This window comes from Blautia sp. CGZ-1-C1 (genome assembly GCF_056504575.1).
Map to the genome: position 1 here is coordinate 1 of NZ_JBWLUT010000172.1, position 44,906 is coordinate 44,906.

Annotated in this window: 34 protein-coding genes and 2 pseudogenes; 30 read left to right on the forward strand and 6 right to left on the reverse strand. The window is 40.2% G+C overall.

Annotated features, from left to right (window positions below; translation table 11 throughout):
- From scfB to AC058W_RS15875, 11 genes are all read left to right on the forward strand, one after another.
- Positions 1–1,041, forward strand: a 1,041-nt coding sequence (gene scfB, locus AC058W_RS15825) for a thioether cross-link-forming SCIFF peptide maturase (RefSeq protein WP_479390300.1), incomplete at its 5' end; no start/stop codon positions are given.
- A 203-nt stretch (positions 1,042–1,244) separates the two neighbouring features.
- Positions 1,245–3,659, forward strand: coding sequence for a protein translocase subunit SecD (secD, locus tag AC058W_RS15830; RefSeq protein WP_118137489.1), 2,415 nt, complete (start codon positions 1,245–1,247; stop codon positions 3,657–3,659).
- 185 nt (positions 3,660–3,844) lie between these two features.
- Positions 3,845–5,557, forward strand: coding sequence for a single-stranded-DNA-specific exonuclease RecJ (gene recJ / locus AC058W_RS15835; protein ID WP_118137487.1), 1,713 nt, complete (start codon positions 3,845–3,847; stop codon positions 5,555–5,557).
- Between the two features lie 160 nt (positions 5,558–5,717).
- On the forward strand, positions 5,718–6,242 hold the full coding sequence (locus AC058W_RS15840) for an adenine phosphoribosyltransferase (RefSeq protein WP_117844283.1): 525 nt from the start codon (positions 5,718–5,720) through the stop codon (positions 6,240–6,242).
- Positions 6,243–6,279: 37 nt separating this feature from the next.
- Positions 6,280–8,610: a RelA/SpoT family protein gene (locus AC058W_RS15845; RefSeq protein ID WP_118137485.1), complete on the forward strand. Its 2,331-nt coding sequence runs from the start codon at positions 6,280–6,282 to the stop codon at positions 8,608–8,610.
- A gap of 32 nt (positions 8,611–8,642) precedes the next feature.
- Positions 8,643–9,272: an MBL fold metallo-hydrolase gene (locus AC058W_RS15850; protein WP_117675433.1), complete on the forward strand. Its 630-nt coding sequence runs from the start codon at positions 8,643–8,645 to the stop codon at positions 9,270–9,272.
- The gene (gene hemZ / locus AC058W_RS15855; RefSeq protein ID WP_479390301.1) at positions 9,244–10,767 is read left to right on the forward strand and encodes a coproporphyrinogen dehydrogenase HemZ; all 1,524 of its coding nucleotides are present in this window, start codon (positions 9,244–9,246) and stop codon (positions 10,765–10,767) included. The genes AC058W_RS15850 and hemZ overlap by 29 nt, the downstream gene beginning before the upstream one ends.
- Before the next feature lie 17 nt (positions 10,768–10,784).
- Entirely contained in the window at positions 10,785–11,369 is a 585-nt protein-coding gene (locus AC058W_RS15860) for an HD-GYP domain-containing protein (RefSeq protein WP_330489911.1), read from the forward strand.
- 74 nt (positions 11,370–11,443) lie between these two features.
- On the forward strand, positions 11,444–12,700 hold the full coding sequence (hisS, locus tag AC058W_RS15865) for a histidine--tRNA ligase (RefSeq protein ID WP_479390307.1): 1,257 nt from the start codon (positions 11,444–11,446) through the stop codon (positions 12,698–12,700).
- Positions 12,701–12,796: 96 nt separating this feature from the next.
- The gene (gene aspS, locus AC058W_RS15870) at positions 12,797–14,593 is read left to right on the forward strand and encodes an aspartate--tRNA ligase (protein ID WP_117675428.1); all 1,797 of its coding nucleotides are present in this window, start codon (positions 12,797–12,799) and stop codon (positions 14,591–14,593) included.
- Positions 14,594–14,595: 2 nt separating this feature from the next.
- Complete coding sequence (locus AC058W_RS15875) at positions 14,596–15,354, forward strand: sulfite exporter TauE/SafE family protein (protein WP_008703716.1); 759 nt, start codon at positions 14,596–14,598, stop codon at positions 15,352–15,354.
- A 144-nt stretch (positions 15,355–15,498) separates the two neighbouring features.
- Here AC058W_RS15875 and AC058W_RS15880 read toward each other — a convergent pair whose 3' ends face one another.
- Positions 15,499–16,710 carry a hypothetical protein gene (locus AC058W_RS15880; RefSeq protein WP_117675426.1) on the reverse strand — a complete coding sequence of 404 codons (1,212 nt, stop codon included), beginning with the start codon at positions 16,708–16,710 and terminating at the stop codon, positions 15,499–15,501.
- Between the two features lie 278 nt (positions 16,711–16,988).
- On the opposite strand from AC058W_RS15880, the gene AC058W_RS15885 reads away from it, so the two are divergent.
- From AC058W_RS15885 to AC058W_RS15965, 17 genes and pseudogenes are all read left to right on the forward strand, one after another.
- Positions 16,989–18,491, forward strand: a complete 1,503-nt coding sequence (locus AC058W_RS15885; protein WP_117675424.1) for an efflux RND transporter periplasmic adaptor subunit — start codon at positions 16,989–16,991, stop codon at positions 18,489–18,491.
- The gene (locus AC058W_RS15890; RefSeq protein ID WP_117675422.1) at positions 18,488–19,159 is read left to right on the forward strand and encodes an ABC transporter ATP-binding protein; all 672 of its coding nucleotides are present in this window, start codon (positions 18,488–18,490) and stop codon (positions 19,157–19,159) included. The genes AC058W_RS15885 and AC058W_RS15890 overlap by 4 nt, the downstream gene beginning before the upstream one ends.
- Positions 19,160–19,164: 5 nt before the next feature.
- On the forward strand, positions 19,165–21,180 hold the full coding sequence (locus AC058W_RS15895; protein ID WP_479390302.1) for an efflux RND transporter periplasmic adaptor subunit: 2,016 nt from the start codon (positions 19,165–19,167) through the stop codon (positions 21,178–21,180).
- 18 nt (positions 21,181–21,198) lie between these two features.
- The gene (locus tag AC058W_RS15900; protein WP_117844290.1) at positions 21,199–22,458 is read left to right on the forward strand and encodes an ABC transporter permease; all 1,260 of its coding nucleotides are present in this window, start codon (positions 21,199–21,201) and stop codon (positions 22,456–22,458) included.
- 278 nt (positions 22,459–22,736) lie between these two features.
- On the forward strand, positions 22,737–22,994 hold the full coding sequence (locus AC058W_RS15905) for an HPr family phosphocarrier protein (protein WP_117675416.1): 258 nt from the start codon (positions 22,737–22,739) through the stop codon (positions 22,992–22,994).
- A gap of 17 nt (positions 22,995–23,011) precedes the next feature.
- Entirely contained in the window at positions 23,012–24,628 is a 1,617-nt protein-coding gene (ptsP, locus tag AC058W_RS15910; protein WP_117844292.1) for a phosphoenolpyruvate--protein phosphotransferase, read from the forward strand.
- A gap of 105 nt (positions 24,629–24,733) precedes the next feature.
- Positions 24,734–24,862, forward strand: a complete 129-nt coding sequence (locus tag AC058W_RS15915) for a hypothetical protein (protein ID WP_479390303.1) — start codon at positions 24,734–24,736, stop codon at positions 24,860–24,862.
- Between the two features lie 385 nt (positions 24,863–25,247).
- Positions 25,248–26,121, forward strand: a pseudogene (locus tag AC058W_RS15920) (DegV family protein).
- A 130-nt stretch (positions 26,122–26,251) separates the two neighbouring features.
- The gene (gene argS, locus AC058W_RS15925) at positions 26,252–28,018 is read left to right on the forward strand and encodes an arginine--tRNA ligase (protein ID WP_117844294.1); all 1,767 of its coding nucleotides are present in this window, start codon (positions 26,252–26,254) and stop codon (positions 28,016–28,018) included.
- Positions 28,019–28,497: 479 nt separating this feature from the next.
- On the forward strand, positions 28,498–29,754 hold the full coding sequence (locus AC058W_RS15930; protein WP_118137481.1) for a serine/threonine protein kinase: 1,257 nt from the start codon (positions 28,498–28,500) through the stop codon (positions 29,752–29,754).
- Positions 29,738–30,721, forward strand: a complete 984-nt coding sequence (locus AC058W_RS15935) for a hypothetical protein (protein ID WP_243099630.1) — start codon at positions 29,738–29,740, stop codon at positions 30,719–30,721. Before AC058W_RS15930 ends, AC058W_RS15935 begins: the two co-directional genes overlap by 17 nt.
- An 82-nt stretch (positions 30,722–30,803) precedes the next feature.
- A complete protein-coding gene (locus AC058W_RS15940) occupies positions 30,804–31,451 on the forward strand; it encodes an HAD family hydrolase (RefSeq protein ID WP_117675406.1) in 648 nt (215 codons plus the stop codon).
- A 188-nt stretch (positions 31,452–31,639) separates the two neighbouring features.
- A complete protein-coding gene (locus AC058W_RS15945; protein WP_118137479.1) occupies positions 31,640–32,290 on the forward strand; it encodes a CPBP family intramembrane glutamic endopeptidase in 651 nt (216 codons plus the stop codon).
- 102 nt (positions 32,291–32,392) lie between these two features.
- Positions 32,393–33,160 carry a pseudouridine synthase gene (locus AC058W_RS15950; RefSeq protein WP_117675402.1) on the forward strand — a complete coding sequence of 256 codons (768 nt, stop codon included), beginning with the start codon at positions 32,393–32,395 and terminating at the stop codon, positions 33,158–33,160.
- Positions 33,161–33,357: 197 nt separating this feature from the next.
- A complete protein-coding gene (rpsB, locus tag AC058W_RS15955; protein ID WP_117675401.1) occupies positions 33,358–34,101 on the forward strand; it encodes a 30S ribosomal protein S2 in 744 nt (247 codons plus the stop codon).
- 99 nt (positions 34,102–34,200) lie between these two features.
- Entirely contained in the window at positions 34,201–35,139 is a 939-nt protein-coding gene (tsf, locus tag AC058W_RS15960; protein WP_118610002.1) for a translation elongation factor Ts, read from the forward strand.
- 190 nt (positions 35,140–35,329) lie between these two features.
- Complete coding sequence (locus AC058W_RS15965; protein ID WP_479390304.1) at positions 35,330–36,268, forward strand: transposase; 939 nt, start codon at positions 35,330–35,332, stop codon at positions 36,266–36,268.
- Positions 36,269–36,339: 71 nt separating this feature from the next.
- Here AC058W_RS15965 and AC058W_RS15970 read toward each other — a convergent pair whose 3' ends face one another.
- Positions 36,340–36,594 carry a tyrosine-type recombinase/integrase gene (locus tag AC058W_RS15970; protein WP_270636787.1) on the reverse strand — a complete coding sequence of 85 codons (255 nt, stop codon included), beginning with the start codon at positions 36,592–36,594 and terminating at the stop codon, positions 36,340–36,342.
- 309 nt (positions 36,595–36,903) lie between these two features.
- Between AC058W_RS15970 and AC058W_RS15975 the strand changes: the two genes are divergently transcribed.
- Positions 36,904–37,119, forward strand: a complete 216-nt coding sequence (locus tag AC058W_RS15975) for a hypothetical protein (RefSeq protein ID WP_181977671.1) — start codon at positions 36,904–36,906, stop codon at positions 37,117–37,119.
- Between the two features lie 928 nt (positions 37,120–38,047).
- Here AC058W_RS15975 and AC058W_RS15980 read toward each other — a convergent pair.
- Positions 38,048–38,272, reverse strand: a pseudogene (locus tag AC058W_RS15980) (IS66 family transposase); the annotation flags it as partial.
- 721 nt (positions 38,273–38,993) lie between these two features.
- Between AC058W_RS15980 and AC058W_RS15985 the strand changes: the two are divergent.
- Entirely contained in the window at positions 38,994–40,454 is a 1,461-nt protein-coding gene (locus AC058W_RS15985; RefSeq protein ID WP_479390305.1) for a response regulator transcription factor, read from the forward strand.
- A 193-nt stretch (positions 40,455–40,647) separates the two neighbouring features.
- On the opposite strand, the gene asnB is transcribed toward AC058W_RS15985, so the two are convergent.
- The 3 genes from asnB to AC058W_RS16000 form a co-directional block, all read right to left on the reverse strand.
- Positions 40,648–42,507 (reverse strand): asparagine synthase (glutamine-hydrolyzing), encoded by a 1,860-nt coding sequence (gene asnB / locus AC058W_RS15990; protein ID WP_479390306.1) that lies wholly within the window; start codon positions 42,505–42,507, stop codon positions 40,648–40,650.
- 233 nt (positions 42,508–42,740) lie between these two features.
- Positions 42,741–42,884 (reverse strand): hypothetical protein, encoded by a 144-nt coding sequence (locus AC058W_RS15995; protein ID WP_173704898.1) that lies wholly within the window; start codon positions 42,882–42,884, stop codon positions 42,741–42,743.
- 561 nt (positions 42,885–43,445) lie between these two features.
- The gene (locus tag AC058W_RS16000; RefSeq protein ID WP_118248162.1) at positions 43,446–44,726 is read right to left on the reverse strand and encodes an IS4 family transposase; all 1,281 of its coding nucleotides are present in this window, start codon (positions 44,724–44,726) and stop codon (positions 43,446–43,448) included.
- Positions 44,727–44,906 lie beyond the last annotated feature (180 nt).

Here is a 44,906-nt window from a genome sequence, read left to right on the forward strand (position 1 = left end):
GCCTGCCGTTATTGTTTTGCCGAAGAGGGAGAGTATCATGGCAGAAGAGCCCTGATGTCTTATGAAGTCGGCAAGAAAGCACTTGATTTCCTGATCGCAAATTCAGGATCCAGAAGAAACCTGGAAGTGGATTTCTTTGGCGGAGAGCCATTGATGAACTGGCAGGTTGTAAAAGATCTGGTAAAATACGGCAGAGAGCAGGAGAAGATTCATAATAAGAACTTCCGTTTTACACTTACTACAAACGGCGTTCTGCTTAATGATGAAGTAATGGAATTCTGCAATAAAGAAATGGCAAATGTTGTACTGAGTGTGGATGGACGTAAGGAAGTACATGATTATATGCGTCCGTTCAGAAAAGGTGCCGGAAGCTATGACCTGATCATGCCGAAATTCCAGAAGTTTGCAGAATCCAGAAATCAGGACAAGTATTATGTAAGAGGTACATTTACACATCATAATCTTGATTTCTCAAAAGATGTGCTTCATCTGGCAGATCTGGGATTTAAACAGATTTCTGTAGAGCCGGTAGTCGCAGCAGATACAGAGGAATATGCGATCCGTGAGGAGGATATTCCGCAGATCATAGAAGAGTATGATGCTCTTGCAAAAGAAATGATCAAGAGAGAAAAAGAGGGAAGAGGATTTAATTTCTTCCACTTTATGATCGATCTGACAGGTGGTCCATGCGTTCACAAGAGACTGTCTGGCTGCGGTTCAGGAACAGAATACCTGGCTGTAACACCATGGGGTGACCTTTACCCATGTCATCAGTTCGTTGGTGAAGAAAAATATCTGATGGGAAATGTAGACGAGGGTATCGTAAAACCAGAGATTCAGAAAGAATTTGGCGGATGCAACGTTTATACAAAGAAAGATTGCAAGAATTGTTTTGCACGTTTCTACTGCAGTGGCGGATGTGCGGCAAATGCATTCCATTTCCAGGGAGATATCAAAGGTAATTATGAAATCGGATGCGAACTCCAGAGAAAACGTGTGGAGTGCGCTATCATGATAAAAGCCGCACTGGCATGTGATTAATCAGCAGGGATGCTGGTTGATAGCGTGATCTGCCGGCTGTTATCATAATAGAAAATGGCCCGGTACATCAATATTTGTTCATAACCGAATCACTTCTTCGATTATGTGCAGGTAGTGAAAGCAGGTAAAGAATATCTGCTTGATGGATGTACATGCAGATGGACACATGACCGCGGACAAATAATCAAGAAGGGAAAAGAACTATGAAGAAAAGTAAAGGAATCGTAGTGCTGCTTCTGACACTGATCCTGACTGTGTTCTTTTGCTTTACTGCAGCCGTAGGTATCGGTCCTACCGGAACCGGTGCAGCAAAACATATCAACACAGGTCTTGATCTTGCCGGTGGTGTCAGCATTACCTACCAGGCCAAGGAAAGTAATCCGACAAGCGAGGAAATGTCAGATACTATCTACAAGCTCCAGAAGCGTGTAGAACAGTACAGTACAGAAGCTCAGGTATATCAGGAAGGATCAGACCGTATCACAGTTGAGATTCCTGGTGTTACAGATGCAGATACCATTCTGAACGATCTGGGTAAACCAGGTTCTCTGTATTTTATCACTCAGCAGGATGCTGACGGAAACCAGAACTTTACAACAGGACAGAACGGCTATGTTCTTTCCAGAACAATGGATGAGATTAAAGAATCCGGAAGTGTTGTTCTGGAGGGCTCTGATGTGGCAGATGCACAGGGTGGTGCCATTCAGAATCAGAACACAAGCGCAAAAGAGTATGTAGTAAGTCTTACACTTACTTCTGACGGAGACAACAGTGGTAAGGCAAAGTTTGCAGAAGCTACAAAAGAGAATGTAGGCAAGCAGATAGCGATTGTTTACGATAATCAGATCATCAGTGCTCCGAACGTAAATGAGGAGATTTCCGGTGGAAAAGCACAGATTAGTGGTATGTCTGATCTGGAAGAAGCACAGAACCTTGCTTCTTATATCCGTATCGGTTCCCTGGGACTGGAACTGGAAGAACTTCGTTCCAGTGTTGTAGCTGCACAGCTTGGTGAGGAAGCAATTTCTACAAGTGTTCTTGCAGGTGCTATCGGCCTTATCATTGTTATTATTTTCATGATCATTGTATACCGCGTACCTGGTGTTGTTGCAGGTGTTGCGCTGATCCTTTATACATCATTGATGCTGATTACACTGAATGCCTTTGACATCACACTTACTCTTCCGGGTATTGCGGGTATTATCCTGGGTATCGGTATGGCGGTGGATGCCAACGTTATTATTTATGCACGTATCCGTGAGGAGATCGGTGCAGGTGTATCCGTAAGAAATTCCATCAAATCCGGTTTCAGCAAAGCTTTCTCCGCGATCTTCGATGGAAATATCACAACTCTGATTGCTGCATTCGTGCTGATGTGGCTTGGATCCGGTACAGTTAAGGGCTTTGCTTATACTCTTGCTCTTGGTATCGTAATCTCTATGTTTACAGCTTTAGTTGTATCACGTCTGGTTGTGAACGCGCTTTATGCAGTTGGAGTTCGCGATGCGAAATTCTACGGAGCTGCTAAAGAACGTAAGGTAGTAGATTTCCTTGGAAAGAAGAAAGTATTCTTCATTATTTCCATTATCCTTATTCTTAGCGGTCCGGTAGCAATGTTTATTCATTCAAATGCCGGAAATAAAGCTTTGAATTACAGCCTTGAGTTCTCAGGTGGTACTTCTACAACTGTTACATTTAATGAGGACATGGACATTAAGACAATTGACTCTGAGGTAACACCAGTTGTTGAAGATGTAACAGGCGATAAGAACGTTCAGCCTACAAAAGTAGTAGGAACAAATCAGGTTGTAATTAAGACACGTTCTCTGGAACAGAGCGAGCGTGAGGCGCTTAAAGATGCACTGGTTGAGAAATTTGGTGTAGATGAGAGCACAATTTCCACAGAGAGTATTTCTTCTACAGTAAGTAAGGAAATGCGTCAGGATGCGATTGTAGCGGTTATCGTAGCTACAATCTGTATGCTCCTTTATATCTGGTTCAGATTTAAAGACATCCGTTTTGCAAGCAGTGCGGTACTTGCACTTCTGCATGATGTTTTAGTTGTACTTGCTTTCTATGCAATCGCGAGAGTATCCGTAGGTAATACATTTATTGCCTGCATGCTTACGATTGTAGGTTATTCCATTAACGCTACGATCGTTATCTTCGACCGTATCCGTGAGAATCTGCACAGCGGTTCCAGAGAGAAACTGGCAGAGATTGTAAATGCAAGTATCACTCAGACACTTACAAGAAGTATTTATACTTCCTTTACAACTTTCGTTATGGTAGCTGTTCTTTATATCATGGGTGTTTCTTCTATCCGTGAGTTCGCAGCACCTCTGATGGTTGGTGTTCTTGTCGGTGCATATTCTTCTGTATGCATTACAGGTGCATTATGGTATGTAATGAAAAAGAAATTTGTAGGAAAAGGACAGCCGGCGATTGCCACAGTTTCCACATCCGGAAAATCTTCTTCTAAACCTAAAAAAGCACGTGACGTATCGCAGAAAGATCCGACTCAGCCTAAGAAGAAAAACAGAAAAAGAGTAGCTGAGCGTCTGGCAGCTGAAGAAGCTGCAAAAAATCAGCAAAATGATGATGCTGAACAGAAATAGAATATTCATCTGATTTAAATGTTCAGATACATACCGTCCCGGGGGATAATCCCCGGGACATTTTTTATAAACGTATTGCATAGCCGATGAAAACTGTATTATTATGTAATAATCCGTGGACATTCACGAGAAAGCAAAAGAAATTAGTTTTGTTTAACTATTATAGATAAATGAGGAGAAAATACATGGAAAAATGGGTAGTAGCTGCAAAGAAGGCGGACTTTAACCTGATAGGCAGACAGTTTCATATTGATCCGGTGATCGCAAGGCTGATCAGAAACAGAGATGTGGTCGGGGAAGAGAAAATAAAAGAATATCTGTTAGGGACAATAGATACGATTCCATCTCCCTGGTTAATGAAAGATATGAAAAAAGCAGTAGACATACTGGAGAAAAAAATACAGCAGCAGGCGAAAATCCGGATTATCGGAGACTATGATATTGATGGTGTAACTTCTACATACATTTTATTGAAAGGCTTGACAAGAATCGGAGCAAATGTAGATACTTATATTCCTGACAGAGTTGCAGACGGATATGGGATCCATGAGCATCTGATAGACAGAGCTGAGTCGGATAAAATTGACACTATCGTAACTTGTGATAATGGAATTGCTGCTTGTGCAGAAATTCAGATGGCAAAAGAAAAAGGCATGACAGTGATCGTAACAGATCATCATGAAATTCCTTACAGAGAGGAAAACGGAGAACGCCGGGTAATATTGCCGCCTGCGGATGCGATTCTGAATCCGAAACAATGTGACTGTTTGTATCCGAATAAAAATCTATGTGGTGCAGTGGTAGCTTTTAAATACATCACAGCTCTTTATGAACGATTTGATATCCAAAAGAAAGAACTGGAAGATTACTATGAGCTGGTTGCAATTGCAACAGTGGGTGATGTCATGGATCTTCAGGGAGAAAACCGTATTCTGGTAAAAGAAGGCCTCAGACGTCTCCCAAATACAAAAAATAAAGGTTTGCAGGAACTGATTCGTGCCAATAATCTGGAGGACTCAAAGATTACAGCCTATCACATTGGATTTGTGTTAGGACCTTGCATCAATGCCAGTGGAAGACTGGACACAGCAGCACGTTCGCTTGCGCTTTTGAATGCGTCGACAAAAGAAGAAGCAGCAAAACTTGCGGGGGATTTAACAGCGCTTAATCAGAGTAGAAAAGCACTTACTGAAAAAGGAAAGGAAGAAGCAATCCAGCTTATAGAAACAACAGAACTGAAAAATGACAGGGTGCTGGTGGTGTATCTTCCGGAATGCCATGAGAGCCTTGCGGGAATTATTGCAGGAAGACTCAGGGAGAAATATCACAAACCCGCATTTGTGCTGACAAGAGGAGAAAAATGTGCAAAAGGCAGTGGAAGATCCATAGAAAGCTATTCCATGTATGATGAACTGGTAAAATGTGCAGATCTGATGGTTCAGTTTGGTGGGCATCCGATGGCGGCAGGACTTTCGATAGAGGAAGAGAATATAGAGAAATTCAGAGAACAGCTGAACCAAAATTGTACATTGACCGAAGAAGATCTAAGGCCTAAGATAGTAATTGATGTGGCAATGCCGATTTCCTATATTACAAAAGAACTGGTAGAACAGATTTCTCTGTTAGAACCTTTTGGAAAGGGAAATGTAAAGCCAATTTTTGCGCAAAAAGGATTAAGAGTGCTTGACAGCAACATTATTGGAAAAAATAAAAATGTGGTAAAGTTAAAACTTCTTGACCCTCAGGGCGCCATAATAGAAGGAATTTATTTTGGAGAAGCAGATGATTTTATGAATTTTATACGAGAAAAGGACAGTATTTCTGTTACTTATTATCCGGAAATTAACAGGTTCAGAGGCCGGGAAAGTCTCCAGATCATTATTCAGAATTATTGTTAAGTATAAGAGTAACGATTGATTCTAAAATAAAAAGGTGATATACTATAAAATATTTATGAGTTAATCTATTACTTGACTAAATAGAACAAGTCTCTGTTTTTTCAGCAAAATTGGGGAAATTATTGAAGATTTGTATTAAATATGCCGGAGGAGAGATAAAATGAAGAAAATTGAAGAATACGTAAGAAGTATACCGGATTTTCCAGAACCGGGGATTATTTTCAGAGATATTACAAGTGTTCTGCAGGACGCAGATGGTCTGCAGCTGGCAATCAATTCTATGCAGGACTGCCTGAAAGATTTAGACGTAGATGTGATCGCGGGTACAGAATCCAGAGGATTTATCTTTGGCGTGCCGATTGCGTATAATCTTCATAAACCATTTGTACCGATTCGTAAGAAAGGGAAACTTCCATGCGAAACAGTATCTGCAAGCTATGAACTGGAGTATGGCAGTGCAGAAATCGAGATGCACAAAGATTCCATCAAACCTGGTCAGAAAGTAGTAATCATTGATGACCTGATCGCAACCGGCGGTACTATCGAAGCAGCCATTAAACTTGTAGAACAGCTTGGCGGAGAAGTGGTCAAAGTTGTATTTCTGATGGAACTTGCAGGATTAAAAGGACGTGAAAGACTGAAAGGATATGATGTAGCATCCGTGATTTGTTATGACGGTAAATAAGCACGACTGATCGTGCAGGACAGGCAGGTGGGAGTATATGGCAGAGATGACGAAAGGTACAGAAGCAAAAAAAGATGAGATGCAGGTTGAAAAAGAAAAACTGGAATCTGTAAAAAGAGCAGATGCAGCGGTAAAAACCATGCATGATTTTACAAGTCCGGAGGTGCTTTACAAAGAACTGATAAACAGTGTCTTAAAGTATCATCCGTCCACAGACATTTCTATGATAGAGAAAGCATATAAGGTTGCGAGTGAGGCGCATGAGGGACAGAAGAGGAAGTCCGGTGAACCATATATCATCCATCCTTTGTGTGTGGCAATCATTCTGGCAGATCTGGAGCTGGATAAAGAGACAATCGTGGCAGGTCTTCTTCATGACGCGGTCGAGGATACCTGGATGACTTATGAAGAAGTTGAGAAGGAATTTGGTTCAGAAGTTGCACTTCTTGTAGATGGTGTTACCAAGCTGGGACAGCTGTCTTATTCGGCGGACAAAGTGGAAGTTCAGGCAGAGAATCTAAGAAAGATGTTCCTTGCTATGGCAAAGGATATCCGAGTCATTCTGATCAAACTTGCTGACCGCCTTCATAATATGCGTACTCTGCAGTATATGCGCCCTGAGAAACAGCAGGAAAAAGCAAGAGAGACGATGGATATTTATGCTCCTATTGCCATGCGTCTCGGTATTTCCAAGATAAAAGTAGAACTGGACGATTTGTCACTGAAATATCTGAAACCAGATGTTTATTATGATCTGGTAGAGAAGATTGCTTTGCGCAAGAGTGAGAGGGAACAGTTTGTAGGTGCAATCGTAAAAGAAGTCAAGAAACACATGGAAGATGCCAGTATTAAATCACAGGTAGACGGACGTGTGAAACATTTCTTCAGCATCTACAAGAAGATGGTAAATCAGGATAAGACGATCGACCAGATTTATGATCTGTTTGCAGTCCGTATTCTGGTAGATACAGTAAAAGACTGTTATGCTGCCCTTGGCGTGATTCATGAGATGTACAAACCGATTCCGGGAAGATTTAAGGATTATATTGCCATGCCAAAACCCAATATGTATCAGTCACTGCATACGACTCTGATTGGTCCAAATGGACAGCCGTTTGAGATACAGATTCGTACTTATGAGATGCACAGAACTGCTGAGTATGGTATCGCGGCACACTGGAAATATAAGGAATCTTCTGACGGCAAAGCACCTGTAGGAAAGAGTGAAGAAGAGAAGCTTAACTGGTTGCGTCAGATCTTGGAATGGCAGAGAGATATGTCTGACAACAAAGAGTTTATGAGTCTTCTGAAAAATGACCTTGACCTTTTTGCAGACAGTGTTTACTGCTTTACTCCACAGGGAGATGTCAAGACACTTCCAAGTGGTTCGACACCGGTTGACTTTGCTTACAGTGTCCACAGCGCAGTTGGAAATAAGATGGTAGGTGCGCGTGTAAACGGAAAGCTTGTTCCTATTGAATACGAGATCAAGAATGGTGACCGTATTGAGATCATTACTTCACAGAATTCTCAGGGACCGAGCCGTGACTGGCTGAAACTGGTTAAGAGTACACAGGCGAAAAACAAAATTAACCAGTGGTTTAAGAAAGAATTAAAAGAAGATAACATCCTTAAGGGTAAGGAAATGCTTGCGCAGTATGCCCGTGCAAAGGGATTTAAGATTGTAAATTATAATAAGCCTCAGTATCTGGAGGCTGTTATGCATAAATATGGATTCCGCGACTGGGATTCCGTACTTGCTGCGATTGGTCATGGCGGACTAAAAGAAGGTCAGGTATTTAATAAGCTGGTAGAAGCCTATGACAAGGAGAATAAGAAGTCTCTGACAGATGAGCAGGTTCTGGAAGCTGCATCGGAAACACAGGAGAAGCTTCATATTGCGAAGAGCAAGAGCGGTATTGTGGTAAAAGGTATTCATGATGTGGCGGTTCGTTTTTCAAAATGTTGTAATCCGATCCCGGGTGATGAGATCGTAGGTTTTGTCACAAGAGGACGTGGAATTACAATTCACCGTACAGACTGTATCAATGTGCTGAATATGTCAGAACTTGACCGAAGCCGGTTGATCGAGGCAGAATGGCAGCAGCCTGACAATAAGGAAAAAGAGAAGTACATGGCTGAGATTCAGGTATATGCGAATAACCGTACAGGACTTCTTGTTGATCTTTCTAAGATATTTACAGAACGTAAGATTGACCTTAGAAGTATTAACAGCCGTACAAGCAAGCAGGAGAAAGCAACCATTTCCATGAGCTTTGAAATCGGAAGCAAGGAGGAACTGCGTTCTCTGATAGAGAAAATCCGTCAGGTAGAAAGTGTCATTGATGTTGAGAGAACGACCGGCTGATCACAGAAAACCGATGGATAGAAAGGGATAACATGAAGAACTTAGAGTTACAGAAATGTATATTAGGACCTGTATATACAAACTGCTATTTCCTTAAAAATAAAGAAACCGGAGAGCTGATCATTATAGATCCGGCAGACTGTCCGGAGAAGATTGAGCTGAAAGTTTCTCAGATGAATGGAAAACCGGTGGCAATTCTGCTTACACATGGACATTTTGACCATATCATGGCAGCTCAGGCAGTGAAAGAGAAATACAATATTCCGATTTATGCCTGTCGTCAGGAAGAAGAGATGCTTCGGGAACCGGAGATTAATATGACAGCACATTGTGGAAGAGATTGTTCCATTGCGCCGGATGTTTTTCTTGAAGATCTGGACGTGGTTAAGATTGCTGGTTTTTCTGTTCAGATGATTCATACACCGGGACATACCAAGGGAAGCTGCTGTTATTATCTGAAAGATGAGGCGGTATTGTTTAGTGGCGATACTGTTTTTTATGGTTCGGTGGGAAGAACAGATTTTCCGGGAGGAAGTACAGCACAGATCGTGCAGAGTCTGCATAAACTGGTAGATTCTCTTCCGGAAGAAACAGAAGTTTTTCCAGGACATGATGTATCTACAAGCATTGGCTATGAAAAGAGGTATAATCCATTTGTATAAGATAGGCATTCTGTTTGAGAACAGAGAATTTGAACATGATGTTTATGAATTGATTAAAGCATTTTATCCCGAGGCGGAGATACATACTCTTTATGAAGATGATGAAGCAGAGTATGACCTCCGCTTCTGCGTGGAACGGGATAATGAAAATTATTTCATAAAATATGATAGAAAAGAAAATCCGGAAATTAAAGAAACGGAAATAAAAGGTGTAGCTTCTGCGGAAGTGATCACGGATAGTGCAGTGAAAGATCCTCATGCACTGAGAAAAGAGAATAAGGATTCTATTAAGTATGCATTGTACCAGCTTCTGGTGAAATTAACGGGCAGAACACTTCCATGGGGAAATCTGACCGGAATTCGTCCGGCTAAACTGGCAATGGGAATGATCGAATCCGGTATGAAGAACACAGAAGCTGCACAGGAGATGAGAGAAAAATATCTGGTAAGTCCGCAGAAAACAGCCCTTGCCATTACGATTGCCAACAGGGAAAGAGAAATTCTCAAAGATATTGATTATGAGAATGGATACAGCCTTTATATCGGAATCCCGTTCTGTCCGAGTATCTGTCTGTATTGTTCTTTCAGTTCGTATCCGCTGAAAGTGTGGGAGAAAAGATCAGATGAGTACGTAGAAGCCCTTTGCAAAGAAGTAAGAGAAACGGCTCTTATGATGAAGGGCAGAAAACTGGATACCATTTATATAGGAGGTGGTACTCCGACCACATTACTTCCGCATCAGATCCGGAAACTTCTGGATACTGTTGGAGAAGCTTTTGGTTACGAGGGGCTGGCTGAATTTACTGTAGAAGCCGGCAGACCAGATAGTATCACACGAGAGAAACTGATGGCAATTCGGGAATATCCGGTGACCAGAATTTCTGTAAATCCGCAGACAATGAATCAGGAGACCTTGGAGATTATCGGGCGTAAACATACAGTAGACCAGACAAAGGAAGCCTTTCATCTGGCAAGAGAACTGGGATTTGATAACATTAATATGGATCTGATCGTAGGTCTTCCTGGAGAGGACATTCATATGGTAGAACGTACTCTTGAACAGATCCGTGAACTGTCTCCGGACAGCATGACGGTACATTCTCTGGCAGTTAAGCGTGCAGCACGGTTAAATATTTTCAAAGAAAAATATCAGGAAATGTCTTTTGAGAACAATCAGGAGATCATGGATCTCACGATGAAAACAGCATATGAGATGGAAATGGGCCCTTATTATCTGTACAGACAGAAGAATATGAAGGGAAATTTTGAAAATGTTGGCTATGCAAAGGTTGACAAAGCTGGAATTTACAATATACTGATTATGGAGGAAAAACAGCCGATCATTGCACTGGGTGCAGGTGGTTCTTCCAAGCTGGTCTTTGACCATGGCAAAAGGATCGAACGTGTGGAGAATGTAAAGGATGTTTCCAATTATATTTCACGCATTGATGAGATGATTGAGAGAAAACGGACAGCAATAGCTACCTGGCTGTAGGATGTGGAGGTAACACTTTGAATACAGTACAAAAGACAGCAGTGGGTTCGCAGGAGAGGATTCTGGAGTTTGACCTTGCTTCTGAACTGCATCATGGGATGATGGTAAGTAATCTTGCTTATGCACTTGCGGAAGAGATGGGATTGCCGCATGAACAGTGCTATGAACTTGCGATTGCGGGAATGCTCCATGATATAGGAAAGCTGAAGCTGACAAGTTATATCAACGGACAGGAACAGGATCCTCTTGTGATTGAGGAACTGAAGTATGTCCGTATGCATTCAACATTGGGATATGAGGAACTGAAAGGACAGGGATATTCGGACTTTGTATTGGAGAGTATCCTGTACCATCATGAGAATTATGATGGCAGCGGATATCCGGCCAATAAGGCAGGGGAGGACATTCCGATAGGTGCCCGGATTCTCAGAGTCTGCGATGTATATGCGGCATTGATTTCAGACAGACCGTACAGAAAAGCCTTTGACATTTCTGCGGTTATGGAACTGATGATCGATGAGGTCAAGAATTTTGATATGCAGGTTTTTCTGGCATTTCAGAGAGTGGTTCATAATGGAGACGGACAGAGTTTCCGAAAATGAAACAGGGCTGATATATTACTGAGGAGATAAAGAAGGAATCAGTAATGTTGAATACGATAAAAGAGGAGGACAACATGGCATTAAAGAAGAAACCGGTAACCGGTATGAAAGACATTTTACCAAAAGAGATGGAGATTCGTAACTATGTGATGAACATGATTCGTGAGACATACGGAACTTTTGGATTTTCATCTATAGAGACACCATGTGTAGAACACATTGAGAATCTTTCCAGTAAACAGGGCGGAGAGAATGAAAAACTGATTTTCAAGATCCTGAAACGTGGAGAAAAACTAAAACTTACAGAAGCTGAGGCAGAGGGTGATCTGGTTGATTCCGGACTTCGCTATGACCTGACTGTACCGCTTTCCAGATACTATTCAAACAATGCAAACGAGCTTCCGGCTCCGTTTAAGGCACTTCAGATGGGAAATGTATGGAGAGCAGACAGACCGCAGAGAGGACGTTTCCGTCAGTTTATGCAGTGTGATATCGATATTCTGGGGGAGCCTACTTACCTGGCTGAGATTGAACTGGTTCTGGCTACTACAACTTTGCTTGGAAAGCTGGATTTCCACAACTTTACCATCCGTATCAATGACAGAAAGATTTTAAAGGCAATGGCCCAGTACAGTGGATTCCCGCAGGAGAGCTTTGACACAGTATTTATCATTTTGGACAAGATGGATAAGATTGGTATTGAAGGTGTTGCAGAAGAACTGGAGAAAGAAGGATTTGCCAAAGAAAGTATTGACACTTATCTTGGACTTTTCAAAGAAATCACTTCTGATATCGAAGGTGTTCGCTACTGTAAAGAGAAATTAAAAGATGTTCTGGATTCAAAGGTAGCTGAGGACCTTGAAACAATCATTTCTACTGTAGATTCTGTCAAGACAGCAGATTTTAAGATGTCTTTCGATCCGACTTTGGTACGTGGAATGTCTTATTATACAGGACCGATTTTTGAAATCTCTATGGATGAGTTTGGCGGCAGCGTAGGCGGCGGTGGACGCTATGATGAGATGATCGGTAAATTTACAGGAAACAATACATCTGCCTGCGGATTTTCAATTGGATTCGAGAGAATCGTAATGCTTCTTCTTGAGAGAAATTATGAAATCCCGACAAAGAATGGTAAGAAAGCATATCTTATCGAGAAGAATATGCCGGCAGACAAGATGCTGACGATTCTGAAACAGGCTCAGGAAGAGCGTAATGTCGGAACACAGATCAATATTTCTATTATGAAGAAGAATAAGAAATTCCAGAAAGATCAGATGACAGCAGAGGGCTATACAGAGTTTGTAGAATTCTTTAAAGACAGAATGTAATAATTCGTAACTGTTCAGCAACATTGCGGGATAGCAGACTGCTGGATAGTTACAACAATTCTTATAATATAGAAAGCATGAAAAGAGGAAAGAAACATGGCTGAAAGTATGCAGGGACTGCACAGAACATGCCGATGTGCAGAAGTAACAAAGGAAATGATCGGCAAAGAAGTTGTCCTTATGGGATGGGTTCAGAAAGCCCGCGATAAAGGCGGAATTATTTTCGTAGATTTAAGAGACCGTTCCGGTATCATGCAGCTGATTTTTGAAAATGGCAGCATTGATGAAGAAGGTTTTGCAAAAGCAGGTAAACTGAGAAGTGAATTCGTAATCGCTGTTACCGGTGTGGTAGAAGAAAGAGGCGGCGCTGTTAATAAGAATCTTGCAACAGGTGAAATTGAGCTTCGCGTAAAATCCCTTCGTGTTCTGTCTGAAGCAGAGGTACCTCCGTTCCCAATTGAAGAGAACAGCAAGACAAAAGATGAAATCCGTCTGAAATATCGTTATCTTGACTTAAGAAGACCTGACCTTCAGAAGAACATTATGCTTAAGAGCAAAGTCATGATGCTTACAAGACAGTTCTTCGCAAAAGAAGGATTCCTTGAAATTGAAACTCCGATGCTTGGTAAGAGTACACCGGAAGGTGCAAGAGATTATCTGGTACCGTCTCGTGTTCATCCGGGACATTTCTATGGTCTGCCACAGTCTCCGCAGCTGTACAAACAGCTTCTGATGTGCTCTGGTTATGACCGTTATATCCAGATTGCAAGATGTTTCCGTGACGAAGACCTTCGTGCGGACAGACAGCCGGAATTTACTCAGATCGATATGGAACTCTCTTTTGTAGATGTTGATGACGTAATCGATGTAAATGAGAGATTCCTTGCTTATCTGTTCAAGGAAGTACTTGATATTGATGTAAAACTTCCAATCCAGCGTATCACATGGCAGGAAGCTATGGACAGATTTGGTTCTGATAAACCGGATATGCGTTTCGGAATGGAACTTCATGATGTAAGTGATGTAGTTAAAAACTGTGGATTCAGCGTGTTTACTTCTGCGTTGGAAAATGGCGGCAGTGTTCGTGGTATCAATGCAGAAGGACAGGGCGCTATGCCACGTAAGAAAATTGACAAACTGGTTGAGTTTGCTAAAGGTTACGGTGCAAAAGGCCTTGCATACATTGCAATCGCTGAAGATGGCACAAGAAAATCTTCTTTTGCTAAATTCATGACAGATGAAGAAATGGATGCTCTGGTAACAGCTATGGATGGTAAAGCAGGAGACTTACTTCTGTTTGCAGCAGATAAGAAGAAACTGGTTTATGATGTACTTGGCGCACTTCGTCTGGAACTTGCAAAGCAGATGGATCTTCTTGATAAGAATGAGTATCGTTTCGTATGGGTAACAGAGTTCCCGCTTCTTGAATGGAGTGAAGAAGAGAATCGTTTCACAGCAATGCATCATCCATTTACCATGCTTATGGAAGAGGACCTTCCACTTCTGGATACAGATCCTGGAAAAGTTCGTGCAAAAGCATATGATATCGTATTAAACGGTAATGAAATTGGTGGAGGAAGTGTCAGAATCCATCAGGATGATATTCAGGAGAGAATGTTTGAAGCACTTGGATTCACAAAAGAAGCTGCTCACGAGCAGTTCGGATTCCTTCTGGACGCATTCAAATATGGAGTTCCGCCTCACGCCGGACTGGCATACGGACTTGACCGTCTGGTAATGCTTATGGCGAAAGTTGACAGCATCCGTGACGTAATCGCATTCCCGAAAGTTAAAGATGCTTCCTGTCTGATGACTCAGTCTCCGAGCCGCGTAAGCGAGGAGCAGTTAAAAGAACTGGAACTGGAAGTAAGACCGGAGGAAGTAACTGAATAAGGATGGAGCTTACAATTCAGACGTTTTTGATTGTATGCCCGTTGGTATTCCTTGCAGGATTAGTTGATTCTATCGCAGGCGGGGGTGGTTTGATCTCCCTGCCTGCGTATCTGCTTGCAGGGGTTCCGATGCACAATGCGATAGCAACGAATAAATTATCCTCGGCAACTGGGACAGCGATTTCAACAGCACGTTTATGTAAGAATAAATTTGTGGACTGGGGAGTTGCACTGCCATGTATTTCCATGGCTCTTGTCGGTTCTTTTGCAGGCGCTCATATTGCGCTTCTTGCCAGTGATAAGATATTAAAATGGATGCTGATTCCGGTACTTCCTATTGTTGCGTTTTATGTAATGAAGAAGAAAAATCTGGATGATAACAGCAATGTAGAGATTTCCAGAAAGAAACAGTGGATTTTGTGTGCGGTGTGTTCTCTGGCTGTTGGCTGCTACGATGGCTTTTATGGGCCGGGAACTGGTACGTTTCTGCTTATTTTATATACAGGAGTAGCAAAACTTCCCGTAGCGAAAGCTTCCGGAACTATGAAACTTGCAAATCTTTCTTCTAATATAATGGCATTAGTTGTTTTTTTATTTAGTGGAAAGATTGTCATATATCTTGGACTTGCAGCTTCTGTTTTTTCCATTGCAGGGCATTATGTAGGATCTGGAATGGTAATGAAAAATGGAAATAAAATCGTAAGACCGATTATTCTGATAGTTCTGGTTTTACTGTTTATCAAAATTATAACGGGGATGTAAAAAGAATAAGACAAAGATTAAAAAGACCACCATATCATAGAATGATTCAGAAAAGGAATATTTCTGTGATATGATGGCCTTTTTAGTTATTTGGTGTAGAGCCACGTAGCGAAAGCGGATTGCGAATATCCGATTGACTAATCGTTAATTGGAACTGCTTTCAGTAGAAGTATTATCATCTGTCTGCTTATCTGTATCGGCAGAAATATTTTCATCCTCAGAATCAGAAGTCTCGAGAGGAGAATCTGTCAAAGTACCGAAAATAGCATTTCCCAAAGTATTTCCCTCATCCTGAAGTTTCCAGGATACCCCATCATTGATTAGAACAAAATCTACATCGTTGACGGTAGTAACGGTATTATCATTGATGCTGTTCAGAAGAATTTCGAAAGATTTTTCGTATCGTTTCTGAGAGCCATCGATAACTGCTTCAGCAGAAGCCAGATATTTATCAAGCTTTTCCTGATAATCAGCCAGGATCGAATCACTGTCAAAGGTTGTAATTTCAGTTGTAACAGTGGCATTGTATCCATTTTCACTGCTGGATTTAATGACATAATTAAAATTTTTATGAATCTGTTCGGCAAGTGCTGAGGCAATGGAATTTTTTGCAGTATCGGATGTATTCATGATATTTACTACACCCAGATAAGATGTCATTTCTTTCAGATTCAGTTTCTGTAGAGTGTCAAGATAGACAGTCAGGGTATCTTCCGGTGAAAGAATATCCGGATCAGCCAGATTGGCTATGAGACCGCCGACGAGCTCATCTTCAAGGGAACTTGTACGCTGAATCTCCCATTTTTCTTTTTTATCACTGCCGGTATTAATAAGCTGAATGGAACAGTCTGTTTCAGTTGAATCATATTTGTTCGTATCCAAAAGATGATTCAGAATCAGATAATGTGCCTCAAGTGATTTGGAAGAATCTTTGATATTTCCAGTCTGGGCCTGTGCAGCTTCTGTGATTTCGGTCCGAAGCAGTTCTGCTGCGAAATCTCTGGCAAGAGGCTTGGCATCGATTGTAGTAAGTTTCACAGAAGCAGTGGCTGAATTATTTGCCGTGTCGACGCTGATATCCAGAATTTTGTAATCAAATTTCTGGAAAAAGAGAGAAAATACTTCATTGATTTCATCGGATAATGCAGTGTTTTCTGTAGCATCGGGGAACAGCTCTTTATACGGTATATATTTTTGAGTTGTTTCTGAATTAAGATTCTTTAACTGATCCAACTCATTTCTGACAACATTTTTTACATTTGACCCGCTTTTATGTGAACAGCCGCTGTTCATAAATACAGCGAAAAAAACAAATAAAATATAAAGCAAAGGAGCCAGACGTTTCTTTGTGTTCATGCGTATTCTTTCCTTTCACAATACTTTCTGAGTATTTTACCAGATTTTGCGGTGACTGTCAAAAAAACGAAAAACATGAACGAATTTCATAAAATAAACGTGAAAAAATTGTGAAAAATGACATCATTTAGATGCAAAGCTTTTTTTTTAAGATAGAATCTGATATGATAGGGAAGTGAAAGTTACAGGAAAACGTAACTATATAAATACGAAGTAAAAAAATAGTAGTGTATAATAGATGTCGACATCAAAAATGCGATAATATCAAGGAGGCAACTATGAAAAAACGTATTATCATCGTTTTGGGAATCCTGATTGCTGCGGGTGGTATTGGAAGTGGCGTATGGTATCATTTTAATGGAAGTGGTCAGAGTGGCTCCGGGGATACAGTAGTTTATGTATCTAAAGTGAGTGTGATCACAGGAGCTGAAACAGCTGCGACCAACCGCTTTGCAGGTGTAGTGGAACCACAGGAAACTGTAAACGTTAAGATAGAAAGCGGACGTAAAGTAAAAGAGGTTCAGGTAAAGACCGGTGAAGAGGTAAAAAAAGGCCAGCTTCTTTTTGAATATGATCTTAGCAGTATCGAGGATGACTTAAAGCAGGCACAGCTTGATCTGGATAGATTAAAGAATGAGCAGATCAGCCTGACAGAACAGATTTCTACTTTGGAAGCTGAGAAGAAAAAGGCAAAAGCGGAAGATCAGCTTTCATACACGATTGAGATTGAAACAAATAAAATGAATCTCAAGAAAAATGAATATAGCCAGAAGAGTAAACAGTCTGAAATTGATAAGCTTCAGAGTGCCACACAGAATACAGAAGTCAGAAGTGAGATTGATGGTGTGATTCAGAAAATTGACACCTCCAAGATGACAAGTGATGACGGAGATTCTGTGGATGACAGTAGCGCAATGGATAGCACCTCATCAAGTGACAGCAGTTCAGACAGCTCTGCATTTATTACAATTCTCAGTACCGGGGCTTATCGGGTAAAGGGAAAAGTTAATGAACAGAATAGAGATTCGATTGTGCCTGGTGAAGCTGTAATTATCAGATCCAGAGTAGATAGCAGTAAGACGTGGAAGGGAACAATGGGATCTATTGATGTTAATAATGGAACATCAGATGATAGCAGCAATGATATGTATTTTGGAATGTCGAGCACAAGTTCTGATGATCAGACGACATCTACTTCATATCCTTTTTATGTTGAACTGGATTCTTCAGAGAATCTGATGCTTGGACAGCATGTATACATAGAGCGTGATATCGGGCAGGATGATCAGAAAGATGGACTGTGGCTCAGTGACTATTATATTCTGGACACAGACACCAATGAGCCGTATGTATGGGCTGCCAATGACAAGAACAGACTGGAGAAGCGTTATGTAACTTTAGGAAAGCATGATGATGATCTGGGCGAATATGAAATTGTTGATGGTCTGACAAAGAAAGACGCGATTGCATTCCCGACAGAAGCTTTGGAAGAAGGGGAGAAAACAGAAGTTGGAGATCTGGCACAGACAATGAGCGGTGGTGCTGACGGAATTACAGATATGGATGATGATTCCTATGGAGCGGATGGATCTGTCAGTGATATGACAGATATGGAATCATCTGCGGATGATTTTACAGAGCCGGATATGGATGAAAGCTCAACAGACACAACAGACAATAGTTCTGATACAGATGATGTAATTGATCCGAATGAAGAACTTGTACCAATCGATGAGGCACCGGGTATGAGCGCAGACGGAGATGTGGAGGGGATTGAATGATACTGGAATTAAAAGGTATTTATAAAGAATATCTGCAGGGTAAAATGAAAGTCCCGGTATTAAAAGACGTAAATTTTTCTATGGAAGAAGGAGAATATGTAGCAATCATGGGTCCTTCCGGTTCCGGAAAAACTACATTGATGAATATTATCGGATGCCTGGATAAACAGACAGAGGGGACTTTCTTTCTGGATGGTCAGGATATTAAAGCATGTTCGGAGAACGCAATGTCAGATATCCGGCTCAATAAAATAGGATTTGTATTTCAGAGTTTTCATCTGCTTCCGAAACAGAGTGCATTGGCAAATGTGGAAATGCCGTTAAATTATGCGAAGGTGCCAAAGAAAGAAAGAAGGGAAAGAGCTCTGAGAGCTCTTGACAGAGTGGGCTTGTCAGACCGAGTTGATTTTAAACCCAATCAGTTATCTGGTGGTCAGATGCAGCGAGTTGCCATTGCGAGAGCTATTGTCAATAACCCAAAGCTTCTTCTGGCAGATGAGCCAACAGGTGCTCTTGACAGTAAGTCCGGGGCACAGGTTATGGAACTTTTCCAGAAACTGAACGATGAAGGTGTATCCGTATTAATGATCACTCATGATGCAGATATCGCAGCACATGCAAAGAGAGTGGTTACGATCAAAGATGGAATCCTTCAGGAAAAGAGGTGATCTTCATGGGTAAAGTAAAGAAAATCCTCGCCGGAGTGTTGGTGGTGGCAGTTGCCGGATGTGGAATCTCCGCCGGTCTGATGCAGCTGCGAAAAAGCAGCCAGAAGACGGTAAATGTCACACCTGTCAGTGGATTATTACAGGAATTCTATACTCCGACCACCACACTTGACGGAACGGTGACATCCAGTGCGACGCAGACAGTAAATGGAGATAAAGATCTGATCATAGATCAGATTTATGTAACAAAAGGTGATACTGTAAATAAAGGTGATCCGTTGATTTCATTTGACACCACTTTGGTGGAGATGGAATTAAATATAGCAAAACTGAAAAAGCAGAAACAGGAACAGGATTTGAATAAGGCTGTAAACCGACTTACCAGCCTCCAAAACGGTGGTCCGATAGAAGAGTCGGATGCCAGTACAGATGCCGATGACCTGAGTACTACGAAGAGAAGCCGTGATACCGGTACAGGCGATGATGATATGACTCCGGATGATACCATGTCATCAGCCGCAGATATGTCAGGCAGTTATCTGGCTGCGGCAATACATCCGCTTCTGTTGTCTGCATTTACGGATGGTGGAGCAGCAGACAATAGTTCAGGTGCTGCTTCAACAGATACTGAAAATACAGCTGACAAAAAGAATCAGAGTGCAGATAACACTTCTGATACAACTGAAACCGACAATACTGCCAATGCTCCGGTGTATACAGATTCTTCTGCAAACGATTTTGGTGACGGCAGTGATGATTCTTTTAATCCGGGAAAAGATGATACCCCGGAGTTATCGCCGACACCAACTCCATCACTGGATGACCATACCACATATTTTGATCCTTATTATCAGAAAGGTGATCCGAATATTACAGACGGTGATGAGCCATTTTATCAGAAGCTGGATGAGAATTCGATTCCATTTACAGGAAGTGGTACAAAGGATGATCCATATGTATATTTGTGCAGCAGTGCAAAAGAAAAGGTAACAGTTATGGGTTCATTCTTTAATAAACTTGCCGGATACAGCGCTGATGGAACAAAAGTTGTGCATCAGGGTGGATACTGGTATCAGCTTGAATTTCACCAGAATGATACCATATCAGATTATGAGGATCGAAAAAGCTCTTGTACAGGATATTATCTGATAAATGGAAGCCTTCTGGAGAAACCGGTATATGAATTTGTGGAGATGGAATTTACTCTGGCAGATGCAGATAAATATGATATACTTCCAGATGATGGAGGTGACACAGACGGAGGAGATGATGCAGAGCCGACAGGACCACCAGTTTCCAGGGAGGATGCGATTAAGTATCAGAAGAGAAAGATCTCAAGTCTGAAACTGGATATTCAGGAAAGTGATATTAAAATATCCCAGCTTGAAAAGAAGGCGAATAAAAAACTTATCAGCGCAAAATTGTCAGGTACGGTTACATACGTTGGAGATGGCGGCAGCGGTGAGACAACCGATGGCAAAGCCTTGCTTAAGGTAAAGAGCAGTGATGGTTTTTATGTAGTAGGTTCTGTCAACGAACTGATGCTGGATGATATCAAAGAGGGAACAATTCTTAACTGTACAAGCTATACAAGTGGTTCATTTGAAGCAGAAGTTATGGATGTTTCTGAATATCCTGTAAGTGGTAACAGCTACTATGGAAGCAGTAATCCTAACGTTTCTTACTATGCATTTACCGCGGTAGTGACAGATAAGACGCTTCAGCTTGAGGATCAGGACTGGGTTACGATTAACTACGAAGCTTCTTCTTCCGAGGGCAGTATGGTCATTCAGAAAGCGTTTGTCAGAAGTGACAGCAGCACGAATTATGTTTATAAAGATGACAATGGAATTCTGAAGAAACAGGAAATTTCTGTGGGAGCAACGGTAGACAGCGGTTATAGTGTAATTGTTAAGGGCGGACTTAGTGAAGATGATTTGATTGCTTTCCCTTATGGAAAAGATGTCAAAGAGGGAGCAAAAACAAGAGAAGTTACCTTAGACCAGATGTATGGATCTTGATAAGAAAGGAGACATTTTATGCTTGAGAATATACGCCTGGCATTTCAGGGAATATGGTCACATATGATGCGATCCTTCCTGACAATGCTTGGTATCATCATTGGTATTGCATCTATCATTGCGATTGTTTCTACGATCAAGGGAACCAGTGAGCAGATTAAAGAGGATCTGATCGGTGCCGGATCCAATACAGTAAATATTTATCTTTATGACGGAGATAATCGGTATGATTCAGAATACGGAAATTCTTCAAAGGCACCGGTTCTGACAGATGATGTCAAAGAAGAAGTACGCGACCTTGATCATGTGGAGAATGCAACTTTTTATTATAACAGCACAAGTGCTTCCATTTATAACAATAACAACAGCCTTGAAGGCGGAAGCGTTTATGGGATTGATGTAAATTATCTGGCTACCTGTGGGTATGTGATTCAGTCAGGCAGAGGCTTTGTAAGTGATGATTACAAAAACTATAACAAAGTTGCCCTGATTGATGACAATGCAGCACAGAATCTGTTTCCGTCACAGAATCCGGTGGGACAGACAGTAGAGATTAATCAGGAACCATATACGATAGTTGGTGTGATTCGTCAGGATGAGAATTATCAGCCAACGATTAACAGTATTGATGAGTATTATACTTATTACCAGTCAATTGTGGGAAGCGTGATGATTCCGGACAGCTGTTGGCCGATATCCTTTAGATTTGATGTGCCGCAGAATGTGATCGTAAAAGCGGACAGTACAGATACGATGAGTTCTGTGGGAAATTCTACGGCAGATGCGTTGAATAATTCCATCACATCGTTGAATACAAACGGTAGTACCACTATGAAATATAAAGCAGAAGATATCATGGAGCAGGTTAAGAGCATGCAGAAACTCAGTGAGAGTACAAATAATCAGCTGATCTGGATTGCAAGTATCTCCCTGCTTGTAGGTGGTATCGGTGTTATGAACATCATGCTGGTTTCCGTTACAGAGCGTACCAAGGAGATCGGTCTGAAAAAGGCAATCGGAGCCCGTAAGAAGACGATTCTTGGACAGTTTCTGACGGAAGCTTCAGTGCTTACCAGCATTGGAGGTATTATCGGTGTAGTAACCGGTATTGGTTTGTCGAAAGTTGTGGGAAAAGTAACCGGATCTCCTACCGCGATCAGTGTACCGTCAATTGTGATTGCAGTACTGTTTTCGACAGTAATCGGTGTGGTATTTGGTTTGCTTCCATCTGTGAAAGCGGCTAATCTGAATCCAATCGATGCACTTAGAAGCGAATAAAGAATAAACAGAAATAGAAAAATAAGAAGAAAACAAAAAGTGGGCACTGAATCTGACGAGAGATTAGATTCAGTGCTCATTTACATGTGTATAAAATCTGATAATGAAAGACTGTGTTTTAGTAGATTTTGACATAGGATAGAACTTAAGACGGTGAAAATGTCAAAAAAAGTGCTTAAATTTTGTACAAAAAGTAAAAAAGGATGGAAGTATGGAGACGGATTGTGCTATAATGGGTTATCTCAAAAAGAAGTATGTATACAGGAGGAGGTTTGTGGATGGTATCATTTACGTATGTTATCAAAGATAAACTTGGAATACATGCAAGGCCTGGTCTGCTTCTTGTGCAGGAAGCTGGCAAGCTCACAAGCGACATTACCATTTTTAAAGGCACAAAGAGTGGTGATGCGAAGCACATGTTCTGTGTTATGAATCTTGCGGCAAAGCAAGGCGACCAGATTATGGTGCAGGTGGAAGGCGACAATGAAGTGGCAGATGCCGAAGTGATGAGGAACTTTTTGGAAGATAATCTGTAATAAGGAGAGTTGGAGTAATGAGAGTATTAGAAGGTAAGTCCGTATTTTCCGGAATCGCAATTGGAAAGATTTCTATTTTGCAGAAGGCAGATACAAGCGTGAAGCGTACAAGGGTAGAAGATCCGGAAGCTGAGATCGCCCGCGTGCAGGAAGCAAAGGAGAAAGCAGTTGCCCAGCTTCAGAAACTGTATGATAAGGCACTTCAGGAAGTTGGAGAGTCAGGTGCAGCTATTTTTGAAGTACATCAGATGATGCTGGACGATGAGGACTATCTTGATTCTATTGACAATATTATCCGCACAGAGAATGTAAATGCAGAGTATGCAGTGGCAACAACAGGTGATAACTTTGCAGATATGTTTGCACAGATGGATGATGACTATATGAAGGCAAGAGCTGCTGACGTAAAAGATATCTCAGATCGTCTGGTACGTGTATTATCCGGACATGACGATGGGGATATGGATGCAGCAGAACCATCTATTATCGTGGCAGAGGATCTGGCTCCAAGTGAGACAGTACAGATGGATAAGAGCAGAGTACTTGCATTTGTTACAAGAAAAGGTTCTTCTAATTCCCATACAGCGATTCTTGCAAGAACAATGAATATTCCGGCACTGATCAACATTGAATATGATGACAGCATGGATGGAAAGATGGCAATCGTGGATGGTAAGTCGGGTTCTCTTATTGTAGAGCCGGATGCAGATACACTTAAGAAATATCAGGATCAGAAAGATGAAGAACTGCATCAGAGAGCAATGCTCAAAGAATTAAAAGGTAAAACAACCGAGACAAAGAGCGGACATAAGATTCATCTTTATGCGAACATCGGAAGCACAGGAGATGTTGCAAGTGTTCTGGCTAATGATGCAGAAGGTATTGGTCTTTTCAGAAGTGAATTTATTTATCTGGAGAAGGAAAACTATCCGACAGAGGAAGAACAGTTCCAGATTTATAAAGCAGTAGCACAGAACATGGCCGGCAAGAAAGTAATCATCCGTACTTTGGATATCGGTGCAGATAAGCAGATTGATTATTTTGATATGGCACATGAAGAGAACCCGGCAATGGGCTATCGTGCGATTCGTATCTGTCTCGACAGACCGGAAGTGTTTAAAACACAGCTTCGTGCGCTCTTCAGAGCAAGTATGTATGGAAACATTTCCATTATGTACCCGATGATTATCTCTGTGACAGAAGTAAAACAGATCAAAGCTATTGTTGCAGAAGTAAAGAAAGAGTTGACAGAGCAGGGTGTACCGTTTAAGGATGACGTAGAGCAGGGTGTGATGATTGAGACACCGGCAGCCGTTATGATTAGTGATCTTCTTGCAAAAGAAGTTGACTTCTTTAGTATTGGTACAAATGATCTGACTCAGTATACACTGGCAATTGACCGTCAGAATGCAAAACTGGATAATATTTATGACTCTCATCATGAAGCAGTAATCCGTATGATCCAGATGGTAATCGACAATGCACATAAAGAAGGTATCTGGGCAGGTATCTGCGGTGAGCTTGGAGCAGATACAAGTATGACAGAGCGTTTCGTACAGATGGGCATTGATGAACTGTCCGTATCTCCGACATTTGTTCTTCCGGTTCGTAAGATTGTAAGAGAAATGGAATAAGTTTAATCCGATTGAGAAGATCTGTGTGGCTATAAGAGAAAAAGATACTCTCTTCACAGAAAACGGGATTGTGAAAAAGCCTGTTTTCTGGAAGGGAGTATCTTTATGTGGGAAAATGGTAAGGGATTTATGAGAGATAACTTTGAGAAGTTAAATCAGCTGTTAGAGCAGGAACAGTGTGAATTTACAGGTATTCCTGATGGATTCTTTTGGGTGAACTCCTTGACGATATAAAATATTCTATGGAGTTTTGTCAGATATTAAGTGACCAGTACACTGGATGTTACTGTTCACTGGTAATATCCCGCGAGGTGTTTTTTGTGAGCGAAGGTCACAGAAAACCCGAGACATACCGCGCGAATTTATGCGATTAGCATAAATTCTGTGCATCGCGAAGCGTGTTGCTGTGAACGGAGTGAACAGTAACCACTGGATTTTAAGATAGAAATGGAAAAATTTATATTCTGGATTGAGATACAAAGAAAAATATGCTACACTAAAGACTGAATGATTACGATGAAATGATATCAGAGTCGAAAAGGTCTTATCGGGCAAGTAAGAATGACTTTCAGGTCTTTTGCCTCTGATATCATGAAATTATAATAAAGGAGATATGAATATGGGAAAAATTGCCATTGTCACAGACAGTAACAGCGGCATAACACAGGATCAGGCAAGAGAACTTGGTGTCAGCGTGATTCCGATGCCTTTTTATATTAATGAGAAGCTTTATCTTGAAGGAATCACTCTTTCACAGGAAGATTTTTATGAGCGACTTAAGAATGATGAGACTATTTCCACTTCCCAGCCGGGACCGGCAGATGTGTGCGGGCTTTGGAATACACTTCTTGAAGAGTATGATGAAGTAGTGCATATTCCTATGTCAAGCGGTCTGAGTGCATCCTGTGATACAGCTATGGGACTTGCTCAGGAATATGATGGGAGAGTGCAGAGTGGTAGACAATCAGAGAATTTCTGTTACACAGAGACAGTCTGTATTGGATGCACTTACCTTAAGAGATGCAGGCAGAAATGCAGCACAGATCAAACAGGTTCTTGAAGAGCAGAAATTTGATTCCAGTATCTATATTACTCTGGAAACATTGAAGTATCTTAAAAAAGGTGGAAGAATTACTCCGGCGGCAGCAGCAATCGGAACAGTTCTGAACTTAAAACCTGTACTCCAGATTCAGGGAGAGAAATTGGATGCATATTCCAAGACAAGAGGCAAGAAGCAGGCAAAGCGTGTCATGCTTAAGGCTATGCAGAATGACTGGGAGAACCGCTTCGCTGAATATGTGAAACGTGGCGAGATGTGTCTGCAGTCTGCTTATACAGGAAACGAAGAAGAAGCTCTGGAATTTAAGAAAGAGATTGCAGAAGCTTTCCCTGGAATTGAGATTGTACAGAATCCGTTATCATTAAGTGTTGCATGCCATATCGGACATGGTGCTATCGCTGTTGCATGTTCAAGAAAAGTGGTAGTGGATTAATCAGAATATGCCGGATACAGGCAGGGACTTTTGTCTGTCTGATTATAAAAATATAGGAACTGTTTGGCACTTTTGCAGAATAGCAGACTGCTGAATAGTTACAAAGTAAAACAATTTGAGGAGTTAGAGAATGAAGAAACTGATGGAACAGATGGCGGAAGAACTTTCCGCAGCATTTGAAAAAGCAGGATACGATCCGTCCTACGGAAAGGTAACCGTATCCAACAGACCGGACCTTTGCGAATTTCAGTGCAATGGTGCCATGGCGGGTGCAAAAGCATATAAAAAAGCGCCATTTATGATTGCAGATGATGTAGTAGCTTATTTAAAAGACAGCCAGGTTTTCTCTATGGCAGAAGTTGTAAAACCAGGATTCATCAACCTGAAAGTAAAAGGTGAATTTCTTGCAGACTATTTAAAAGAAATGGCAGCAGATGAGAAACTTTCCGTATCTGCAGCAAAAGAGCCAAAGACAATTATCATTGATTACGGCGGACCAAACGTTGCAAAACCTCTCCATGTAGGTCATCTCCGCTCTGCAATCATCGGAGAAAGTATTAAAAGAATCGGCCGTTTTGTAGGTCATAAAGTGATCGGTGATGTACATCTTGGAGACTGGGGTCTGCAGATGGGACTTATCATCACAGAACTGAGACACAGAAAACCAGAGCTTGTCTACTTTGATGATTCTTATACAGGAGAATATCCGGAAGAAGCACCATTTACAATCAGCGAGCTGGAAGAGATTTATCCTTGCGCAAGTGGCAAGTCCAAAGAGGACGAGGCATACAGAAATGAGGCACTGGAGGCAACTCATCTTCTTCAGCAGGGCAAACCGGGATATATGGCTCTCTGGAATCATATCATGAATGTATCTGTTACAGACCTGAAACGCAACTATGACAAGTTAAATGTTTCTTTCGACCTCTGGAAAAAAGAATCTGATGCCCAGCCATATATTCCTGGAATGGTTGAAGAGATGAAAGAAAAAGGATTTGCCTATGTAGATCAGGGTGCTCTTGTAGTAGATGTAAAAGAAGAAAACGATACAAAAGAGATTCCGCCATGTATGCTTTTAAAATCAGACGGTGCTTCTCTTTATACAACTACAGACCTTGCAACGATCGTTGAGCGTATGAAACTGTTCAACCCGGATGAGATTTTATATGTAGTTGATAAACGTCAGGAACTTCATTTCATTCAGGTATTCCGTTGCGCAAGAAAGACAGGTCTTGTAAATGATGATACAAAGCTTTCTTTCCTTGGATTTGGAACAATGAATGGCAAAGACGGCAAACCGTTTAAGACAAGAGAGGGCGGCGTTATGCGTCTGGAAACTCTTATCAAAGACATCAATGAAGAGATGTTTACCAAGATCGTTGAAAACCGCAGCGTAAAGGATAAAGATGCAAGAGAGACTGCTGAGATCGTAGGACTTTCTGCGATTAAATATGGTGATCTTTCCAACCAGGCTACCAAGGATTACATTTTTGATATTGACAGATTTACTTCATTTGAAGGAAATACAGGTCCGTATATTCTTTATACGATCGTTCGTATCAAATCTATCCTGAACCGTTTTACAGAAGAAGGCGGTGACCTTGATGCAGGTGCAATCCTTGACCCTGTAAACGACAGCCAGAAGAATCTGATGCTTCAGCTGACAGGATTCGGCGCAATTGTAGAGAATGCTTTCGAAGAAAAAGCACCACATAAGATCTGTGCATATATTTACGAAGTATCCAATGCATTTAACAGCTTCTACCACGAGACAAAGATTCTCAGTGAAGAAAACGAAGCACAGAAAGCTTCTTTCATTCAGCTGCTGAAACTCACAAAGAAAGTTCTGGAAACATGCATCGATCTTCTTGGATTCTCTGCACCGGACAGAATGTAAAGAGATATCAGTCGATTAAAATTAAGCAGATATTCGAATCTGCTTTAAAAACCGAAACATTAGAGGACAGTATACAAATATTGTACTGTCCTCTGTTTGTTACTGTTCACTGGTAATATCCCGCGAGGTGTTTTGTGTGAGCGAAGGTCACAGAAAACCCGAGACATACCGCGCGAATTTATGCGATTAGCATAAATTCTGTGCATCGCGAAGCGTGTTGCTGTGAACGGAGTGAACAGTAACCTCTGTTTATATTAATGTTCTGAATATAAAAACAGGGCTTTTCAAAAAGAACGAGATGTGCTATTCTATATTTATCTGTTAGCGGTGAAGTTCTTTCATCGTATTTTTCCAATTTTTAAATTTAACCGAATCAAGTAAGTTCCCTGCTTCAATTGCGAATATCCGATTGACTGTAGAATCATGCAACGAAAGTGGATGATTTTATCTGTTTGATAACTGAATAAGGAGGTGCGCCGGTGAATTTATCTGGAACTGTATTAAAAGGGCGTTATTGTATTCTGGAGCCTCTTGGAAAAGGCGGTGGTGGGAAAGTCTATCTTGCCAGAGACCTGGAACTGGGAGTATTGTGGGCGGTAAAAGAAATCCCTGTTTCCGGCAGAAATGAAGCCAGAATGCTTTTGAAGTTGTCTCATCCATCTCTTCCAAAGATGGTAGATTATATAGAAGATGATCAGAAATGTTATCTTGTTATGGAATATGTAAAAGGAAAATCTCTGGGTGAATATATACGAAGCGGGGAACGATTTTCCATAAAAGAGATTATCAAATATGGAATAGAGATTACAGAAATATTTGTATATTTTCATAACCAAAAACCACCGGTATACTATGGTGATCTGAAACCTGATAATCTGATGCTTGGTGAAAACGGCAGATTGTATCTGATCGATCTGGGTGGCGCGGTGAATGGCTATAAATATCAGCATAAAGTATGTACAGGCACAAATGGATTTGCAGCGCCGGAACAGTATGAAGGCAGGATCAATGCGGCAACGGATATCTATACATTTGGAAAAACACTATCTGCCCTGTGTCAAAAATCTGATTTTTTGCTGTTTATACAAAATATGTCACTGTTCTGTCTTATTTTTCGATGTTGTCAGAAAAAGCCGGAAATGCGTTTTCAGAATATGGAGACTGTACAGAAGAAATTAAGCAGAATTCAAAAGAGACAAAGTCAGAGCAAGATAAAAAATATTCTGGCCTTGTCAGGAAGCAGTATTGCATTTGCCATGATCATGATATTTCTTTTATTTGGCTCGAGGTTGGTGTCTGGTTCAAAATCAGATGATTTTTATGAAAAACTGACGGCAATTACTGATCTGTATTATCAGGAAGATTTTCAAAATGGCAGCAGCAAGGTCAAAAAGAAAATATGTGAACAGGCAGACAGAAGGTTAAGAAAATTACAGGGAAAATATACTAAGAAAGAAGAAACCCGAAAAATATTACAGCTTCTTGCGACAAACAGTGAATATCAGGAGAGTTATGAAGATGTCAGGCTATATTATGAACAGATGCTTCATTATGATGAGGCTTATAGAGCCGGATACGGTGAATACGGAATGTTTCTGCTGCGCACCGGACAACAGAAAGCCAGTCAGACACTATGGAGAGAATATGAGTCAAAAGAAGCAATATTGGATAATACAGACAGCAGAAATCTGGAATTATGGAAAACGGAGATGATCAGAATTGAAGAAAAATCATAAATATTTTTTAATGATAGCATCAGTATTTTTGTGTTTGTGTCTGACTGCAACAATCTCTGCCATGCAGATGGGAGGATTTGACATTGATGTGGGAAATGGAGAAAACAGTAGCTGGCAATGGCAGGAAGAACAGTGGTGGAATCAGAGCAGCTGGGAGAATACGTGGGAAAACAGCTGGCAGACGGATAGCAGCACAACAGAAAATACAACTCAGAATAGCCATGTACAGGATAATGAATATCAGTATAATAATGGTACAGGAAACGGAACACAGGATAATATGCAGGACAGTACACAGCCATGGGACAACAACCCGCAGCAGAATAATATTGGAGGGAATGGCAATACTCAATGGGATAACAACTCTCAGCAGAATAATAATTTTCAAGGTAACAATAGTATCCAAGGCGATAATTCACAGTGGAATAGTCAATATCAAATAGATAACAATACACAAAACATATCTCAGACAGATAACGGACTTACTGTTAAAAGACCAGAAGAAATCTCGCCAACGTCAACATCAACACCGATACCGACGCCCAAGCCTGCCAAACACCAGAAGCCAACAAAAACGCCAAAACCAACCCGTATACCGACACCTAAATCAGTAAAGAAAAATAAGAGAACACAAAATAGCACAAAGAAGGAAAGCAAGAACGCAGGTGACTTTAAAAATTCTAAAAATGAAGATGTTCAGGTGTATACAGGTAAATATGCACATACAAAAAATGAACCTGTAGAATTTCAATGTATACAAACCCCAGACAATTCCCATACTCCGCAAATCAAGATAGTATCTCAGGGTTCTGTTCAGATTCTTTCCGTTCGATTTAATGGAATGGAGTGTCCCTGGTATTGGGAAGAGGATAAAATCATCCTGGATATAAAGAAAGATGCTAAGATAAACAAAATAGAATTACTTGTTATTTCTCAGGGAGGGAGACTGATAAAAATGAATTCCTGAATTTTTTCCTCATAGACGTGTCAGAAAAACAATGATATAATCTACCATATTATATCGATATTTACTGAAACAGGAGGAAAACATGTACAAAGTTATTTTGTTTGATTTAGATGGAACATTGACAGAATCCGGAGAGGGTATTACCAAATCTGTCCAGTATGCGCTGGAGAGAATCGGAAAACCGGAAGCTGATCTTGAGAAGTTGAAAGTTTTTGTAGGGCCACCGCTTACGGAGATGTTTATGAAATATGCGCAGGTTGATGAGGAGACTGCAAAGAAAGCAGTAGAAATTTACAGGGAACGCTACTCCGTAACAGGAATCTTCGAGAATGCCGTATATCCTGGAATCGAAGATATGCTGGCACAGTTAAAGAAAAAGGGATATATTCTTGCAGTTGCCTCTTCTAAGCCGGAACTATATGTAAGACAGATTCTGGATCATTTCGGGCTTACCCAGTATTTCACAGAAATTGGCGGAAGTGAGATGGATGGTCGCAGAACTAATAAAACAGAAGTCATTGAGGATGTTCTTTGCCGCCTTAATATGGACAAACACAGAGAACAGGTAATCATGATCGGTGATAAAGAACATGACGTATATGGAGCGCGCAAGGCAGGACTGGAATGTATCGCTGTTTCTTTCGGATATGGAACAAAAGAAGAACTTACCAATGCAGAACCTCTGAAAATCGTTGATTCTGCGGAAGAAATTGTAAATTTTTTCGCCTGAGCCCTCTGCGAAAACAAAGTATTGTTTCTAAAATCTGGAGGGCAGGATATCCCGTAGGAATTCATTTTCTGATTTCGCAGATCGTTGCAGGAACTGCGCTGGCTGTTTTTGCAAGGATATCTGCGAATGCCGCGGAAACCTATTATAATTATACAATTTTCCTTACAGGACTGACAGGAATCCTGGCGATGATATCTGCATTGATTTTTTATCACAGAGATAAGGTAAGAAGAATTGCGGGCGGATTGATACCTGTACAGAAAAAAGTCAGGCTTTCTTTGCCACAGATACTTCTTTTGCTTCTGGCAGGAGCAGGACTGGCGCAGTATGGAAACTTTCTTATGGCAATGTTGCAGTCATTTATCAGCAGCACAACTTATCAGGATAGCATGACCAGGATTACAGAGGGAAAATCCCTTCTTATGATGATTTTCTGGATGGGAATTGTTGCACCGGCAGCAGAGGAAATGATTTTCAGGTGGCTGATCTATCTGCGTTTGCGTGACTGGCTTAAAATGCCTGTGGCAGCAGTGATATCGGGACTGATATTTGGCATTTATCATGGAAACATTGTGCAGGGAATTTATGCAAGTATTCTGGGAACTGCATTTGCATATATTCTGGAAATGAGCGGGAATATCTACAGTAGTATGCTGCTTCATATGGGAGCTAACATCTGGTCGCTGCTGATTACAGAATATGCACTGGATCTGTTTTCGACAAAGTATGGCATGCAGATTTTGATACTGATTTATCTGATTCTGCTATTTAGCGTAGTATATTGCTTTATTCATTTTGAGAAAATGAGCAGCACACGGGAAAAGAAGAGAATGATATGAGTATTAACCGGACGTAAGAGAGATTTCACTTTAAAAATAGATTTTACAGCCGACAGAGTGAAAATAGAACAATAATAGTATGTGGATTGACAGGAGAAAAGAATGGGGAAAGCGATACGTCTCGACAAATTCCTTGCAGATGCAGGAAGCGGCACAAGAAGTGAGGTAAAAAAATATATTCAAAAGGGAAAAGTTCAGGTCAACGGTATAACAGCAAAGAAGCCAGAACTAAAGGTCAGTGAAACAGACGAAGTAATTCTGGATGGAACGGTAGTCTCCAAAGCGCCGGAGTTTGTTTACTATCTTCTGCATAAACCCGCAGGTTATGTCAGTGCAACAGAAGACAAGTGTGACAGAACAGTAATGGAGCTGGTTCCGTCAGACAGAAAAGGTCTGTTCCCGGTAGGAAGACTGGATAAAGACACAGAAGGTCTGCTTCTGATCACAGATGACGGAGCACTGGCACATGAACTTCTTTCTCCGAAGAAACACGTGGACAAAACTTATTATGCTGTCACAGACGGATGCATGACAGATGAGGATGTACAGCAATTTGCACAGGGACTTGAAATTGGAGAAAAAAATCCAACTATGCCCGCAAAACTTGAAATCCTCAGCACAAGAAAAGCTGAAGATACAGAATTGGAACAATATCCGTCCGGCTGGGTTTCAGAAATCCAGCTTACTATCAAAGAGGGTAAGTTCCATCAGGTTAAACGAATGACTGAGGCAGTGGGAAAAAAAGTTACTTATCTGAAAAGAATTTCCATGGGTGTTTTGAGCCTGCCGGATGACTTGGACATAGGCGAATGCCGCCAGTTAACGGTCGAAGAAGAGAAAAAACTAAAAGACAGTGTTGCGGCAAAATAATAGAAAATTTGCAAAAAACCCTCTTTACATGGAGGGTTTTTGTATGCTATACTACAGAAGTTGCGAGTCATGCGCATCTATTGCGTGTGCAAAATATACACGTTCGGAGATTCCCGCGGATGGTGCCCTGCGGTGTGAGGCTGGGTCCCCAGGAAAAAGAACCGGGCGGAAGAAATTAACCAAAAAGGAGAACAAACATGAGCGTTATTTCAATGAAACAGCTTTTAGAAGCAGGCGTACATTTCGGACATCAGACAAGAAGATGGAACCCTAAAATGGCTCCATACATCTACACAGAGAGAAACGGTATCTACATCATCGACTTACAGCAGTCTGTAGGTATGGTTGACGATGCTTACAATGCAATCGCTGATATCGTAGCAGACGGCGGAAGCATCTTATTCGTAGGAACAAAGAAACAGGCTCAGGATGCTATCAAAACAGAAGCAGAGCGTTGCGGACAGTTCTATGTAAACGAGAGATGGTTAGGTGGTATGCTTACAAACTTCAAAACTATCCAGAGCCGTATTGCAAGACTGAAACAGATCGAAGCTATGGAAGCTGATGGAACATTTGACGTTCTTCCTAAAAAAGAAGTTATCGAACTGAAAAAAGAACTCGTTAAGTTACAGAAAAACTTAGGTGGTATCAAAGAAATGAAGAGACTTCCGGATGCAATCTTCATCGTAGATCCTAAGAAAGAAAGAATCTGCGTACAGGAAGCTCATACATTAGGAATCCCGCTTATCGGTATCTGTGATACTAACTGCGATCCAGAAGAACTGGATTATGTAATCCCAGGTAACGATGACGCTATCCGTGCAGTAAAATTAATCGTTTCCAAAATGGCAGACGCTGTTATCGAAGCAAAACAGGGTACTACAGATGTAGACGGTGAAATCGAAGCTGAATCTGAAGAGTTCGCAGCTACAGAAGAATAATTTTTTGAACCAGTACAGGAAAGCTGACAGGCTTTCCTGTCATTGAAAAGGAAAAGCCCCTCCGGGCGATTTACGAATATTATTCAGGAGGAAAATGAAATGGCTATCACAGCAGCACAGGTAAAAGAATTAAGAGAAATGACCGGCGCCGGAATGATGGATTGTAAGAAAGCTCTTACAGCTACAGAAGGTGATATGGATAAAGCAGTAGAATTCCTTCGCGAGAAAGGTCTTGCTACAGCACAGAAGAAAGCAAGCCGTGTAGCAGCAGAAGGTCTTTGCAAAACTTTAGTTTCTGAAGACGGAAAGAAAGCAGTTGTTGTAGAAGTTAACGCTGAGACAGACTTCGTAGCTAAGAATGAGAAATTCCAGAACTACGTAGCAGATGTTGCAGCTCAGGCTATGAACACAACAGCAGCAGATATCGACGCTTTCCTTGCAGAAGCATGGGCACTTGACACAACTAAGACTGTTAAAGAAGCTCTTGCAGCTCAGATCGCAGTTATCGGCGAGAACATGAACATCAGAAGATTTGCTCAGGTTACAGAAGAGAACGGTTTCGTTTCTTCTTACACACATATGGGCGGTAAGATCGGTGTTCTTGTAGATGTTGAAACAGACGTAGTTAATGACGCTGTTAAAGAAATGGCTAAGAACGTTGCAATGCAGATTGCAGCTCTGAAACCACAGTACACAAGCGACAGCGAAGTAAGCGCAGAATACATTGAGCATGAGAAAGAAATCCTTATGGCTCAGATCCAGAACGATCCGAAAGAATCCCAGAAACCGGCTAAGGTTATCGAAGGAATGATCACAGGACGTATCAAAAAAGAGCTTAAAGAAATCTGCCTTCTTGACCAGACATACGTTAAAGCTGAAGATGGAAAACAGTCTGTAGCTAAATACGTAGAGCAGGTTGCTAAAGAAAACGGCGCTAAGATTGCAATCAAAGGTTTCGTACGTTACGAGACAGGTGATGGTATCGAAAAGAAAGAAGAGAACTTCGCAGAAGAAGTTGCAAAACAGATGGGTAAATAATCTGTAAAGATTAATTTTCTATTTAAATTTAAGTATTTATAGGCCCTGAGAGTCTTATAAACACTCAATGTCATTAACTTAAAGCAGAAGATATTTATTCCAAAAGGATTAGATATCTTCTGCTTTTTTTTGATATGCTTATATTGTAAAGAGAAACCATGAACCTGCCGCAGAAAAGGATGTGATGCTCATGAAACATTCTCAAAAACGTACATTCATGGATATAGAAAAAATGAATTCTAATGAATTTAGGGCATTTTGTCGGTCTGGTAACCAAAATCATTTTACCAGAACCAGAAAAATGCCTCTTCAGGATCTTCCTTTCACAATGATAAACAGAAAGGGGCTGACATTGGCATTGGAACTGAGAAATTATATGAAAATTGCTCATCCAGGAACTTTCATTTCCAAACCAGGATATCTGAAACAGCGTATGAAACTTAATCCAGATGCTTTTTTAGAGCTGTATAAATATCATAACCGCAACTTCTATGCGGATTCTTCTTTTTCAACTTATAAAGGTCATTTAATATTAGCAGCAGACGGCTCAGACATTAATATTCCTACCACTGCTGAAACGCTGGAACTGTATGGTTCTGCAAGCCGAAAAAATACAAAACCCCAGGCTCAAATAGGATTAGGCTGTATCTATGATGTAATGAATCGCATGATACTAGAAAGTGATTGTAACAAAGTAAAATTTGATGAGATGCGCCTGGCAGAAAAGCAATTAGAGCGAATACCGGAAACAATAGGAAATATTCCATTTATCATTATCATGGACCGAGGATATCCTTCTACACCTGCGTTTATACATATGATGGATAAAGGTATTAAATTTATCGTACGTTTAAAAAGCAGTGATTATAAAAAAGAACAAAGCAGTCTGTCGGAAAATGATCAATTGGTTAAAATAAAACTTGATAAGTCAAGAATCAGACATTATGAAGGGACGATAGATGGAGAACGTATGAAAGAACTGGGAGAAATTTCATTACGTATGATAAAAATCCCATTAGAAAATGAAAGCTTAGAAGTGTTAGCCACGAATCTCTCAGAAATTGAATTCTCTACAAACGAAATTAAAGAATTATATCATATGAGATGGTCGATTATGCCGATATTTTAGAAATGCCGATAAATTTTCTATAAGATCCCATGCCTGACCCGATGTCAGGCACGGTAATAAACTATCGGCATTTATTTCAATCCACAAAGCCGTTTGATAATATCTTCGTCATTGGCATACTTGAACACCACATAATCCTTAAAGACGGAACTATCACTATCGCTAAGCTTATGTGGTGCTTCCTTCTTCATTGCTTCAGTAACCTTTACATAGAAACGAGACATTTCTATGTTCGAATGACCAAGCCATTCAGATATAGTAGGAAGTGGCAATCCTGCCTGATACAGGTGCATTGCCCTCGTTCTTCTGAAAAGATGTGAATGCAGATGGACTAGCTACAGTGATAACTGGTTACATCTCTATAGTAAGAAATGCCGATATATTTATAAAGTCCTATAAATCTAATATTTCAGAAAGTCAAAAGTCGGCATTTCTAAAATATCGGCATATGGGGAATAGAAACTGCATACGAAACCTTAAAAAGTCGGCTACAATTAGAAAATTTCACAGGGACAAAAGCGATTCTGTTATTACAGGATATATACAGTACCATATATCTGAGTAATTTAGCTGAAGATATCATATTAGACGCAGAACGTGAACTGGATCAGAAAGAGACAGAGAAAAAGCATAAAATGATGATCAATCAGACAGTTAGTATTGGAATCTTAAAAAATGATCTGATCTATATTCTTCTTGAGACGAATGAGAAAAAGAAAAGTATCTTGTTTCAACAGATATATGAAGATATCAGTAAGAATCTTGTTCCGATTCGTCCTGACCGTCATTACAAAAGAACGAAAGGCCAGTTAGCAGGAAAATATTCAAATACTCATAAAAGAGCGTATTAGCTAAAAAGATATGAATAGTAGAAACAAGGGATAAGTATGCCCATATCAAAAGTAAAAAAGCAGGAATCATAATTTATAATAATTACGATTTCTGCTTTTGCTAAAGTTAATGACATTGTGATTTTACTGGCTTCCGAGAGCTATTTTTACAAGTAATTAACTGAATTTTCTGTAAATTACTATTTTTACTGCTTTTTTAGTGCTCGTCTAAAAATCCTTCAACTTATATACTACTATCATATGACCTCTTATCTCTTTTGTCAATAAACTAGCACTATAATTTCCAGATAATTTTCTCTGACTTTTTTCTTCTCTCTTTCCACTCTATTTCCGATTTTATAATTCTTTTATAGATCTTTTAACTCTGCTTTATTCTTTTTAGTTGTACTTCATAGGGTCAGACCCCTACATTTATCGTTCTCCATTTACAATTATCATTCCATCTTCTTTTAAATTCATTTCAATTTTTTTCTGTGTATTATAGGCATATTTTGCAATTTGTGCAGCAGAACACTGTTTCCCCAATACAGACCGCATCTCATCTGTAACAGTAACATTAAAACCTCCTAATGTTACCGCAGAATCCATCCGACGATGTAATCGTTAAATTTCCATGTTCATCCGAAACATACTTAACCCCCTTAGGAAGGTTATTACTCAAATATTTAAGTGTTACATCCGGTACTTTTTTTTCGCGTAAAGATTTACCCTTAAATACATCATTAAAACTTGCAAACATTAAAAATCACCTCTTGATCGTTCCCAAACTATTATTTTCGATAAAATGTCATATTTCTCATCGTGCAATTCCCACAAATCTATATTTTCAACCAGTTGTCTGTATTCATCCAATGTTGGAATAATAATATGCTTTATTTCTTTATAATCAAAGCATAACGATACTTCAGCCACCCCATCCATACTATTACTATATGTAGTCAATAAGCCTGTACTTCATAGGGTCAGACCCTAGAAGTGTTCCCTTTGTATCCAGCGGAATGCTTTCTATAAAGTATCTCCGTACATGGGACCAGCACAGGGATCTTTTGATGTCTGGCACAGTATCATAACCGGAGTAGGCATCCGTGATTAGGTATCCATCAAAACTCTTAAGTAGTTTCCGGGCATTCTCACCGCTCCGGCTGCGGGAATAAAAGAAAAATGCTGCCTAGATCTCTTCGCTTGCTGCACTGCGCATGACCCACATAAAGGATTCGCTGCCTGGAAGTTTGCCTTCTTCCTTATTGCACTGGATCCTGGTCTCATCCATATGGTACTTCATAGGATCAGACTCTGACATCCGTCACTACGCCATGTTTTAAGGCACTTACGCACTTACAACAGAGTCAACTGCCAGATTGCAATAGAACCATTTTATATTTATTCTAATCTTATCGTATTATATATTTACTTTTTATAAGGCGAAGGAGAATATAACCATAGCTGAATTCTCCTATCGCCTACTAAATCAATTTCTATTTTTTCTTCCCACTTGCCACTCTATACCCGATTTTATAATTCTTTTATAGATCTTTTATCCCTGCTTTATCCTTTTTAGTTGTACTTCATAGGGTCAGACCCCGACATACTTTCGAGATAAGCCTTTGCGGATTCATAAAAGATGATTTGACAGTTTTTAGGGTTTCAAACACCGGAACCTTAATTTCTTCTGACAGACTCGAAGTGGTAAATAAGTATCTTTCCGGAGACATATCCTCAGAAGATTTTCAGGGAAATGGTCATGGGATTGCTCTTTCTAACATCAAGGAGAGGTTGTCTTATTATTACGCAGGTCAAACAAAAATTTATTTGACCGTTACAGATAAACAGACTATTGTTACAATTTCGATTAAACAGGAGGTTTAAATCAAAAAATGTTTCAGATACTTGTTGTTGTTGTTGATGAACAGATGATTCTTAATGGAATTAAACTAATAATTGAAGAAATACTCTCTTTTCCATTTTCAATATCTGTACTATCTGCCAATGGTGTTCCGTCTGCAATGAATTTGCTCACACACGCCTCTGCTGATTTAGTCATCACTGATATTAGAATGCCACTCATGGACGGATTTTGTATGATTGATAAACTGAATGAGTGTAACTATTCAGGAGACATTGTGATACTTACGAGCCATGCGGATTTTGAATATGCACAAAAGGCTGTTAAATATGGGATTTTAGACTTTTTGCTAAAACCAATTAGCGAATCGGCTCTTCAGGAATTAATTGAGAAATCATATTCAAGAAAGACTAAAAGGTTAGATCAGGAGCATAATAATCAATTACTCAATATCTTAAATCTTACCTTGTATGGGCTTTCTCCAGCGGAATTGTTACTTTCAGATCATGTTTTTTGTGATTATTTTCCCTATCAGTATATCACTGTAATTATTATTTCCGGTGTTTCACAGGAAATTAATGAAAGCCAGATAAAAGAAGAACTCAGTACTTATTATACACTGATTTATATTTTTCAGCTTCAGGGAAAATCAGAAATCTTGTTATTATGCAACCGCCCAAAATATTTAGCAAAATCAGAAGCAATAAAAAAGAGCTTGTTAACCCTTTACCCAACAGCGCACATAGGAATCAGCCTTAACTCTACTTCTGTAAAAAAACTTCATAATTTATATCTGAATGCGGCTCAAAGGCTTTTTTACGAGAAAGTATTCAATGAAGATATTCAGGAAGAACAGTTGGCAGCTTTTATATATAAAAAATGTATTTCTGTTTTTCTTGATTCGCAGCAGCATATCGATCATTCGGTGATCACTTCCATTATTGAAGATATACAAAGCAGCACGACGGTTAATACCTATACATATGAAAATATATATCGTGCTTTTCAACAGAATATTTTCTTCTACCTCAAGCGAAATGGTTTTTCACTCCCAGCGGATTTGAATGTATCAATTCCAGTTCTTTCAAAGGATAATCTCGTATCCGAAATAGAGCTATTTATTAACAATATAAAGAGCAGGCTTTTCAAGCAATATACTTTTAGCAGTGAAAGTAATCCACAAATTCAACAAATTGATGCATTTATCAAAGACAATTATGAAAAAGATATTTCTCTTGATGATATTGCTGATAGTGTAAATTTGAATCCCCGTTACATTTGTGCTTTATTAAAAAAGGCAACCGGTACATCTTATTTAACTCGCTTGCATACAGAAAGGATAAGAGCAACCAAACAATATCTGATAGAAACAGACATGACGGTTGATGAGATTGCACAGCATGTTGGATACAATAGTTCCACCCAGCTTAGCAGGGTATTTAAAAAATATGAAAATATGACTCCTACCGATTATCGAAATTCTTATAAATAAATACACCACTTTACAGGTTTTTTCATAAAAAATATCGTACAGGGCTTTCTGATGTATAATGAGTTTGGCAAAACCATTACAAAGGAAAGTAACCCTGTACGACAGAAAGCATTGTACAACGAAAAAAACCTGATTGGTAGACTTTATAAATTTTTCGTACATTTACATGTTTACCGTCTCATAACCAACTCTCTCACTTCGAACATGTAGTAAAAAATCTATCGTACCAGATAAGGAATGTTAAAACTGTCCAGATTTTACGGCTGTTATCTGCTTTTTTATCTTTATGGTTGTTCAGGAGCTGGAGCAGTTTCTCTGTATGGAAAAATTCTTCTGCTTCTTTCGAGGTAAATAAATCTGTTACCATCTGATACCAGTCATTCTGCCGCAGCCACACACGGATTGGAATGGGAAAACCAAGTTTCTTCCGTTCATTGGTTTCCTGTGGAAGAAATTCTGAAACAGCTTTACGGAAAATATATTTGGTTGTACCTGCTGCAATCTTGGCTTCTTTCGGAAGCTTTGCTGCAAAGTTAAAAACTTCTTTATCCAGAAATGGTACCCTGACTTCCAGGGAATGTGCCATGCTCATTTTATCTGCTTTCTGCAAAATATCGCCAGGAAGCCAGTAGTTCAGATCTACAGACTGCATTTTTTCCATGTCTTGAAGTGAGCCTCTGTTTTCTGACTCAAGCTCTTCATAAAATTGACTTAAATATTCCTGCGTGGAAGGTCCTGTTACTTTATTTTTCAAAATCTGTGCTTTCTCTTTTTCACAGTAAATATATGCATTTCCGATGAAGCGTTCTTCTACTTTCATTCCTGCGCGGATAAGGAAATCCCGTCCTTTCACGTCTGGCAGCTTTGCAGCCAGTTTTTTGACAGCGCGTCTGAGCACGAACGGAATCCAGGCAACTTTCTTTAATGCTTCAGGTTCTCTGTAAATATTGTATCCACCGAAAAGTTCATCTGCGCCTTCCCCGGAAAGGACTACCTTAACATGTCCGGCAGCCTCTTTGGAAAGAAAATAAAGTGCAACTGCAGAGGCATCCCCAAGTGGTTCATCCATATGATACATCACATCTGGAAGGGCATCCCAGAATTCCTGCTTGGATATGATTTTCACATGGTGTTTCAATCCTGCTTTTTCTGCCACTTTGGCAGCTTTGTTTACTTCACTATATCGGTCTCCCTCATCAAATCCCACTGTGAATGCCTGATCTGCACCGGAGGCAGAAGCCAGATACCCGGAGTCCACTCCCCCGGATAAAAACGCGCCGACTTCCACATCGCTTAACATGTGGTGCTTCACCGAATCCCTTAAAATCTCTGCAAGCTGGCTCCGCAGCTGATCCATATTCGTCTTACGGTTCCACTTGCCAGGTGTAAGCTTTGTTTTGAAATAAGTCTTTATTTCATAGTTTCCGTTTTTATATAAAAGCATATGTCCGGGCATAAGTTTATAGATTCCCTTAAAAAAGGTCTCTTCCAGAGGGGCATATTGAAATGACAAATACTGCTCCAGGGCCTTCTGATTTACTTTTCTTTCATAGCCTGGAAATGCAAGAATACTCTTAATTTCAGAAGCAAATACAAAATGTCCATCTATTTCGGCATAGTACACAGGCTTAATTCCAAAGAAATCCCTTGCAAGCATCAAAGTCTGCTCTTTTTCATTCCATACTGCAAACCCAAACATTCCCCTGAGCTTATCCAGTGCCTTCTCACCATACTGTTGAATGGTATTTACCAGAACTTCCGTGTCAGAATGGGTACAGAAAGAAATGCCGGAAGCCTCAAGTTCTGCCCGCAGTTCCTTATAATCATAGATTTCCCCATTAAAAACAATATGCAGGTTTCCGTCCGCACTTTCCATAGGCTGCTGCCCATCTTCTAAATCAATAATACTAAGTCTTCGAAAGCCCAGCGTAATCTTCTCCCTGCAAAAAGAGCCTTCACTATCCGGGCCTCTATGTTCAATGGCTTTCATCATCCTTTCAATTACTGTCTTCTGATCCTGTCTGTAACCTGTAAATCCACAAATCCCGCACATTTCTTCCTCCGTATCCATTTGATGTAGTTTAGACACTGCAACGACTTTTGTTACAGTCCAAAATTATTTTTATCGATATTTTATCATAAAAATGTCTGTTTGTTGTAAAATAAAAATGTCTTTCTTATCAAATAATTATATTTCAAAATAGCTTTTATATCTCATATAACATTTTATAAAAAAAGAAATGTTTTCCATTCCCTTATTTGCTTACGGAAAACGTTTCTTTTCATTTACTCTTCATAAAGATTTCCGTTCTCATCGATCCAGGTTCCGTCTCCGTTATTGTAAAGGACTCTGGATTCTTCATCGCCTTCATCTGCTGCTACAATTGATGCCACACCGGACGCAGTATTGAATCCACTGGTATATGGCACGCCTGCCCCGGTCGCAGGCAGATACAGTTTCGTATGAACAAGCCCTGCCAGAAGCGGTGTGGTAAGACCTGCATTCTGCCTGAGTTCCGGTATTCTGCGTATTTTTTCAGATGAATAGTAAATCGTTTCTTTTAAGCAATTTTTCTAAACGTTTTTTGATTCGACCACATTGGGGTCAGAACCCCAATGTGGTCCAAAAGAACTGCCAGAGCAGTGCCATTTAAAAAAAGGAACAGAAAAAAGTGCCTCAAACATTGATGTAAGTATTATAGCAGGAACTCTGGCTTTTTTCTTCTCTCTTTCCACTCTATTTCCGATTTTATAATTCTTTTATAGATCTTTTAGCTCTGCTTTATCCTTTTTATTTGCACTTCATAGTGTCAGACTCCAATGTTGGGAACTTAGCGTCAACTTAAATGAATTATACCTGTATGTATTAAAATATGTTCTTTAAAAATTAAATAGTAAAAAATTATATCGCCTTATTGCAGAATTTATGGTATAGTTTAATAGACCTATACAGGATAGGCCTTTCAAAATGGCTATATCTTGTGTATGTGTTTAGAGAACGGATTTTCTTGTGTGAATGTGTTTCCGGTCTCTGTTCTTTTTAGAGCGTTCATAGCATCTGCCAGGGTGAATCTGTGAACGCTTTTTTGATGCTTTTATGATTAAATTCATGATAACTGGCAGTATTTCCATGGACATAAAAAGGAACTTGGGCATAAGAGCTTTGACTTCGCCTATGATAAAAGTCCTTTTTGCCTGATATGCCCATTTGTTTTTTACAAATGCTTTTTCCCTTACAATGTTGTCAGCTTCTGTTTTGACAAGCGCTGCAATATTGGAGAATAACAGGTTTATATATAATTCCTGCTCAATAGAATTACAGCTTGTCCCTGTAAATTCTTCCAGTTCCCACCAGTCTTTTAGTTCCCTGTATTTTGTTTCGATATTCCAGCGTTCAAAATAAAGGTTATATAACAAGGATGGAGAGATAGATGGATTTATAATATTAGTTACCAGATACTCATTTGCTTCCTTGGACTTTTGGGGCAGAGGAACTTTTACAACCCGGTAAAGGATCGGTTTGCCATTTGCGGAAGTAGCTGTCCATGAAAAATCATCGGAACCTAATTTGCAAAATTTATTGTCTTTTCTTAAACGCATCAAAACGTTGCATCCATTGGAAACCAGGTCCTCATATAATTCTTTTGAGTAATATCCACGGTCAAAAATGAGCAGGGCATTGTCGGCAAGGTTCAGTTCCTGCAGCCGGGTCCAGTGCTCTCTTGCCGGATCACGTTCGCCGGCCGCTTTCGTATATATCTGTCCATCAATTATCTGGTCGAGAAAGACATCATAAATAGTTGAGAGCAGACCTTCAACCCAGAAAACATCATGATTGTTGCAGCTGGTAATAGCCCCAAATTCCGCAGAGGTATCATTGGACAAGGGAATCTCCAGTGTAGACCCATCAACAGCAAAAACACGGTATCCAAACCAGTTTTTTGGACAGTCAAGGTGTGTATAAACCATTTCAACCTGTTTATCCAAAAGTTCTTTGAAAAGATCCGGCAGAATTCCTTTTCTGGCTTTTGAAACAGCCTGCCTGGAAACATCAGGAAAATCAATGTCCGGAAGCTGGCGCTGAAGATCAGACAATTCAATATCCATGGAACGTTTTTTTGAATGGACAAGATAAGCAACAACCTGTTTCAATGTCAGTTTACGATATCGCACAAAAGAATTTGGACGTCGAAATCGTTCAAGAAATTCATCGGAATTAATCCGTTCATGTAGCTGTGTCAAAATCAAAGAAATTAAATCATAATAATTCATGGCATTATCTCCTAAAAAAGTATATATTCAAGAGGCTGCGCCGCAAATTTTGACCAATTTGTCAAGTAGACATAGTGCTGATATTTTACGCTCGAAATTGTATATTTTTACTATTTGATTTTCAAAGAACAAGTAAATCGATTTAAAGTCCTTAAGTTGACGCTAAGTTCCCAACATTGG

Excerpts from the sequence above, each read along its gene's own strand:
- secD (WP_118137489.1), top strand. The coding sequence starts at position 1,245 with ATGAAGAAAAGTAAAGGAATCGTAGTGCTGCTTCTGACACTGATCCTG.
- recJ (WP_118137487.1), top strand. The coding sequence starts at position 3,845 with ATGGAAAAATGGGTAGTAGCTGCAAAGAAGGCGGACTTTAACCTGATA.
- AC058W_RS15840 (WP_117844283.1), top strand. The coding sequence starts at position 5,718 with ATGAAGAAAATTGAAGAATACGTAAGAAGTATACCGGATTTTCCAGAA.
- AC058W_RS15845 (WP_118137485.1), top strand. The coding sequence starts at position 6,280 with ATGGCAGAGATGACGAAAGGTACAGAAGCAAAAAAAGATGAGATGCAG.
- AC058W_RS15850 (WP_117675433.1), top strand. The coding sequence starts at position 8,643 with ATGAAGAACTTAGAGTTACAGAAATGTATATTAGGACCTGTATATACA.
- hemZ (WP_479390301.1), top strand. The coding sequence starts at position 9,244 with ATGAAAAGAGGTATAATCCATTTGTATAAGATAGGCATTCTGTTTGAG.
- hisS (WP_479390307.1), top strand. The coding sequence starts at position 11,444 with ATGGCATTAAAGAAGAAACCGGTAACCGGTATGAAAGACATTTTACCA.
- aspS (WP_117675428.1), top strand. The coding sequence starts at position 12,797 with ATGGCTGAAAGTATGCAGGGACTGCACAGAACATGCCGATGTGCAGAA.
- AC058W_RS15875 (WP_008703716.1), top strand. The coding sequence starts at position 14,596 with ATGGAGCTTACAATTCAGACGTTTTTGATTGTATGCCCGTTGGTATTC.
- AC058W_RS15880 (WP_117675426.1), bottom strand. The coding sequence starts at position 16,710 with ATGAACACAAAGAAACGTCTGGCTCCTTTGCTTTATATTTTATTTGTT.
- AC058W_RS15885 (WP_117675424.1), top strand. The coding sequence starts at position 16,989 with ATGAAAAAACGTATTATCATCGTTTTGGGAATCCTGATTGCTGCGGGT.
- AC058W_RS15890 (WP_117675422.1), top strand. The coding sequence starts at position 18,488 with ATGATACTGGAATTAAAAGGTATTTATAAAGAATATCTGCAGGGTAAA.
- AC058W_RS15895 (WP_479390302.1), top strand. The coding sequence starts at position 19,165 with ATGGGTAAAGTAAAGAAAATCCTCGCCGGAGTGTTGGTGGTGGCAGTT.
- AC058W_RS15900 (WP_117844290.1), top strand. The coding sequence starts at position 21,199 with ATGCTTGAGAATATACGCCTGGCATTTCAGGGAATATGGTCACATATG.
- AC058W_RS15905 (WP_117675416.1), top strand. The coding sequence starts at position 22,737 with ATGGTATCATTTACGTATGTTATCAAAGATAAACTTGGAATACATGCA.
- ptsP (WP_117844292.1), top strand. The coding sequence starts at position 23,012 with ATGAGAGTATTAGAAGGTAAGTCCGTATTTTCCGGAATCGCAATTGGA.
- AC058W_RS15915 (WP_479390303.1), top strand. The coding sequence starts at position 24,734 with ATGTGGGAAAATGGTAAGGGATTTATGAGAGATAACTTTGAGAAGTTA.
- argS (WP_117844294.1), top strand. The coding sequence starts at position 26,252 with ATGAAGAAACTGATGGAACAGATGGCGGAAGAACTTTCCGCAGCATTT.
- AC058W_RS15940 (WP_117675406.1), top strand. The coding sequence starts at position 30,804 with ATGTACAAAGTTATTTTGTTTGATTTAGATGGAACATTGACAGAATCC.
- AC058W_RS15945 (WP_118137479.1), top strand. The coding sequence starts at position 31,640 with ATGATATCTGCATTGATTTTTTATCACAGAGATAAGGTAAGAAGAATT.
- AC058W_RS15950 (WP_117675402.1), top strand. The coding sequence starts at position 32,393 with ATGGGGAAAGCGATACGTCTCGACAAATTCCTTGCAGATGCAGGAAGC.
- rpsB (WP_117675401.1), top strand. The coding sequence starts at position 33,358 with ATGAGCGTTATTTCAATGAAACAGCTTTTAGAAGCAGGCGTACATTTC.
- tsf (WP_118610002.1), top strand. The coding sequence starts at position 34,201 with ATGGCTATCACAGCAGCACAGGTAAAAGAATTAAGAGAAATGACCGGC.
- AC058W_RS15965 (WP_479390304.1), top strand. The coding sequence starts at position 35,330 with ATGAAACATTCTCAAAAACGTACATTCATGGATATAGAAAAAATGAAT.
- AC058W_RS15975 (WP_181977671.1), top strand. The coding sequence starts at position 36,904 with ATGATGATCAATCAGACAGTTAGTATTGGAATCTTAAAAAATGATCTG.
- AC058W_RS15985 (WP_479390305.1), top strand. The coding sequence starts at position 38,994 with ATGTTTCAGATACTTGTTGTTGTTGTTGATGAACAGATGATTCTTAAT.
- asnB (WP_479390306.1), bottom strand. The coding sequence starts at position 42,507 with ATGTGCGGGATTTGTGGATTTACAGGTTACAGACAGGATCAGAAGACA.
- AC058W_RS16000 (WP_118248162.1), bottom strand. The coding sequence starts at position 44,726 with ATGAATTATTATGATTTAATTTCTTTGATTTTGACACAGCTACATGAA.